This window comes from Nonomuraea sp. NPDC052116, from assembly GCF_040680035.1.
Lineage (GTDB): Bacteria > Actinomycetota > Actinomycetes > Streptosporangiales > Streptosporangiaceae > Nonomuraea > Nonomuraea angiospora_A.
In genome coordinates this window covers 1-55,277 of the sequence record NZ_JBFAWA010000010.1, presented here as the reverse complement: position 1 = coordinate 55,277, position 55,277 = coordinate 1, and the positions used below count along the sequence as shown (strand labels likewise).

Sequence of the window (55,277 nt, the reverse complement as noted above, 5' to 3'; positions counted from 1 at the left end):
CGGCGCAGGTGGATGCAGGTGACACTGCGGCCTTGGCCGATGTCGCGCGGGTTGACGTGCTGCGGTCCGCGACGGACGCGGCGGCTGTGGTCGAGCAGGCCGATGTGGGCCCGACTGTGGCCGAGGGTGCTGTGGTCATCGAGTCCGCTCACGTGAGCGTCGTCTTGGACCGGCACGACGGCGCGATTGTCTTCGATCTTGGGACGGCTGCTGATCCCATCTTCGCGACGGACTCGGCGGCGCTGGCCGAAACAGCGCTCGTGATCGACCCGGGGCGGAAGATCACCGGCGTTGACGGGCCGCGCAGGCAGTGGAGTGCCAGCGTGGCTCCGCGCCCGTGGAGCGTTGACCCGCCTCGCCGTTCCTGGTCCGCATCGCACACGTAAGGAGCCCATGGTGGAACCGATCTCGTCGCTGTCGCGCGAGTACTTGCCGTTCTTCGTGCGCGGCTCAACGGGTGTGGAGCAGGTGGAGATCGCATTCACCGGCCCTGGCGTCGAGCCGGTCGAAGGCGACTGGCACGACGCCGAGTGGAAGCCCAATTCGGTCACCGAGCACGGCACGACCGCCCGCATCCTGTTCGGCCCAGGCGGGACCGTTGCGCGGCCCGACGGCACCTACCAGGCGTGGGTGCGCGTGACCACCACCGTCGAGCAGCCGGTGCTGCCCGCGGGACTCATCGACGTCATCTAAGGAGTTCGCATGGAACGTCCAGTGACTGGGCGGATTGTTCGCTACCGGGGCAAGCAGGGCCTGCACGCGGTCAGGGCGGCGATCGTGACCGCTGACGTGGAGACGCTCGACCCGGAAGGGGTGCGGGTGGGCGCGGTCCCGCCGCTCGACAGCGCCTTTCACGTGCATCTGTGGGTGTTCACGCCCGGCGCTCTGGGCGGGTTTCAGGAGTACAACGTCGGACCCGGTTCGGAGCCGGGCACCTGGCATTGGCCTGTTCGGACCTGACCGGCCCACGTTTCGGCGATCAACAACAGAAGAGTGAGGGCGTGAGATGCCGCTGCCGGTGCAGGATCAGGCGTGGCCGCCGCCGCACATCCATCGTGAGCTGCGGCTTTATGAGCAGTGGGGGGCGTGGTACGGAGGCGATCCAGATCATCTGGCGCGCGTGTACGGCGCGAACCAGGTGCACGGCATCGGCCTCGACCCCAAGGGATGGGACCGGCCGCAGCCGGGCGTGACCGGCATCATGAACCGAGTCAGCCGCTGGTTCTGGGGCAGCCCGACGCCGTCCGGGCAGGTCCGGAACACGAAGCTTCACATCCCGATCGCAGGCGACATCTGCAGCACGTCGGCGGACCTGCTGTTTTCGGAGCCGCCGACGCTGCGGGTGAAGGGCAAGAACGGTCAGAAGCGACTCGACTCGCTCATGCATGAGGCGGGCATCTACGGGTCGCTGCTGGAGGCCGCGGAGGTCTCTTCGGCGTACGGCGGGGTGTTCTTGCGCGTCGGCTGGGACACCGAGATGTACGACCACCCCGTGCTGTCCGTCTTTCCTCCGGATGCCGCCGTGCCGGAGTTTCGGTACGGCGCCCTCTTCGCGGTGACGTTCTGGCGGATCCTACGCGAGGACGAAAAGGGCCAGGTGTGGCGGCACCTGGAGCGACACGAACGCGGCCGCGTCTACCACGGGCTGTACCTGGGCACCTCCAACAAGCTCGGCAAGCCGATCCCGCTGACCGAGCACCCGGAGACTGAGATCTACGCCGACAAGGTCGACGAGACGGGCGGCTTCGACACCTATTTCCCGCGCGGCCTGCTCGTCAACTACGTGCCGAACATGAGGCCGCACCGCCTGATCCGGGGCACGGCACTCGGGCGCTCCGACTATCAGGGCGTCGAACACCTGATGGACGCCCTCGACGAGGTGTGGACGAGCCTCATGCGGGACATCCGGCTCGGTAAGGGCAGGATCGTCGTGCCCGACCTGTTCCTGGAGAACCTCGGCCGTGGCAAGGGCGCGACGTGGGATCCGGACAAGGAGATCTACTCCGGCCTGGGCATGCTGCCGCCGCCCGGCACCGCGCCGAACGCCATGCTGACAATCTCGCAGTTCGCGATCCGCGTGACCGAACATGTCGAGTCCGGCAAGGCTCTGATTGCTCAAATTCTTCGCGGCGCGGGCTACAGCGCGTCATCGTTTGGCGAGGCTGACGGCTCTGGTCGGCAACTCACCGCGACAGAGATTCACAGTCGCGATCGCAAGTCCTTCTCGACCAGAGGCAGGAAGACTGGCTACTGGACCCCTTCTCTGCAGTGGCTCGCCGAAGCGCTGCTGTCCGTGGACCTCGGCGTGTGGGGCACGAAGGTCACGCCCGAACGGGCGGAGGTGCATTGGCCTGACGGCGTCCTACCTGACCCGGAGGCGTTGGGGCGCACCGTTGAGCTGTTCAACCGGGCCCAGGCGATCAGCTTGGAGTCCAAGGTGCGCCTGGTCCACGCCGAATGGGACGACCATCAGGTCACAGCCGAAGTTAAGAGGCTGCGCGACGAACTGGGACTGACCGTACCTGACCCGGACAGACTCGATGAGGTCCTGATTCCGGACGCGAGCGGCGAGGACTGACGTGACTACCGCGGCGGCCGAGGCCCTCGGGCAGCAAGACCTGGAGCAGATCGAGGCCGCTCTCGACCATGCCCGCGCTGTGGCGGCGATCTACTACGACGCGGAGCGGGAGTTGCTGCGCGTCGTCTCGGAGGCGCTGGCTGCGCGGCTGGGCGAACCCGAGTGGGAGGGTGTCCGCTTTGGGGAGCTGCGCGAACTGCGTAGGGAGGCTGACCGGGTGGTGCGCCGCCTGGAGCGGCTGTCGGACAAGCTCGTCACGACGGGCGTCACCGCGGCGTGGAAGCGCGGTGTGCAGCGCGCGATGACGGACCTGACGCACCTGGGCAACGCCAAGCGGATCGGCCAGGGCCAGGGCGTGATCGAGCTGGCCCGGCAGACGGTGCAGCGCGTGCAGAGCGTCCACATGGGTGCGCTGCGCACCACCGAGGACGTGTTCTCCCAGGTGGTTGCGCAGGTGGCCGGCCGGGCGCTGACGGGCGCGGAGACGAGAGAGCAGGCGACGGCCCGCGCGCTGGACATGTTCGCGCGCAAGGGCATCACCGGGTTCACGGACTCGTCCGGACGGTCGTGGTCGATCGGCGCGTACGCGGAGATGGCCGTGCGGTCTGCGATGGCCCGCGCCGCGGTGGACGGGCATCTGGCCACGCTGAAGGAGAACGGCGTCGATCTCGTCATGGTGAGCCGGCTGCCGTTCACTTGCTCTCGTTGCTCCCCCTGGGAAGGGAAGATCCTCACCCAGTCGGGCCGCATCGGGTGGCGGCAGGAACTGTCTTACGTGTCCGACGAGATGGTCGATGTGCTCGTGGAGGGCAGCGTCGAGCAGGCTCGCACGGCCGGCCTCCTGCATCCCGGATGCGGGCACAACCTCCTCGCGTACCTGCCGGGCGCCACCAAGAGGCCACCGGTGCGCAAGCATCCGGCCGACTATGCCGACTCGCAGAAGATGCGCCGCCTGGAGCGGGATCTTCGGTCGGCGCGGCGGCAGGCGTCGGTGGCGCTGGACAAGCAGGACCGGGACCAGGCTGAGCGGCGGGTCAAGGCGCTGAACGAGCGGATCCGAGAGCTTTCCAAGGAGTCGGGGCTGCCGATCCGCCGTGACCGGCAGCGGGCCAAGATGCTGCCGAAGAACCTGGAGAAGCGGTCGGATGAGGAGCTGGCGGCGCTGCTCGGGCAGCACGGCGACGACCCCGGGGCCGTCAAGCGGGTCACGCAGGTGCTGGAGCAGCGCGACGCCGACCGGGAAGCACAGCGGGACGAGCAGGTGAAGGCCGCCGTCCGCGAGCTGCCTGAGGACTTCGCCCAGGTCACCGACGAGCAGGTGCTCGAGCTCGTGGAGCGCTTCTCACGCGCCGGCGATGATGCGGCGCTGGAGCGGCTGCTGGCCGAGCTGGACCGGCGCGAGCAGAACCAGGACTGGCGCTGGGATCTGGAGGAGACGCCCGAGGACCGCGCGGTCGGGGACCTGATCGACGACGGCGTGGACGAGTTCGACGCGTACGCGCAGGTGTACGGGCTTGACCCGGACCTGATGCGGCGGGATGAGTCCCGCGCTCACGTCGAGTCGCAGCGCCTGCCGGGCGAGACCCTCGACCAGGTGGTGCGGCGCCTGTTCGATGAGTGGTTGGAGCTGCAGTTCATCGCGGCCGAACGCTACACCCGCGGGGTGCTCGTCAACGCCGAGGGCCGGCGCCGGGGGATCGACGGCCGGTCGGTGCTGTCGGGCAGGCAGGACGTCGCAAACAAGTGGGCTTCCGATGAGCTGAAGATGTGGTGGGAGAAGCACCCCCGCATGACGCTGGTGGAGTTCCGCGCCCAGATGCTGGGCCGCGCCTCCGACAAGAAGGCGGCGAAGCTGATCAAGGAGAGTCGCCGGTGAGCCTGTCGGAACTTGACCACCGGGCGGCCGTCACCACGGCGCGGTGGGCGGCGCTGAACCGCCGCCCGATCACTGACTGCCCCTACGACCCCGTAGGGGACAACCGTCAACGCGCGCTCGCGCTCTTGTGGGTGCGTATCTACCGCAGGACCCAGTCAGCCGGGCGCTGACCTGGGATTACCTGTCTGTTCGGTAGGCCCGCCTGGCGCGGGCTTTTTCCATGTCCGGCTCCGGGAGGGCCAATGTTCGAGGACCGCATGCTGCCGACGACGCCTGGCGCGATCATCGGCTACCGCAAGTCCGGCCAGCCGATCAGGCTGATCGCCGGAGGTGCTCCGGAAGGTGAAGGCGAAGGCCAGCAGCAGGGCAATCCGCAGAGCGGTGTCCCTGAGGCCGGGGTCACGCCGTCCACCCAGGAGGCTCCGCCCGCGCCGGACCCGCTCACCAACCTTCGGCAGAAGGACGAGCAGGTCAACCCGGACGCGCTCCGCGTGGACCAGCTCCCGGAGTGGGGTCAGAAGCTGTTCCGCGACCTGCGCAAGGAGGCGGGCGACTACCGCGCTGAGCTGCGCAAGGTTCAGGAGGCGCTGGAGGAGAACAAGCGGTCTCAGGGCCCGTCCGCCGAGGAGCTCACTGCGCAGGTCCAGTCCGACCTGGCCAAGCAGATCGGCAAGGCGCTCGGCCTGGTCAGCGAGGAGCAGCAGCAGCTCACCCCGGAGCAGATCATCGAACAGCTCACTGGTGAGCGGGACACGACCGCGAAGGAGCGGGACGAGGAGAAGGAGCGGCACCGCCGCGCGCTGATGGAGCTGGCTGTGCACCGGCAGGGCCTGAAGCTCGGCGCCGACCCCGACGCCCTGCTCGACTCGCGGTCGTTCTTGAAGAAGGCCCGTGACCTCGACATCGACGCGCAGGACTTCGCCGCCAAGCTCGGCGAGGTGATCGAACTCGCGGTCACGGAGAACCCGAAGTTCAAGGCTGGCTCCCTGGCGGGGCCGCCCTCTCGCTCGGGGGGTGAGTTCGCCGGCGGGCCTGGCGGACGCGTCACCGGTTCCGAGCCGTCCATCGACGACTTCCGCAAGCAGCGGCAGGCGAAGAAGTCGTCGACGTAGCCGTCAGCGGTACCGCTGACGCTTCATCTCTGGAGATAAGGCCCGATGGCTAACAACTTTCTGACGCCGTCCGTGATCGCGCGGCAGGCGCTCGCCAACCTGTACGAGACCACCGTCATGTCGCAGCTCGTTTACAGGGATTACGAAGAGGAGTTCGTGTCGCGCATTGGCGACACGATCACGATCCGCAAGCCCGCGAAGTTCGAGGCGAAGAACTTCAATAGGGCGACCGGGATCGAGATCCAGAACGCTACCGAAGGTTCAATCCCGATCACGCTGGACAGGTTCGCCGATGTCTCCTTCGCCGTGACCAGCGAGGAGTTGACGTTGGACATTGTCGACTTCAACCAGCAGCTTCTTGCGCCCGCGTGTGAGGCGATCGCGCAGAAGATCGACCGGGACATCCTGTCGCTGAGGGCCGACGTCGTGCAGAAGGTCGGTCTCGACAGCGAGACGACCGCTGCGTTCAAGTACGCCAACCCGCGCGTGGCCATCGCTGGGCGGAGGGTGCTGAACCAGCGCAACGTGCCCTCCACCGATAGGTACATCGTGGTCGGCCCGGAGCAGGAAGCGCTGTGGCTGGCTGACCCGCTGTTCCACCAGGCCGACACTCGTGGCGACACTGAGGGTCTGCGTGAGGCCAACCTGGGTCGAAGGGTGTTCGGGTTCGACAGCTACCAGACCCAGAACATTCGCCAGCCGGAGTTCAAAGCGACCGACCCGGTCGGCACGACGCTTCCGGACCACGAGATCGGTGTCGCGTTCCACCGGACGGCGTTTGCCCTGGTGACGCGCCCGTTGGTGCTTCCGCAGGGTGCCGCGAACGCGCACGTCGAGTCCTACCGCGGCTTTGGGCTGCGCGTGGTCATGGACTACGACATCAAGGCCAAGCAGGACATCGTCTCGATCGACACGCTCTACGGCGTGAAGACTCTCGACGCCGACCGCGCCGTGGTCATCACGACCGGCAAGACGAAGACCAAGGCGTAGGCGGCATGAGCTGGGTGTACCACAACCGGAACACCGGGCAGAAGGTGACGCTGGCGGAGCGGGACCCGATCCTGGACTGCTGGCCGAACTGGGAGATCCTGTCCCAGCCCGCCGCCCCGGCCGTTCCGGCCACACCGACCGGTCCGGAGCCTGCCACCGCGCAGGCTCCGGCCGGCCCGGCCCTTGTCCTTCCGCCTGGTCCTCCGCCCGAGGGCGCGACCAAGGCCGTGTGGGTGGCGTACGCGGTCATGCGCGGCATGCCGGAGAAGGACGCCAAGGCGCTGAGCAAGGCCGCCCTCGTCGAGGAGTTCGGCCAGGAAGAGGAGAGCGATGGCTAGGGCAAACCTCGCTGTTACGAAGATGACCCGGGCCGGTGTGAACCTCGCTGGGGCGCTCACGCCCGCCGTGGTGGACGGGCATGCGTTCGGTTACTCGGCCAAGCGGCAGCTCCGCATCAAGAACACCTCGACCGGGCCGCGCACCGTGACCGTGGTCATTCCTGGTCAGGTGGAGGGTCAGCCTCTGGGGGACGTCCCGTACGTGCTCGCGGCTGGCGCGGACGTGCTCGTGCCGCCGTTCACGCCGATCTACCGGCAGGGCGACGACACCGTGTGGATCAACTACGACGACCCGGCCGGCGTCCAGGTGTCGGTGTACGAGCTGCCCGCCTAATACAACGTCAGCGGTTCCGCTGACGCTTCTCATATGTGGAGAGGAGGCCCATGGTGGTGGTGTACGCGACGGCCGACGACTACGCGGCCTACACCGCCAAGACTGCCCCGGACGGGATTGAGGCGTCGTTGGCCCGCGCCAGTGAGCGGGTCGACGAGCTGCTGATCGGCGCGGTGTACGCCACCAACGAGCAGGAGATGCCGACCGATCCGAAGGAGCGGGACGCGATCATGCGTGCGACGTGCGCGCAAGCCGCATGGATGATCGCGACTGGCGACCCGTACGGCGTGGCCAGCGCGTTCAAGGACATCCAGATCGGTTCGGTGCGGCTTGGGCGGGCCAATGGCGGTGAGGCGGGTCCGGCCCGGCACGCTCCGGACGCGTCCCGCATCCTGCATACCGCGGGGTTGCTGCCGGGGTACGCGTTCGACACGACGGCCTGGTGATCGCATGCTTCCTGACTGGCTGCTCAGGCATGAGGCCCTGATCGAGCCGTTTCTCGGCGATGGCGCGTACGGGCCGATCTTCGGCGCCGCCGTGACGGTGCGGTGCCTCGTCGATGACGAGCGGCGTCTCGTCCGGGACGCTCAGGGCGCCGAGACCGTCAGCGACACGACGATCTTCTTTCCGCCCGGCACCCGCTGCCCCGAAGGCAGCCGAGTCACCGTCAACGGCAGGGTAACCACGGTCATCGCGTCGTACGCGCGGGACGGTGGCGGGCTGCCCACTCCTGATCACGTAGAGGTGGTGTGCCGCTGATGGGCAAGGCCAACGTGCGAATCAAGGTCGACGTGCGGCTCGATCTCCATCTCGGGCCCGACATCATCGAGCACGAGCTGAACGAGGCGGCCGCGCGTGGCGTGTATCTGGCGTCGGAGCACGTGCTGACCGAGGCGGCTCCGCGTACGCCGTGGCGTACGGGCGACCTGCAGAGGTCCGGTGATCCACGCGAGCGGCCGGGCTCGATCGCTGTGGACGAGGGCCGGCTGAAGGCCGCCCTGGGCTACGACATCGTGTACGCGGCTCGCCAGCACGAAGAGATCACGTGGGAGCACCCGATCCAGGGCGAGCCCAAGTGGCTGGAGAAGACGCTCTATGCCGAGGCGGAAACCGTGCGCGCCATCATCGGCACCCAGATCGAGAGGGCGTTGCGCGGATGAGCGGGACCTTTTCCCGTGACCTGCTGACCGGCCTGGCGGTTCTGCTGGCTGAGGCCGGCGTGGGCCATTGGGATCCGGTGGGCGCGTACACCGCGCAGCAACGGGCGATCACGCTTGGTGGTCTGCCCAGCAAGCCGGACGAGGCGATCTCGCTGGCCATCTACGGCACTGGCACGGGCGGCGACGACGTCGACCAGTCGGATTCGACGGTGCTGGTGCAGGCCCGGATGCGGACGGCGTCGGATCCGCGCATCGTCGGCGACTACGCCGACCAGGTGTTCGCGGCGCTGCACGGCCGGTCGAATCTCACTCTTTCCACGGGCGTGGTCGTTCTGCTGGTCCGGCGGACGATCGTGGCGGCGCTGGCCCGTGACTCGTCCGGCCGGTGGGAGCGGCCGGACTCGTATGAGCTGATGGTGGTCTGGCCAACGCCGTACCGCGACTAGCTCTGTCCTCCCTTTTCCTTTCGCGCCGTCCCGCTGATGCAGGGCGGCGCTTTCGCATGCACCCGAAGGAGACATCATGCGGAGCCTTCTTGCGCGTGACTGGCGGCTGGATGTGGACACATCCGCGCCGGGCGCAGCCGACCCGATCTGGACCCCGGTCAAGGGCCTGACCAAGTTCGAGCGGAACTCCGACGACAACACCGAGGAAGACGGCGACTTCGACGACGAGGAGGGCTACGGCAGCTCCGTCGTCACCGGGCGGACATGGCAGATCGACGTCGAGGGCCGCCGCAAGCGGACCGACGACCCGGTGTTCACTCCGGACCCTGGCCAGGAGAAGATCCGCAAGGCCGGGCAGATCGTCGGCTTCAAGGCCAACATCAAGGTCCGCTGGTACAGGCGTGATGGTGCTCCCGACGCCTACCAGGGCGTTTGCACGGTGACCGACTACACCGAGGGCGGTGAGACCACCGACCTGGAACCGTTCAGCTTCACGCTGTTGGGCCAGGGCGCTCCCACCGAGATCACCAACCCGCTGGTGACCCCCTGATGGCGGGTTTCAAGGACCTCGACTCCTTCTTCGACCCGACGCTGAAGCTGCCGGTCGGCGGGAAGACGTACGTGATCCCGCCGCCGTCCGCTGAGGTGGGCCTGCTATGCCAGCGGCTCATGCACGCCAGCATGGCCGTCCAGGCGGGGCAGGACGTGGACGAGGACGGCCTGAACCAGCTCGCCGAAACCGTCCTCGACGACGACCAGGAGAAGGACCTCTACCAGCGCATCCTTGGCCCCGCCTGGGACGAGCTGCTCGCCGACCAGGTGGTGTGGCCGAAGATTCAGCACATCGGGCAGACGGCGCTGATCTGGGTTGCGGCCGGCCTGGAGGCTGCGGGCAAGCATTGGGAGTCCGGCCCAACGGGGGAAGCGGAGGCCCCGGCTCGGACGGAAGCCTCGGCGGCGAGATCGACCCGATCTCGGGGCTCCGCGACTACTACGACCCGGACGACGGCTTCTCGGGGCAAGGCAGCCGGGTCACGTGGCACGACCTCCTGACCAGGTGGGCGCTCGTCGAGGCTGATCTCCACAGCGAGTTCGGGATCGACCTCAACGAGCCCGGCCTGATGCGTGCCCGGCCGTGGCGATGGTTGCGGGCCCGCATCGCGGGCCTTCTGACCGCTGACACGCGGATAGCGCGGGCTCTCGACCCGGGAGACGACAGCGCAGCCCGCCGCAAACGGCGTTGAGCGTCAGCGTTACCGCTTACGTGCTGCCGCCTTTCCCCTCGCTTCCCTTGTGATCGCGACTCCCGAGAGGTGGCTCATGGGCCTCAACGTGGGCGAACTCTTCGCCACGATTTCCGTCCGGAATCGGTCGCGACCGGAGATCAAGCAGTTCACTAACGATCTTGATGATGCGGCCAAGAAGTCCCAGACGAGCTTCGGATCGGTCGCAGCCAACGCCGCCGCGATGAGCGCTCGCTTGACCGCGATGGCGCTGGCCGGGTCGGTCGCAGCGGCCGGGCTCGCGTCGGCCGCGCAGGGCGGCGTCGCGCTGGCGGCCGCGCTCGCCCCCGCGGTGGGGATCGTGTCCGCTCTGCCGGGCGCGCTCGCGCTCGGCGTTGCCGGGTTGAGCACGCTCAAGGTCGCGCTGTCCGGCGTGGCCGAGAACTTCGCGGCCGCCATGTCGGGCGACATGGAGCGGTGGGCTGCCGTGGGAGAGAAGATCTCCTCGGTCGCGTCTTCGGTGGCGTTCGAGCTGTTCCAGATGAGCCCCGCGTTTCAGGGGCTCAAGGAAGACGTCCAGGACGCGTTCTTCCTGCCGCTCGTGGACCAGATGTGGAGCCTCCTCCCGGCGATCAACGCCGTGACGAGCGGCATGGTCGGCGTGGCCGGTGTGTTCGGGCAGGCCGCGCTGACCCTGGTCTCCTTCGTCCGGGAAAGCGCGACTATCCAGGCGATCACCGCGATCTTTGGGGCGACGCAGCGGGCCATCGCAAGTCTTCTTCCGGCGTTGCGGCCGCTGCTGGCCGGGTTCCGTGACCTGGCCGTCGTAGGCGCGAACTTCTCGGCCGGGCTCGCTCCCGGAATCGCCGCCGCGGCGACGCGGTTCGGTGAGTTCCTGTCACGCGCGGCCGAGTCTGGGCAGGCGCTGGGCTGGATGCAGGGCGCAGTGGAGGTGTTTCGGCAGCTCGGCACTGTCGGTGGCAGCATCGTGGGGATCGTCCGGTCAGTCTTCGGGGCGATGCAGACCGGGGGCACGAACGCGCTTGGCGTGCTCGGCCAGATCCTGGGGAAGCTCAACGAGTTCCTGGCCAGCGCCGAAGGCCAACGGATCTTGGTCACGATTTTCCAGAGCCTGAGCCAGGTCGGAAACGCCCTGATGCCGATCTTCGTGGCGCTGGGCGGAGCGGTCGCGCAGATCGCGCCACACATCGCCAATATCGCGGTCGCGCTCGGTCCTGGGCTCGCCGCTGCAGTGTCGGCCCTAGGTCCAGCACTGGCCGCACTTGGTCCAGGACTGACCGTAGTTGCGGAGATGCTCGCAAAGGCGTTCGCATCACCAGAACTGCAAGCGGGACTGCTGGCGCTCGGTCAAGGGCTGTCGGCTGCGCTGGCCGCGGTGGCGCCTCTGCTGCCGGTCGTGGCGCAGCTCGCGGGCATCGTGGGTCAGGTCCTGGGCATCGCGCTGACCAACCTGTCGGCCGTGCTCGGTCCTGTGATCATGGCGCTGGCCGATGCCCTACAACCTGCCCTTGTGGGCGTTTCATCCGCTTTGTACCAGCTTGGGCCGGTGATGGCCCCGGTCTACGCCTCCTTCGGCCAGATCGCGGCCGCGGTCGTGACGCAGGTGCTTCCGCCGTTCCTGCAGCTGATCCCGAGCTTGCTGAATGGGCTGGTTCCTGCCTTTGTCGAGCTCGCCAGGGCGATGCTGCCTGTTCTTCCGATTCTGACCGATTTGGCGATCATGGTCATTCAGCAGGTCCTCCCGGCGCTGATCCCCATCCTGCCGTGGCTGACCAAGATCGGAGTCGGGTTCGCGCAGCTCGGTGTCAAGGTGGCAGAGATCGTCACCCAGCTCAAGCCGCTGATCGAAAAGGGCGTCGCGATCTTCCAGTGGATGTACGACGTTCTCGTCGGCCATTCGATCGTCCCCGACATGGTCGACGCCATCGGCCGCTGGATCGGCACGACCCTAGTCGGCTGGTTCCGCGACCTGCCAGGCCGGATCAAGTCCGCTGTGTCGAACATCGGCTCGACCATGGGCTCCATCGCTGAGGACGTGGTGTCCGGCTTCTGGAACCGGCTCCAGTCCCTGGCCGGAGACCTCTACAACAAGATCTCCAACTTCTTCTCGAACATCGTCGAAAGCGCGAAGAACGCCCTCGGCATCCACAGCCCGAGCCGCGTGTTCGCGTGGGTCGGAAGCATGATCCCCGCGGGCATGGCCAAGGGCATCACGCAAGGCGCGGGCCTGGTTACGTCCTCGCTGCGGAAGGTCGCCGCGATGGCAGCCTCCACCGCGATGCCGACCCTGTCGCCGGGGATCGACGTCCCGGGCGGGCTCGCGGGCGGTGCGGCCGGGGGGCGGACGGTGATCCATCAGACGAACTACTATCCGCAGGCCGAGCCCACCTCGACATCCGTCAACCGCGGCTTGCAGCTCGCGGGCGCACTGGGGGTGATCTGACGTGCCGTCGTACACGCTGGACGGGGTCGCGCTGGATCACCCCGCGGGCTGCTGGAAGCTCAAGCGAGGCACACAGCGCAGGCCCCTGCCGGGCGCCCGCGCCGTGCGCGTCTCGGTCACGGGCCGCGCCGGCGAGCTCCCCATCGTCGGTCTCGACCACGAGGCGACGTCGTTCTCGCTGACGTTCGTGGTGACGGGCGCGACCCCGGCCGGCGCGGACGGCGGCTTCCAGCAGTTGGAAACCAACCTGGAGGCGTTGACGGCGCTCCTTGGGGTCCGCAACCGGCTCATGAGCTTGCGCTACCAGGCGGGCTCGATCGTGCGCGTCGCCGACGTGACGATCACGGCTGCGTCCGAGCCGGAGGTCAACACCGGCGCCGCCCGCGCCCGGCTGACGGTGGTGGTCGAGGTGCCGGGCGTGTACTGGCGAGACGAGGCAGTCACCACCTGGGCGGGGAACGCGAACGCCTCCAACCAGGCGGTGGCCACCCTCACGGGCTCGACAGCTCCGATCACGGATGCGCTGCTGCGCGTCACCGGGCCAGCGACGAACATCACGATCACAGACGTGGCCACGCAGGGTGCAGTCGGCCTGCTCACCTCCGGCAGCAACGCAATCACCGCGTCGGAGCGCCTGCTGATCGACGCCGCGGCGATGCGCGCCGCGGTGGTCACCACGGACACGTGGGACCTGGCCACGGGCACAGACAAGACTGGCGTGATCAGCGTGTTCGGGCCGGGATCGGCATCGAGGTGGATCCATTTGACGCCGGCGATGGCCGTGGGTGATCCGTTCTCCCGCGCGGTGCTGATTTCGTGCACTGCGACCGGCACCACTGCAGCGTCAAAGCTCGAAGTCCGGGCCCGCCGCGCCTATCTCTAAATCCGAAAGGGGAACCCGATGACAGACCAGTCGCTCACCGAACCCGTACCTCCGCATCAGCACCCCGAATTCTGGTCCATCGGCCAGATGGGCGCGGCCCAGTCCGTACCCGTGTGGGCGGTCAACAGCTCGATCGACCCCGCGTCGATCCCGAAGCTCTTCGCGGTCCGGCTCACCATCCCACCCGATACTCCGCTCACGAAGATCGTGATCGGTGCGCTGATGGACTCGACTTCGCCGGAGGGCCTCTGGTCTGCCACCTTGTACGACGGCCTGAGCCTGCTGCCGATCGCCACGGCGGCGCGCAACCAGTTCACGGCCCGCACTTCCAAGCACGATCGTCCGATCACCCCGACGATCCCAGCGGGCGACATCGCACGGCACGTGTGGGCCATGCTCGCGATCACGACCACCACGGCCAGCCTCGCCGTGGCCAATACCGTGGGCACCCAGCGATTCCTGGACGGCCTGTGCTACAGCACCAGCACCTACGACCGGCCGCCTGCGCGGTTCGACGACCGTGTCGGATGGCAGATGGAGCCGAGAATCCCGCTGGTCGCGCTCGCGTAGTCAACGGCGGTTGGAGGAGGGGCGATGCCTTTTGACCTCCGCCTCGTTGCCTACGACCCTAACGGCAGCAGGCGCGGCCTCCTGCCGCATCCGCTCCAGATCGAGGTGGCGTTCCCGCTGAACGACCTGCCCGCGCTGAAGTTCTCCTACAGCAAGCGGGCGGTCGGCGCCGATTTGATCGCCACGCCGTGCGAGATCGGTGTGCAGTGGTCAGCGGACGGCAACTCCTGGACGGAGTACCCCGAGGGGCGGTTCCTACTGATTCACCGCGCAGGCGATCAGATAGACCAGCAGTCGGTATGGCAGTTCGACTGCCCCAGCTATCTGTGGACCCTGCGAAAGGCGGTCACCTTCGCGCACGCGTCGATCCCGCCGACAAACGGGCAGAGAGTCTTCAGCTCGTCGGCCTCGGGCGGCTTCATCTTGCACACGCTGATGACCGAGGCGCAGGCCCGCGGCGCTCTCAGCAGTTTCACCTGGACGTTCACCAGCAGCATCGACACGGCCTCCGCCTCCTGGTCCCCGTTCATGGGCATGGGCATCCCGCTGGGTACCGATCTGCTGTCGGTGCTGCTGCGGCTCGTCGAGTACGGGCTGCTCGACTTCCGGCTCAGCGGCGCCCGGCAGCTCTCGGCGTGGAAGCCGAACACTGGCGCTCTGCGCGACCTGACCACGGGAGCCTCCCCGGTCATTCTGCGCGTCGGCCGCGACATCACAGCCGCGCCGGATGTAGGCACGCTGCAGGACCTGGCGTCGGTTGCGTATGTGGTCGGCGACAACGACGTCCGCCAGGAGGTCGTCAGCGTCTCGCCTTCGCTGCCGTGGGGACGGTGGGAGATCGGCATGCGACAGCCAGGTATCACGGACACCACCGCGGCGCATACGGCCGGCACGGCCGCGCTGGTGACAGCCATCGCCGAGCGGGTGCAGCGCACTCGCGAGATCACCATGTACGAGGCGCGGTGGCTGCCGCTGCGGGATTACCGTCCGGGGGACCTGATCCTGGCTCCCGGCAACGACGGCGTGCTTCAGCCGCTGCGCATCCGACAGGTCACATTGACCCGGACCGTGCGCGGCGTTGTCGCTGGGAACCTCGTCCTTTCCGACAGGTTCGAGGACCAGGACCTGCGGATGACGCGGCTGCTCGCCGCGCTCGCCGCCCGACCTTGACCGCCCTCGCGCTTCATCACGCCCACGGACGCAACGACACATCGGGGGATCTGTGCAGGTTATTGTCCCTGGCCAGGCCGAGCGGTATGCGCTGCGGCTCGTGGCCTACAGCCCGAACGGGCCCCGGCTCGGCACGCTGCCGCACCACGTCGGGTTCGAGGTCGGGGCGCCGCTCAACGACGTGCCATCGCTCAAGCTCTCCTATCCAGCGGCCGGCGTCGGCGCGGAGTGGCTGGAAACGCCGGTGGAGATCGCGGTCGAGTACGCCATTGACGGCGGCCAGTGGCAGGAGCCGGATGGCTGCCGGTTCCTGCGGATCAAGAGGGGTGCAGACGCGACCGACCAGGGCGGGACACGCACGTACGACTGTCCGGCCTGGTCCTGGCAGCTCCGCAAGCTGGTCATGTACGCGGGCGGGTCCATGTCCGAAGGCAAGCGCGTCTTCTCGGCCGTCACGCCGGGCGCGCTGCTGCGCACTCTCGTGCAGGAAGGGAAGACTCGCGGCGCGCTGCCCGGCCTGGTCATCGACTTCACCTCCACTCATGACAGCGCCGGGCTGGCATGGGACACGACCAGGCTGCTGACGGTGGAGCTGGAGCCCGGCATCGATCTGATGACCCTCCTCATCAACCTCAGCGAGCAGGGCGTGCTCGACTGGACGATGTCCGGCCGGACCCTGCGCGTCTACCGCGAGGGCAGCACCCTTGGACGCCAGCTCGGCACCGGGGCCAGCCCCGTCGAGCTGAGGCTTGGCCGCGACATCGACGAGGCGCCCGACAGCGCCACGCTGGAGGACCTCGCCACTGCGATCCTCATCAGGGGAGAGAAGGGCCTGGCCGTCGAGGTCACCAACCCCTCGGCGGTCTCGCCGTGGGGCCGGTGGGAGACCACCCAGTCGCAGGGCGGCGTCAGCGATCGGGGCACGGCGATCCTCCTCGGACAGAACGCGCTCGAGCGCGCCTCCCGGGAGCGTGCGCAGCTCACACGAGGGATTCGCGTCGAGGCCGCGCGGTTCCTGCCGTTCGCGCACTACCGGCCGGGCGACTTCATCAAGGCGCCGGGCGGCGGCGGGCAGATGCAGGCTTTGCGCGTGCGGCAGATCACGCTGTCCGTCGATGGAGGCGGGGCGCTGTCTGGCAACTTGGTGCTCAACGACAGATTCATCGAGCGCGAGATCCGGCTCGCGCGGCAGGCGGCCGGGATCCTCGCCGGCGGCGTCGGCTCTGGAGGAACCGGAGGGACACCGGCACCGGAGCCCGGCGGCCGCGCGCCGGCCACGCCGCTGGGCTTGGTCGTGAACGCTGTGGCGTACATCGACGAGTCAGGTACCGCGCATGGGCAGATCACCGCGACCTGGTCGCCGGTCGTCGCCGACCCCTCAGGCGTGGCGATCGAGGTTGACGCGTACGAGGTGTACGGACGGCCGAACCTGCCGGGCGGGATCTGGCATCAGCTCGCCGTGGTGGACGGAGGCGACACCACGGCGACGTACTCGCCGCTGCGGCCCAACTTCGAGTTCTCGTTCAAGGTGCGCGCAGTCGCTGACGGGGTGAAGGGCGACTTCTCCTCGCAGGTGATCGTGTTCATCCCGGACGACACCACGCCGCCCCCGGCGCCATCCACGCCCACCGTGACGACACGGCTCGGCATGATCCATGTCGCGTGGGACGGGCTTGGGTCGGCGGGCGAGGTGATGCCGCCCGACTTCGACCGCGTCCTGGTGTGGATGGCGGACCCGCTCGTGCCCGGCAGCGGGCAGGTCGTGGACTCCATGCGCGTCACGGAGACGGTCGTGATCACCGATCAGCCGTACGATGCTGACCGCGAGATCTGGCTGACCGCCGTGGACCGCAGCGGGAACACGTCGGGCGAGTCAGGGCATGTCACCGTGGCCACGCAACCGCTCGTGCCGACCGACGTGATAGGTGAGGTGATCTCCGGCGCGAACATCGTGGACGGGACTCTGAACGCGGCCGACAAGGTGATCGCCAACACGATCACCGGAGCACTGATTCAGGCCCTGGCTATCAACACCGATCACCTAAACGCCAACTCGGTGACCACGCCGATCCTTGCGGCCGGTGCGGTCACCGCGGGCAAGCTCGAAGCCGTCCTGACCCTGTCCACGCGCGTCGTCGCAGGCAACCCGAACGGCGGTCGCGTCGAGCTCGGCAGCACGGGGCTGAAGGTGGTCAACGCCGGAGGCACGGAGACGGTCAACCTTTCCACGAGCGGATCGTTCACGCTGCGGACCTCCGGGTCGTCGGGCGCTCGCGTGCAACTGGACACTTCGGGGCTCCGGGCCTTCAACTCTTTGGGGCAGGAGACACTAGACGTCAACGCGGCGACGGGCGACGTGGACATTCTGGGCCGCTTCTCATCCGGTACGTCCGGTAAGCGCCTGGTGATCAACCCGAACTTCGGGAACGACCCGGAGATCCGGCTGTACGAGGACGCCACCAACTATCACCTCATCTCCGCCGAGGCGGCCAGCGCGACCGGCATGCGTATCCAGAGCATGCATGACAGCAGTGACCGCTACGGCTACCTCACGTTGAGCGGTACCTCTGCTGGTCTGTGGGGGATGAGCGGGGCCGCCTTCGCATGCGGTGTGCAGGCACAGGCGGCGTCCGGCGTCGTCCGCCTGTACGGCAAGCTCGGTAGCGGCCACTCCAACGCGACGTTCGCGCGGGGCTCGTCAACTGCCAGCGGGGCCGGCACCGGCTACAGCCTGGGCTACGGGATCACGTTCGAGTCGGACATGACGCCGGTTCTGGACTTCTTTGACGTCGGATCGACGGTTTACGCCCACATCGTCAGCGAAAAGGGACCGTCCGGGTTCGGCTGGAAGCAGTCGGCTGCCTCGGCGGTGTCCTTGCACGATGTCCACTTCTTCGCATGGAGGCACTGAGCGTGGCTGCGATCGAACGGACCATCGTGGACGCCAACACGTGGGTCCACGGCGACGGTGTTGAACGGTGGACGATCATGACGGAGAACCCGGACGGGTCCCGGCATGGCTACATGCTGCCGGTGGAGGGGTTCGCTAATCACGCCGCCGAGTACGGCATCGACCCTGCGGATATCGACACGCTGCTGCGGCTGTGCATGCTGCAGCTACACATCCCGACTGGGGAACGGCTGGCCGCGATGGACAAGGCCATCGCCGAGGCCCACGCGGCGCAGGGCAAGACCGCGGTGGTGCGGATCGCCACGACGGGAAAGCCGGTCACGTTGTTCACCGCGGCCTCGACCGAGCACGCCCGTGAGGCGCATTTCGCCCGGCTCGACCACGTCGAGCAGCACATGGTGCGGATCGTCCAGCCCGCGCCGGGCGCGCGGCGCGAGGTGCCCACGGTGTCGCTGGCCGGCGACATCGTGGAGCCGCTGGTGGAAGAGGTGGATGCGGCGGCGCGGCTGGGCGCCCTGAAGAAGGGATTCCAGCCGGACCTTGCTACCTACGAGGCGCGCCGGGCCGATCTGGCCGAACATCTGGGCAGGCCCGTCTGAGCGGCTCATCTTCCATGACCGAACTCGCAGAGGAGGATTTCTGATGGAGCTGTACTCGCCTAACGCTGACGAGATGGAACTGCCGATCGGTGACGACCCCAACGGCGGACCCGGCCCGGACCTGGCCAAGGTGGACCAGGCGGCCGAGCAGTTCTACCGGTACGGCCACGCCGGCCGTCGCGCGATCGTCTCTGGTGGGCAGGTGCAGTACCTGTCGGATCGGACGTGGTTCGTGTGCGTGCGCACCGTTCCCTCGGGTCTGCCGGTCTCGTGGGTGCTGTACGCGGTGGTGGATCACCCGACCGGGCAGCCTGGCCAGTACCGGACCGAGCCGGTCACGGCGGCCGAGTTCGCGCAGGCGCTCGCCGCCAAAGGCCGGACCGTGGTCGTCCGCAGGTACGACAACTGGGAGATCACCTACAACCTGGGCGCCGAGTCGGTGCCGCTGTGACCAGCGAGGAGGTGCCGAACCTGGCACTCGCCTTGTCGGAGCTGCGGCGCCTGGTCGAGGTCGGGTTCGAGAAGAACAACGGCCTGACGCAGCTCATCTTGCAGCGCCTGGAACAGGCCGACGACCGGCATGCCGAGCTGGTGCAGCGGGTCGAGCAGGACCGCGCGGCGGCCGACATCCGGCATGCAGCGCTGGAGGCGCGTTTGGACGCCGTCGAGCGTGAGGCGGTGACGCGCACGCAGCTCACCGACCGGACCAAGCAGATCATCGCCGTCGTCGGCGTGCTTGTGACCGTGGCGAGCGCAGTCATCGCCCTGATCAGCCTTACCCGAGGCTGACCCTGTTGACCGTGTTTCCCATCGAGGACGGGGTGCTTGTCGTGCCCACCGTGCTCCCTATGCGCCTGTCCAACGCGGACTTGAAGCTCACCGTGGCGGACTGGCTTGGCCTCAACACCCTCAAGGAGGACGTGATGCCTGACGACGAGCTGCCGCCGCGGCCATGGATGGACGCGGACGTGACCGAGCTGGATCCCGATCAGTCGTGGCTGCCGCAGGAGCCGGGGTCGGCCATCGAGGACGAGAGCCCCGACGACGAGGAGGAGGAGGTGGATGGTGGCGAAGAAGCCTGAGGATGCCCTGCTCGACGTCGTCCGCTCGCAGCTCGGCTACACCGAGAGCGGGTCGGGCTGGACGAGGTTCGGCGCGTGGTGGGCCAAGCGGCACGGCAAGCCGGAGGATTGGGCGCTGGCGCCGTGGTGCGACATGTTCATCTCCTGGGCGGCCGATCAGGTGGGCGTGTCCGCCGTGGTGGGGGATTCGGCATGGACGGTCGGGCATGCGCAGTGGTTCAAGGCCCGCGACCGCTGGGGGCGCGTCCCGCGCAAAGGCGCCATCGTGTTCTTCGACTGGGCCGGCTCGAAGAACATCCTCGCGATTGACCACGTCGGCATCGTGGAGGCCGTCCGCTCCAACGGCACGGTGGTGACGATCGAGGGCAACACTGCCAACCAGGTTAAGCGCCGCGAACGCTCCATGAGCATGATCGCGGGCTTCGGCTACCCGGCCTACCCCAGCGGCAAACCCGCACCCAAGCCTGAGGTGTCCTGGACGGAGGAGATCGTGAAGACCCTGCCGACGCTCAAGCGAGGCTCACGCGGCTACGACGTGAAGACGCTGTTCTACCTGCTGCACGCAAGGGGATACCCGCTGAATGGCGGCATCGACGACACTCTATTCGGTCAACACCTGGAGGACGCGCTCCGCGCGTTCCAGGAAGATGCCGGGCTCAAGGTGGATGGCGAGTGCGGGCTCAAGACGTGGCCGCGCCTCCTACGTGTGGATTGACGGGAACTTAAAACTTGGTGCTGCCGTCAGTCTTAGCCGTCTTACGAATATCTTCTGGCGTTATGCCTCTGGCGTTTCTCAAATCCGTGCCGGTCAGGTCCGCGCCACTTAATTTCGCGCTGGTCAGGTTGGCGCCGTTCAGCTTTGCCTCGCTCAGGTCGGCGTCGGTCAGGGTCACACCCGTAAGATCCGCGCCGATTAGGGTCGCGTTGGTTAGGGTCGCGTTGATTAAGGTTGCGTTGGTCAACGTCGCATCTGTCAGGTTTGCGAGGTACAGGTCCGCGCCGGTCAGGTTCACGCCGGTCAGATTCGCGCCGGTCACATTCATGTAGTTCAGCTTCGCGCGGACCATGGTAGCGCTGGTCAGATTGGCATTGATCAAAGCGGTCTGGTCTATGGTTGCGTCGGTCAGGTCCACGTCACTCAGATTGGCGTGCGTCAGGTCCGCATCGGTAAGCGTCGCGTTGCGCATGCTTGCGCGCCGCAGGTCGGCGTCGCGCATAACCACGCGGAACAGGGTCGCGCGGGTCAGGTTCGCGCGGGTCAGGTCCGTGTCGGTCAGTTCCCCGCCGCTCACATACGTGTTAGTCATGTCCGCGCCGCTCAGGTTAGTGCTGGTCAGGTTGGCGCCGCTGAGGTCCGTGCCGGTCAGATTCGCGCTGGCCATGTTCGCCTTGGTCAAGATCGCGAAGGAGAGCATTGCGCTGGTCATGTCCGCGCCACTCAGATTCGCGCGTGTCAAGTCCGTGTTTCTCCAGTCCGCTCTGCCGAAATTGGCAGAGGCCAGTAACGGGAAGGCTGTCTGCGTGATGGAAGTGACCGTTCCTAGCACCCGAAGCGCAACTGCTATGTCAGCTTCTGGCACCCATACTGCGTCGTTGCTAGTACCGGAGCGGTGATCATGCTGCAGGACGTACGCGACGATGACGTTCTGGATGGATTCGGCGTCGGGCGAGGAGTCTTTAGCGATCCGCTCCAGCGCGTACAGTCCGCCGATCCTTACCTCGACGGGCTTTTCTCGGTCGATTTGTTCGACGGCCTTGGTGTAGCGATCTGTGATTTGCTGCTGCTGAGTGGCTCTAAGCGTTTCCTGCCCTGTTTCCCACGTTCGGGCGGTGTAGACGAGGCCGCCGCCGGTGAAGATCAGCCCGAGTAGCACCCCGAGCGATGTGAGGAACTGCCAGGGTCGTTGGCGGTGGGCATCGTACAACTCTTGCCGCTTCTCGACTGGTAGGGCGTCCAGTTCCTCTTGCGTGGGTGGGGTCACCCGGGCTTTCCGCTTGTTCGGTTGGCGCTGCGGCGCTGCGACTGCCAGAGGTGTGGATGGTGCTGGCTGCGGTGTTGGACGGGTGAGGTTCCGGAACGCCCTCGTTACTCGCTGGGGCGATGTCCGCGCCACGGGCGTGCTGGTCGGTAGCGCGGGAGGTGACAGTCGAACGGTCGGCTCGTCGGGGGTGGTCACATTCGGGACGGTAACTGATGTATCGATGACTGACCACGACCTGTGAGGCATCAGGTCGATGAGCTGACCCCACAGATTCGCATGCGGGCCCTGCCGGAGTGGCGGGGCCTTTCGTATGTCCAACCCTTGGAGGAACCATGCACGGAGAGCCTGTGACCTACGGCAAGCCGGTCGAGCGGAAGGTGACCGCCGCGACGGCAGGCAGCTACCTGGGCCTGCTGGCCGTCCTGACCGTCCTGCAGACGGTGAATGCAGACCTGGATCTGATCGCGTTTCTGCCCGACTGGGTGGAGTCGCTGGCGATTCCACTGCTACCTGGCTTGATCACGTACGTGTCCGGTTATAAGGCCAAGCACACCGCGAGGCCCGACCTGCCGCTCGACCAGCGGTAGCCGCAGATCACAGAGAGGCCCTGCCGTCCTTCGGGACGGCAGGGCCTCTTTCGCGTTTCTGGACAGTGGTCATGCTCCATGCACGCGGCCGGCCGCGTCCGGGTAGCGGTTGAGATCATGGAGGAGCTGTATGACCGGGGCGTCGCCGGTGCGGGCCTGGATGCCGACGACACTGGCCGGAAGCTCGGGCCACGATATGCCCTCCCACAGCAGGTACGCGCCGAACACGGTCCTTACCGAGAGCGGTACGCCATCAGGCACGGCCGTCAGTCCGTGGACGACCATGTCGATTTCCTCGGCCATGAGAGCCCGATCGACGGTACTGGAGAAGACGTATTCGTCGTCGAGGCCGCCCGGGACGTCGTCGTCCTGTGGATCGCCGCTGACGGGAAGGAAGACGACCTCGATGGCCACTTCCTTCGGCAAGAGAGCGGTGAGGAGGCGGACGACGTGGCCAGCCTGGAACTCCGCTGCCGTGGAGTCGCCAGCTCCGATTCGCAGGGGCGAGGCGGCAAAGCGTGCGCGCAGAGCATCGGAGAATCCGCAGGGGTCGGAGGTCACGTGGTCTCCCGGTGGTTGGCCATGTCAGCAGCGAAGGTCAGACGTCGTCCTTACAGTATCGCCACATGTTCTATCCGCTTCATGACTTGTCCCATTGGGATTAAGTGGAAGGGTCTACAGCTGCACCTGCTCGTCCACGAACCTGACCCGGGCCGGGTTGGCGACGAATCTCAGCAGTTCGATCAGGCGTCCGCGTTGGTCGGCGATCACCTGGTCGTAGGTGAGGACGTACGCGCGGGGTGTCAGCTTCATCGCTTTCGCCTCGTCGTCGGTGGCGGGTCGCGTGCTGATGACGCGCCGCGTGATCGTGGCGGGTTCCATGCCTGCGCCGGCGAGCGTGTTGTAGACGCCTCCCTTGGCCTGGCCAGGTTCGGCGATCGGTGTGCCGTGGACGAGGGAGAGTGGATAGATGGCCTCGTCGAGGCGGACGGTGGTGTCGCCTATGGTCGCGTGCCGGGCGCGGATCACGACCTTGTCGCCATCGGAAAGGTCCAGGAGTTCGGCTGCCTCGGCGCTGACTTCGGTGGCGGGCCCCTGTCGCACCGCGTCCGTGATCATGTGTCCTTCGACGCCTGCGCGTTCGCAGCACTGGGCCCAGGGGAGGGGGCCGTGGCCATGCTGGCCGTGCAGAACGAGGTCGACCACGATGGGGCGGGGGTTTTGGACGATCATGCCTACGGCGGCGTTGCGGCGGATGAGCTGCTCGCCTTTGAGGATCGCGTAGACCTTGTTGAGAACGCTCTGGGATCCGAGACCGTACTTCATCATCAGGTCTCGGGCGTGGGGGAGGGGCTGGCCTACGGGGTAGGTTCCGTCAAGGATCTTAGTTCGCAGGTCGTCGGCGACTTCTTGATAGCGGGGCGCAGGCATAGAATCATGTTATACGTATAACGTGCATTCGGTGTGGGGCGCTCTACCGGTGTACGAAATCGGGCTCTGGCATGGTGCGTGACATCGTCCAAATCTCCACGGGGCTCTTCCTCGGCCATGCGCCGGCCGGAGGGTGGAAGTACACCGTGACGCCGGGCTGCTGCTCGACGGAATCCAGCTTGCTCACCAGCTCCTGCCGTGCGCTGAGCGCATCGCGGCCGGGGCACGTCAGCGCGCACATCACCTCGCCGGCACGCGTGCCGACCATGACCCGTACACGCTCGGCCAGAGCAAGGCGCTTGGTCGGGTGCACGCCATCATCACCGCGCCCGTCCGCGATTTCCAGGCAGACGGACCCGATGCTGTCCATGCGGAACACGCTCAGGGCGTCCTCGGACACCAGCCACGCCGTCATGGTCACAGGGTGATGGACGATCGCCGAGTCGGCAACCCTCGGCTCTTAACGCAGATGAAGCAGAAGGATGTCCATAGCAGGAGCATCCGAGGCTGGCTGTGATCGGCCAACGATACGCCACCCCCACCGCATGTACATCGCATGTGCCGGGGCAACTGGGCGGGCGGTCAGCGTGGCGTACGGCTCCTCACGGTCGCGCAGCAGCTCGGTAATGAGCCGCTTGCCCGTTCCGCTCCCGCGGTAGGAATCCCGAACCATGAGCTCGATAATCGCCAGCTTGGGTTCCTTCAAGATCTCGTCGGGAGCTTGAGTGGTGGCGCCGCGCCACCAGCGCCCGCCTTCGAACGTGAATCCGTAGCAGAAGCCTGCGAGGCTCGGCCCATCCTCGGCGGATACCACCGTAAAACCGGTCTGTTGCGACTGGGAGGTTGCACGCTCGAGGTAGGCGTCTCGGCTGAATAGAGGGTTTGCCTCGTAGGAGGGGTCGGCGTGGACTTCCTCGTAGAGCTGGGCATACGGCTCGCTCAAGACGGCCGCGCTAGCGGCTTGGCCCTTCTGCAAACGGAGGGAGATCGACATGATCACGCATCCAATCCGGTGCCCGGCGGAAGCGCCAGCGTTCGCTGGTACTCCACTGCGGCTGCCCGCTGCCTGTGTGACTGCAAAGTCTCGGGCACGGCGGTCAGGACAGCTTCCGCGTCGAAGCGGACGAAGATCGTGCGGTCGTGGGCGGGCAGGCTGGAGATCGCCTCACGGGCGAGATCCAGACCGGCCACCACATCGCCGATCCGTACCTGATGGAGCGCTTCGTGCAGACGCAGTTGCGCCCGGCCGCGTGCGTTGGTCTCGGGGTAGCTGGCGAGTGCAGCGCGCTGCGCTTCGTCATCGCGCGGCATGTTGCTGCCGTAGATGGTGGCGAAACTCCGCGTGTGCATCAAGCGCTCCTCCGGCCAGCCGAACGCCGAGTCGTGGTCGTCGGTGACCGAGGAGGGCAGCAGCGTGAATATGCGGGCTTGCTCCTTCAACGCGGTCAAGGCCCCCTTGGCGTTGCCCTGCATTGCCCGGATCTGGGCTTGCACCGCGAGCGCCAAGGCGGTGCCTACGCATGGAACGCCTTGTGCGACTAGGAGTGCCTCTTCGGCGTTGCTCACCAGCACCTGGACTGGGCGGTGTTCGTACAGTCCTTGGATTGCCGCCTTCGACAGGATGAACGCGTGTAGCTGAACGTCGCCGCTGAGCTCAGCCGCTTCGCGGGCCTTGCTCCACCAGCCTCGGGAGTGGCGAGGATGCCCGGCCGAGCCGAGGGCCCGAGCCAGCAGGCACAGCAGTTGGGCGTTGATGCGATGCCAGCGGGCGGCGGTGGTGGAGGTGGTGGAATCGAGCCTGCGAAGGTTTTGCTGGACGTCGAGAACGTCCTGCGCGAGCTCCTTGATCAACTCCGGAAGTGGCTGCGTGTGGAAGGCTAGCGCGCGCTCCCACACGATCTCGTCCCAGTCCTGCACGCGATCCGGTCCCATTAAATGACGGAGAGCGTCGAGTGGGGGAAGAACGGCCGAGGTGCCCACGACTGCGAGGCTTGCGAGGATTTGACGCCGGACATAATCCATATCCTTATCATGCCCCCTGTCCGAATCGTCACTAACACGCAGCGCATGGTCGATTGAAATGGCCATGTCGCGCAACGCGACGAGTAGGCCGTTCGTCTCATAGCACTCGTCGATGCGGACCATCGCATCGGCTGGGATGTTTCTCGCCCCGCTCTCCCATTTAGCGAGGTTGGAGGCGTCGTCGCCGGTCTGGGCGTGGACGGCAGGACGGCTGAGCCCTTTCAGCTCCCGTATGCGGCGCATCTCCGCGCCCAAGCGAAGCCGGGCCGTCGAGGCTGGATCAGGAGCATCACTATTCATTTCGAACTCCTGTTTTGGTCGCCTGTGGTCACGTGGTCATTTCAAATGACCACGCCCTGCGCCTTCATTGCCTTTCCCCGAACATCATCATGGCACTACCGCACAGCGACTGCACGTAGTCGGTGGGACGCGCAGCCGCACCACCCGAATAGAACCGATCGTGAGACATCAAAAAATGAGCACCGGTACGTACGAACTCCAGCCGTTCAACCTGCTGGCAGTACTCGGACGACGGCCAGGCATACTTCCTCACGGCCGCCGCCGGGCTCGGCACGGATGCCTGAAAGCCCACGAGGACCGCCACATGACGACCGACAACGCCGACGACACGCTGAGCAACGAGACAGCCCAGCGCCTAGCCGCGCAATTGCAGGCGTCGTGGGGCGGCCGCTGGCAGGTGATGTGGGAGCCCTGGGGCCGCAAGTTCCGAGCGTTCCCCGCGTACGACCTGGACGTCAACACCCCAGTCGAGGGCACCAGTCTCCGCGAGCTGTGGCGAGCCGTCCTCGGCGTCGACCAGGAACTGCTGTTCGCCGTGGCCGAGGTTATCCCGGCACACCCGCCCACTGTCATCCACATGCACCCCGGCATCCTCCAAGAGGTGTTCGGGTGAACAAGCGAGACGCGACCAGGCAGGCGGTCCCGCGCGCAGGCGGGAGCGTCATGTCGCGTCTTGGCGCGGCCGGTCGAGGACGGCTCGTCCATGGCCGGCCGTGCACTCCGGCGCGGACCCAGGTCCTGAATCCGAGCACCCGTCGTGGTCCGCGCCGCCTACAACTCGCAGTCCCACGGTGGGGTCCCTGGCCGCCGGGGGCTGCGAGCCCCACCCCCCGGCCGTCATCCCACCTCCGCGCCGCACCCCTTGGCGCCCCCGCGGCCGGGACCGAGGGAGGCGGATCTAGGCGGCAGCCTGCCCGCCTCCCTCACCACCTCCGGGCGTGTGACGCCTGGACCTCGTACGCGAAGGGCCTGACATGGACGCTGGCATCGCATGCGCTGCCCTCCTCACCCTCGACACCGTCAGGAGGAGCCAGCGCACGCCGCCCACTGAGGACGGCTCAGACCACCCTCCCGTTACTGCTCACCCCACGGCAGAAGACAGTCAGAACCGTGCGGAGAGTACAGACGATGGCCAGAGCCCGCCAACAGACGGTTGAGCCGGAGCAGGACGAGCAGGACCAACCCGCGTTCAAGTGGGAGCCGTACCGGACGGTTGGCAGCATTCTGCGCGTCTCCCACACGTCGTGCTGCGGCCTGTATGAGTGGGCGTCCGAGGGCGGTCAGTTCTTCGTGCTACGCCAAACCGAGGAAGGTGGTTACGAAGAGACCGGCCGCGGCCTCTACCGCCAGGCCATGGACGTCTACATCGCTCTCGCCAAAGCACACCGCGCCGAGCACCTGCGTCGCAGGGAGACGCCGGAGCCCGACACCTTCCTGAAGGGAAGGGGACGGCGTGGCTAAGCCCGGAGGAGCCCGCCAGCAGCCACGATCAACCAGTTGCTCAGCGCCCACCGAGAAGAGGGGATCCAACCTGTGACCACCGACAATGACGTCCAGGACGTCACAGCGCTACGCACCGCCATGATCGAGAAGATCACGGCCCGGCACCAGGCACTGGGCTTGGTGCTGCCGGCTGAGGTCGAGCGGGCGCTGCGGACGGTGCCTCGTCACCTGTTCGCGGGCGACGTCGACCTGCAAGCCGCCTACGAGGACACCGCGGTCGTCACCAAGCTCAACGAGCGTGGCGCCTCCATGAGCTCGGTGTCGGCGCCCTGGCTGCAGGCGGTGATGCTGGGCCAGGCAGAGCTAAAGCCTGGTGATCGAGTGCTGGAAGTGGGATCCGGCGGCTACAACGCGGCCTTGATCCGGGAGGTCGTCGGGCCGATGGGTTCGGTGACTACGATCGATATCGACCCTGAGGTCACCGACCGCGCTCAGCGGTTCCTGACGGATGCCGGGTACGGCGACGTAGAGGTGATCTGCGCGGACGCCGAGTTCGAGATCGAGCCGCCGCGCACGTTCGACGCGATCATCGTCACCGTCGGCTCGTGGGACGTTCCCCCGGCCTGGCCTTCACAGCTCGCTGAGGGCGGCAGGCTGGTCGTCCCGCTGCGCACGTGGGGCCTGACGAGGTCCTGGGTCCTGGAACATCAGGGCGGCGCCCTGGTGAGCCGAGATCGTCAGGTGTGCGGATTCGTCGCGATGCAAGGCGCAGGAGCCCACAAGGGCACCGCGATCCCTCTGCTTGAGCCTGACGATGATCACACGGTCGGGCTGTGGCGGGACGAGCAGGACACCATTGACGCGGCGGCGCTATCTGGGGTGCTGGACCTGCCGCGCGTGGAGGTGTGGACCGGCATCACGGTGGGTGCCGGAATCCGGTACAGCGATCAGGACCTATGGCTCGCCACGACCCTGCCCGGCTTCAGCTTGATCACCGCATCACAGAAAGCGCTCGACGACGGGATCGTGGCACTGCCGTGGCGGTACGGCACACCGGCGTTCGTGGACGGTCCGAACCTGGCCTACCGCCCCAAGCCCCGCCCCATCGACGGCGCCGTCTTCGAGTTCGGCGCGTTCGCGCACGGCCCGCAAGCGGAGCAGTCCGCGCGGCGGTTGGCCGACCAGATCGGTGCGTGGAACCTGGCTGGTCGGCCGGAACCCCGCCTGTCGGTCCACCCGGCAGGCACGCCGGACGCCGATCTACCAGACGGGCACGTCCTTGACAAGGAACACGTCCGCCTCGTGATCTCCTGGCCGACGGCCAGGTAGCCCCACCCTCCGATCGAAAGGATCCGGTACATGGAGCCGCACGAGTTCATCCTTGACGTCCGCTTCTTGAAGACCGCACCCGCGTTCATCGGACTCGACTCCGAGGACTGCACCAGTGACGGCTGCGGCGAGACCCCCGGCAGCGCCGGCATCGCCAACTGCTAACCCCTCCCCGGTGTTCCCGGCCGTTCCGCATGGCCGGGAACACCCCCTCCAGAACGGAGGAACGGTCAGATGCATCGCTTTCGAGCCGTGGACGCCGCCGTCGTTCGCGTCGCCGCCTTCCCGAAAGACTTGGCTCTGCCGCCATGGCCCGACCTCACCGGGGACGATGCTCGCGACGCTGCCGCCTGGATCTGTGAGGTCTGGCCGACGCCAGGAGTAGGCGACGCCGTCACGATCGCCAGCCCTGATCTGGCTCGCGTCCTCACCGCGATGTGCGATCACCCGAGCGCCTTCCGGCCGCGTCAACTCCATCGCGCGGCCGAGGCACTGATGCGTTATCTCCTGCGGTGGACGAGCCGAGCCACACCCTTCGGCCTGTTCGCCGGAATCGCCCCCGCCACCATGGCCGCCACCGCCTCGGTCGCGTTTGGTGACCGGCACACCGCCGTACATCGACCGGATTCCTTGTGGCTCAACGAAACGATCAGCGCGCTGGAAGATCAGCCGGCCCTGCTGCGGACGTTGTCCGTCCAGGCAAACAACCTGGGGTTCGCGCGGGGCGCGGACTGGGTGCTGCCCTATCAGCCCAGCGCGGAGGAGACGGTGTCGGAGGTGTCCGTGCGCTACACGGCGGCAGTCCACATGGCCTTGGAGGAGGCCGCCACCCCAGTCAGCTTCGGTGATCTGCTGGCGAAGCTGGCCGCCGAGTCTTCCCACACACCGGTCACCGTCATCGAGGGCATGCTCACCGAACTGGTGCGGTTGCGGATCCTGCTCACCAGCGTGCGGCCGCCGATGACGGTCACCGACCCCCTCGCCCACATCGCCGCCCAACTGAGCAACCTAGACGCCGCCCCCGCTGCGCTGGATCCAGGCGCGCGGGTGGCAGTCGGTCTGCGGCTGGACTGCTCGATCAGCCTGCCTCCCTCCGTGATCGACGAGGTGGAGGCGGTAGCGGCGGCCTTGGTCCGGCTGGCCCCTAGACGGCCCTCATGGCAGGCGTATCACACCGCGTTCCTTGACCGTTATGGCCCGGGAGCCCTAGTGGGCATCCGGGAACTCCTGGACGCCGATCGAGGGCTCGGCTACCCCGCCGGGTTCCGCGGCTCACTCACCGCCCACACCCCCGCGCCGACCCGCAGAGACGTCGCCTTGTCAGCGCTGGCCCAGAAGGCCGCCCTGGACGGGTACGCCGAGCTAGCCCTCACCGAGGAGATACTGACCGAGCTGGAAACCGGCGGCAGCGCAGGGCCAGTCCCGCACACCGAAGTGCGAGCCAGCCTCAGCGCCCCGACGTCCGCCGCGTTGGACGCCGGTGACTTCACCCTTAGCGTGGTGTGCGCGTCGCGGCACGCCGGCACCTCGGTAGGCCGGTTCCTGCATGTTCTCCCTGCTTCGGACCGGGACCGGATCATCGAGGCGTACCGTCGCCTTCCGACCAGCACGGCCTGCGCGATGGGCGTGCAGTTGTCGGTCCCGCCGCTGCGTGCCCGCACCGACGGCCTGGCCCGCACCATGCAGGTCCTGCCGGTGCTGTCGCTGGGGGAACATCGTCACCCGAGAGAGGCGGCGGTCGATCTCGATGACCTGGCGGTCACCGCCGACGCCCGCCGCCTGATCCTGGTGTCACTCGCCCACGGCCGTGCCGTCGAACCGTTGATGCTGAACGCGACCAACCTGCACCACGGCCATCCCCTCGCCCGGTTCCTGTGCGAAGTCAGCACCGCGACCTCGACGCCCTGCACTACCTTCGATTGGGGTCGCATCGCCGACCGGTTCGCCTTCCTTCCCCGCGTCCGCTACAGCAGGACGATCCTCAGTCCGTCGCGGTGGAACGTCACCGCGACGGACGTGCCCCCGGAGGCTGCCCCCTTCCGGGATTGGGCCGAGCGGTTCCAGGAGCACCGGCACGCCCGCCATATTCCGGATGTGGTGCGGTTTGGCGACGATGACGTCCTGATCCGGCTGGACCTGACCCAGGACGCGCACCTGGCGCTGCTGTGCCGCCAACTGAACCGCACCGGCACAGTCCGGCTGATCGAAGGCCTAAGCGACAACGGCTGGATCGGCGGGCGCCCCCACGAAATCGTCGTCCCCCTCGCTACTACCGCCCCGCCTCGCCCTTTGCCGCGAGCATTGCGGCGCGAGCGAATCCACCAGGGTCCCGGCCACCTGCCCGGAGACTCACCGTGGCTCTACGCGAAACTATTCAGCCACCCAGGACGGCAGACCGAACTGCTCACGACCTATCTGCCGGACCTGCTTACCGACTGGGCACATGGCGCCCGCGATGACTGGTGGTTCATCCGCTACGACACCCCCACACCGCACCTGCGGCTCCGGCTGCACCTGCACGACGGCGACCGGTACGGGCCCGCCGCCCGGTCGCTCGGCCAGTGGGCCCACACCGTCGCCCGTGCTGGGTTGCTCCGCGATTTCTGCCTGGACACCTACCGGCCCGAGACCGGCCGGTTCGGCACAGGCCCGGCCCTGGCTGCCGCCGAAGACGTGTTCGCCGCCGACTCCGCGGTCGCAGTCGCGCAGCTGCGCACCACGGCGAACGCTCAAGCCGCGACCGCGGCCGGTCTGGTCGGTCTCGCGACGGACTTCCTCGGTAGCGGCGGGTTGCCCTGGCTGGTGGAGCACCTCGCCCGCGGCGGGCCGAAGGCGTTGGATCGGGCCGTTGTGGAACAGGCCCGGAACGCAGCGAACCTCCCGCCCGAGCTGGTCGAGCGACGGCGTACGTCGCTGGCCACCTACCGGGCGCTGCTTGAGGCCGACGACGTGGACGCCGTTCTGGGCGACCTGCTGCATCTGCACCACGTCCGCATGATCGGAATCGACGCCGAGTCGGAGCGGACCTGTCTGAGGCTGGCCCGGGCCCTCGCACAGAGCCTGATCGCACGAAGAGAAAGGAGCGGCACATCAACGTCCACCAGCGGGCCCGTCACCAAGCCGACGCCATAGCTCGCCAGCTTCAGACACCTGATGCCGCCGGGCGGCCGGTCCAGTCGCTCAGCGGTGGTGCCATCGGGGTGGCACTCCTGCACATCGAACGGGCCACCAGCGGCATCGCCGGGTGGCAGCAGGCGCACGACTGGCTGACCTTGGCAACTCGGGAAGAGCTCACCATCGGCGCCAATGCCGGCCTCTACCATGGGGCACCCGCGCTTGCGTTCGCGCTCCATCCCGCACGCCATCCTGGGTACCGGCCTGCGCATGAGGCCCTCGACGAGGCTGTCGCAGCCATCGTCCGAGACCGGCTCGCCGCAGCCTCTCAGCGCCTCGGGCGGGGCGAGCGGCCCGCCCTCGCCGAGTTCGACTTGATCAGCGGACTCTGCGGTCTCGGCGCTCACCTGTGGAGACGTGACCCCGGCGGAGACCTGGTCAAGGGCGTGCTGGCCTACCTCGTCCGGCTCACCGAACCGGTAGATGGCCTGCCGGGCTGGTGGACGATGTCTTCGGCCAAGCGCACCACGCAAGCCCCGCCTGGCGGGCACAGCAACCACGGGATGGCCCACGGCATCACCGGGCCGCTGACGCTGCTGGCGCTCACCGCCAGCGCCGGCCTGGTCGTGCCCGGCCAGACGGAGGCCATCGGCCGAATCTGTGCCTGGCTGGATGACTGGCAGCAAGATCACTTCGGTGCCCCCTGGTGGCCCGAAACGATCACCCTCGCCGAACATCAGCAAGGCCGGACCACCCAACCCGAACCGCGACGCCCCTCCTGGTGCTACGGCACCCCCGGCATCGCGCGCGCCCAGCAACTCGCCGCAGACGCCACCGACAACCCGGCCCGGCGCGGGATCGCCGAGAAGGCCATGGCCGAATGCCTGACCGACCAACACCTCCAGAAGATCACCGAACCGGGACTGTGCCACGGAATGGCCGGCGTGTATCAGACCGCCTACCGAGCCTCCCTCGACGCCGCCAACCCGGCGATCGGCCAACGGCTCCCCGCACTCGCAGCCGCGCTCACACAGCACGCGGCGACCCGCCAAGACGACGCCGAAGGGCTGCTGACCGGAGCCGCCGGAGTGGGCCTGGCCCTGGAAACCGCACGGCACAATACACCCCCGCGCTCTGGATGGGACGCATGCCTCCTCATCACCTGACCACCGCCGCGCCGCACCACCTCGCCGCCGGCGTCCTCACCCTCCTAGCAGGGGCAGACCTGGACACCGCGGCCGCCGACCTCGGCGTGGATCCCGTCGACCTCGACGAATCCGCCTTCGTGTACCACGCCGCCGGGCTCGCGGCCCTCGAACGACACGCTGAGGCCGGCTGGTACCAGCTACGCGTCCAGTTCCCTGATTGGGACACCGCCGAGCAGGTCGGCGCCGACCTGCTCGGGCCGTGCCTGGAGGAGCTCCAGGCGTGCGGCGCGATTTCCGGGTGGTGGTTCCTGCGCAAGCCCCCGGGCTGGCGGCTGCGCTTGCGCGACGCGGACATCCCGGCTGTGGACCAGGTGCTCGACGAGCTGACCGCCGCCGGGGCGCTCACCCGCTGGTGGCCGACCGTGTACGAGCCTGAAACCGCCGCGTTCGGCGGCCCGGCAGGAGTGGATGCCGCACATGACCTGTTCTACGCCGACAGCCTCGGCGTTCTCGACTACGTTCGCCAGAACTCTCCTGACCTCGGCCGCCGTGAACTGTCCATCGTGCTTCTTCACGCACTACTGCGGGCCGCCGGCCTGGACATGTTCGAGTGCGGCGACGTCTTCGCCCGGGTGGCCCAATTGCGTCCCGCACCTGCCGACGCCGACACCGGCCGCGTCGAAAAGCTCACCGCCAACGTGCGCACGCTACTGGCCGTGCCCGTGCAGCTCGACAGCGGCCCGTTCGCCCCCGGCGGGCACGCCGCGTTCGCCGCGTCGTGGCTCACCGCGTGGCAGGCCGCTGGCAACAAGCTTGGCCGGGCCGCCGCCGAAGGCCGCCTCGACCGCGGGCTGCGCGCCCTCCTCACCCACGTCGTGATCTTCCACTGGAACCGGCTCGGCCTGTCGGCCGCCACGCAAGGCATCCTCGCCTGCGCGGCCACGGCCGCCTTCCTGCCCGGAAGTTGACCATGAACCTCACCACGCTGCACGCCGTCGCTCGCCGCTTCCCGCTCCTCGGCTGGGCCCGCCCCACGCCCAGGTGGCCGCCGAGGTGATCGAGAGCGGAAACGGGTACGCCGCCCGCGACGTCCTCACACACCCCGACCCGTTGGCTGGGCTGTCCGAGGCTCATCGCCAGGCCCTGACCAGCATCGTGGCGGCTTCCGGCCTGAGGGCGGGGACAATACCGGCGCCGCTGCTCGACACGCTGACGACCTCCGTAAAAACCGCAGGCGAGATGCTTGCCTCTGCGGTGCGAAGCGCCTGACCCGGCGGTCTACTGCTCGACGCGGCGAGGAGGCACCGACAGCTCGCTGACCAGCTCGGCGTGTGAGCTGTGCTCGCCGGATGCGCCGTTATCGTCGTGACTGGCTTAGTCCGTCACTTGAACCCGGTAGCGCAGCTTGGACAGATGAGTCGGGATGACGAACGTCGTTACTTTCACGGGCCGGCCGTCGCGGGTTTCACCGATGTGGAAGATGTCGAATACCCGCTGGTCTTCGTTCAGCCCAAGGAACTCCTCCTCTGGCTCAGGCGGCCGGACCTCGATGGTGTCGTCCAGTTCTGCCTGGGCCTGATCTAGGTCAGCGAGTCGGCTGCTGAGCCCGCCGATTCCGGTGTCCTCCTCCTCGATTGCCGTGCCTTCCGCGATTTCCAGTGGAACGTAGGTGATGGCGATCTGGTAGGGCACGGTCCGACCTGCTGGAGCCTTGACCGACATGTAGCGGGCCCGCATCACGACGCTGATCTCCTCGGCGCTGACGCCAAGCACCTCGGCCACGTGCTGTGGAGGTCGGACGCGCTCAACTACGGTCCGCGTTTCGTAGCTGAGATCCTGCTCGGCCAGTTCGCCGGCGAAGGCGCCGCGCGCACCGCCCTGCTCGCGCCGGGCTCGGCTGAACCTGCGTGGGGTCTCGCGGGTGATCGGCATGAAGTCGCGGACGAAGGTCCCGACGCCGCGGTGAGTGCGCGTCCATCCTTCCGCGCGCAACGTGGCCAGAGCGCGGTTCACGGTGACGCGATTGACGCCCAACTCCTCGGCGAGCTCGACCTCTGTGGGGAGCTTGGAGCCGAGGGGATAGACGCCGTCCTTGATCTTGTTGCGAAGTTTGCGCGCCACCTCGCGATACAGGCTCTCGTTGCTCGCGGAACTCATGGAGCCCACCTTAGTGGTACCACTCACACACTACGTGCTACCTATCCGATAGCTGGATTGACGAACATCATTTAAAGGAGTAGGAAGTACATACATCGTTGACATGGAGCCGAAGGTGTAGCACCACCCGAAGCTCTTGATCAAACGGAAGCGGCCCCCGGTGTAGCACCACCGGAGGCCGCCGAATCAGGCAACCCACCCCATCGTCCTCGCGAAAAGATTCATGGAGGTCATCCCGATGTCCACCATCATGGCATCTCCGCCATCCAGTCGAAACGGCCGACTCGACGCACCCAGGCTTCGCCTGCTGCGGAAGATCGCCCGTGATCGCCGCGCCTTCGCCGACCAGGTCGCACGCCAGGGCAAGTGCAAGGGCCGGAACGACGCTCAGTGGTACGAATCCGGCCTCAACTCGAGGCAGGCCGACGCCCTGTGTTCCGGATGCTGGGTTCGAGAAGCGTGCTTCCGCCTCGCCGTACTCGACGACGCAATGGATCTCTTCGCCAACGGCGGGTCCATTCGCAAGGTCGCTGGCGTGCGCGGCGGCTTCACCGCGAAAAGACGTGTCCCGCACGTCAAGGCCCTCCTCAAGAAGCTGCGCCCTCCCAAGAGGGTGAGGTCGGCGGCATGACGCAGCCTCACCGTGCGCCGGACGGCGGGCTCTGTTACTTCATTAAGGGCTCTAAGCACGGGGTGGTGCGCACTTTCGGCACCGTGGCATGGGAGGCCATAGGCCCCACGTGTCCCACCCTCGACACGCCGGGCCACTACGCCTGTTTTGCCTGCCACCGGACTGACATCCCTGGCACCGCCTACGACGCATATCGTCACGCCACGACGTGCAGGCCGCCCGAATAGCGCTCGCAACCGTCATTTCAACCGAGCTACCCAGCCACAATTTCGTAAGCGGTATCGCTTACGAAGCTAGGAGATCCACTGATGAATACGGTCCTCGACGGGATCGCCTGGGCCGAAGCCCACCCCATCGCCGCGGCGGTGATCGGGGCGCTCGGCCTGGTCGTTCTCGTCTTGGCCTACCGGGCCGGGCGGGTCATCAAGCGCCTGATCGCCAGCGCATGGCGTCGGTTCGTTGCGCCGCGTCCAGTCGAGGACGTGCTGACCGTCGTCGCCGCCTCCATCGCGACCGGCGTATCAGCACAAGGCATGTGGCGCTTTTCGGGCGACGTACTCGGCCTCGATGGCCCGCTGCGCGTGCTGCTGTTCGCGTTCGTCGAAGTCGCGATCGTCACCTCAGCCGTCCGAGCCCGTCGCAACATGCGGGAGAACTTCGCCGCCGGCCTCGATGGCATCGCCGTGTGGGCGCTGACCTGCCTGACCGCCGTGCTGTCGAGCATGGACGCGCAAACCCTGCCCGAGGCGGTGTTCAGGCTGGCTGCGCCCCTGGTGGCCGCGTGGCTGTGGGAGCGCGGCATGGCCATCGAACGTCACCGCATCCGGGGCACCGGCCGGATCAACTGGCGGCTGACGCCCGAGCGGGTGCTGGTCCGGATCGGTCTGGCCGAGACGAAGGACCGCACCGCGCAGGAGGTGGACGCTCACCGCCGCCTGACTCGCGTCGCGTTGGCAGCGAAGCGCGCCAAGATGCTGCGCGGGTCCGGAGCCTCCGGGCGGAAGCTGCGCGCCGCGCTGGTCAAGCTCGACAAGGCGATGGATGCAGCGGTCGAGCACACGGGCCTGGCCGTGGATCAGGAGCGGCAGGAGACCCTCCTGTCGCAGATCGCGGCGCTCTACAACACGGCCGCGCTGGTGGACGCCGAGCCTGCCTCGCCATGGGAGTCCAAGAAGGAGACGCCCGTTCCCCCGGAGGCGATCGAGGCTATGAAAGCGATCGCGCGGGCTCAGGGCCGCGCGGAGGCGAAGCACCTCATGCCAGTCGTCCCCCCGCTTGTCGTCCTCCCGCAGCAGAGGACCGCCGACCTGTCGGCCGGCCCGTCCATCCCCGTCCTTCCCTTGGGGAAGGAACCTGTTTTGTCCTCCCCTCGCAGGGGGGACGGCGCGGGGACGAACACCGCTTCGTCTCCGTCGAACTCCGGGGACGAGACCGGGGACCGTCCCCGGCCGCAGGAGAGGACGAGGCGGGGGACGAAGGAGGGGACCGTCCCTCGCGTCCGAAGGGGACGAGCCAGGGGACGAACAGGGGAGCGTCCTCCCGAGTGGGACAGCGTTGACGAGCTCATGCCGCTCGGATGGCGCATCGTCGCCGACGTTCACAAGGCGGGGACGAACCTCACCCGCGACACCCTCCGAGACGCCATCCGCGCCGCGGGGACGAAGGTGTCCACCCAGCGCGCCACGGTCCTTCTCCAGAGGCTGAGGGCAGAAGCCCCGGCCGAGCCTCCGGTGAGGACGGAGGACGGGGACCGTCCCCAGGGGGTGGCGGGACCGTCCCCCGTCCCCGGTGGGGACGAGGCGGGGACGAACGACCTCTCGTCCTCTCCGCCTCTCGGGGACGAGGTGGGGACGAATGCCCGTCCGGTACTCACCGACGAGACCCACGGAGAAGACGCATGACCCCCAACACCGACCTCACCGCCGTCCGTTACATGCCGGTCCCCACCTGGGACCACCTCGCCGACACCCCGACCGTCGTCATGGTCGAGCTGGAGTTCCGCGCTGACAGCCCGTACCACGTCCGCCTCACCGTCGAAGACGGCGCCGGCGTGGACGTGCCGCTGGATGTGCTCACCGCAGGTCTGACCGGGCGGGCCGAGTGCGCGGTGCTGACCGCGTTCCCGCTGGATTGGGAGTTCGCGCGGTGGGATGTGCGGGTGCCCGGGTGCGAGCCGGTCGCGCTGCGGGTGTCGCGGTCGCTGCTCATGTGGCACCTGGCGTCGCTGCCGGAGGTCGCTCGCGAGCCGGATTGGGAAGCGTTTGCGCGGGCGTGCGCCGAGGGTTTGTCGTGACTGTTCGTGACCGCGTTCGGGGGAGCGGGCTGCCGCAGGTCGGGCCGAGGCCGGGTGTGCGGGGGTTCCAACGCGCGGGCGCGTTGCGCGTTGCGCGTTGCGCGCGCGAGGCCACGGTAACACAACTTACGCACAGTGACGGGGGACAGATGGTGTCGAACCGCGCCGCGAACCGGCGCGCCGAACACGTCGCGCTCATCGAGGCTGCCGCCAAGGAGAAGTCCAAGCCGTGGCGGCTGTACTGGCGAACGGCCTGCTGGCTGATGTCGGAACTGTCCGAGCTTCACCGGCGCGACCCTCGCCGGGCGCAGGAGGCATGCACGGACCTGGCCAAGCAGACGCGCCAGTTCGCCGAGGTGCTCAACGACGAGGCGGGCGGCGGCCAGTGATGTTCCAGTACAGCCCGCCCACCGGTGTGCCCGCCGACCAGCCGGAGGAGACCGCCGAGCAGGCCGCCCCCGCCCCGGAGCCCTCGCCGGCGCGAGCCCCGCGTACCTCCTGGGTCGAGGTCCTGGAGGACCGGGCACGGATGCGCGGCCTGCGTACGGCGCGGCTCCCCTCGGTCACCACGGTGCGCGACTACCACCGCGAGCGCGAGTACGTGCCGGGCGAGGCCGGACTGCTCGACGGGTTCGCGCGCGTGCACGGCGTGTTCGCCGTCTGCTGGTGCTTCGTGTGCACGTCCATGGCTTTCCTCGGCGCGGGCGACTACCGCCGCCGCTGGCGTCGCTTCCGGGAGGAAGGACTTCCTGGCCTGTGCCGCGCGCAGCTCCCGCCACTCAAGACGTTGTCCGGATTCTCGCGCGTGTGGGTCGCCGCCTGGTCCGCCGTGTGCTGGCCCGGCCTGAAGTTCTGGGGCCCGATCACGACCGGGTTCTACCTGCTGATGATCTCTCTCCCGCTCCTGCTGGCACTGCTCTGAAAGGTCAACCCCTCATGATCGCTTTCGTTCTCGGCGGTGGCTTCTCCTTCGGCCTCGGCCTCATCTGTGCGGGCATCCGCAAGAAGGACAAGCTGCCCGGCAAGCCGCTGGGCGTTTTCGCCGTCGTGCTACTGCTGCTGTTCTCGGCCAGCATGTTCGTGCTGCCGACCGGCCTGATCTTCGTCAACTTCGGCGCGCTGCTGGTCGAGCTCGCCATGCGCGGTGCGCTGGCGACCCTGTTCGGGTCGCTGGCGCTGTTCCTGCTCGCCGCCGGGTTCACCTTCCTGGCCGGCGCGGTCGTCAAGGACATCGCCAAGGATGCCAAGCCCGACAAGCCCACGTTCATCGCCTGCTGCCTGCTGTGGATGTTCGGCGGGATCGCGTTCGGCGCTGTCTGGGGTCCGGTCGAGTACGACGCGTTCACCGCCGAGGTGATGCGGGCGACCGTGGAGAGCTGGTCGTGATCGACTCTCTCGCCGCGGTGTTCGCCGTGGTGGTGTCGTTCGCGCTGTTCGTCGTCGGCGGCTGGTTCTTCTTCCGCAAGCCAGACCCAGAGCAGCCAGCCGAGCCGGACACGTACACCGTCGAGCGGACATGGACCGCGAAGACCACGAACATCGCCATCGGCTTCTTCAAGCGGGCGCTCGGGCCGGCCAGGCCCGAGCGGCCCGCAGCCCCCGACAGCGACCCGGGCGGGCGCGACGACCAGGGCGACGATGCAGAGCTGCAGCCGGTCGAGCCCGTGCACGTCGAGCAGGTACGCCCGCAGGCCCCGCTGCCCTCGACAAAGGTCGACGTCACCGTCGAGCGGACCAGCACGCCCCGGCCGCCCGAGATCGAGGGCGGCGTCAAGGCCGCCGACGTCGTCGAGTGGCCACGCCCGGACGGCTGGCCCACACCACCCGTTGAGCTCGAAGGGATCGACATGACGCAGGCCCCCCTCGTGCCTGCCGGTGATGGCACCCCCACCTACCTCCCCACCGTCCCCCAACTCCAGGAAGCGCTGGCCACGGGCGGATTCGAGCGGTTCATGACCTGGCTGCGCGCCTTCTTCAGAGCCAGCGGCGTCCTCGAGGCCGACGCGCGCAACGTGCACGAGGACGCCATGAACGTCGCTATACGGGCCCGCAACAAGTACGTCCTCGCGCTTCAGGCGTTCCAGGCCGTTCAGGCGGACGGCCTGGACCCGCGCACGATCACCCGCATGTGGGAGGCACTGGCCCAAGCCGAGCAGGAGGCCACCGCGGCCGCGCTGGCCACCCACGCCACCGCCCAGACGGTGACCGCGTGCGGCGGTGGCCAGCCCACCGTGGCGGCCGTGATCAGCGCGCTCGACTACGGACACGGCGATATCGCCCGCGCGGTGCACTCCGCACCCGTCCGGGTCGTCCGCAAGTTCAGCTGGTACCAGAACTAGGGAGCACCACCGTGGCCCGCCACACCACGCCCGAGCAGCAGTCCGAACAGCAGCAGGAAGACGAGCAGACGCAGGCCCTCGCCAAGGCCGCGGCCGCCGTCACCCGCAAGACAATGTTCCGCTTCCGCCACGCCATCGCCCCACACGCCACCGCCTTCGGCGTGTGGGGCGCAGGCATGGCCCTGCACCTCGCAGACGTGCCCGCCTGGCAGGTCCTCGCCGGCGAGGCAGCCGCCTACGCCGCGGCGGCGACGGTCCGCGCGCTCATTCCCTCGACGCGTAAGGCTCTCTCGTTCCGCTGGTGGCAGGCCGGCGCGGGCGCTTGGCTGCCCGCAGCGGACGCGCTCGGCCCGTTCGGGGCGATGCAGAGCCTGTACTTCGCGGCCGCAGGTTTGTGGACGGTGCCGTACGTGTGGCGCAACCGCGACTACATCGTCCGGCCGGAGAAGAAGCGCCGCGCGCTGGAAGCGGCGCAGGCCAAGGAGCTGGAGGCGGCCGACCCGATCGTGATCCGCTGGGCTCAGAAGACGGCGGGCAAGAAGGGCGCGCTCGCCGACTCCAAGCTCACGAACCGCGAGGAGTTCGTGCGCGGCGGCGCCGAAGGGACGCGCTACCGGATCGTCCTGGACGGGTACACGACCGAGGACGCCATGCTGGCGCGCAAGCGGATCTGCTCCGACTTCGGGGTGGCCATCAACTTCGTGCACGTGGAGGAGCCGGACGACGGCGCGCAGAACGCCGCCACGGTGACGTTCCTCAAGAGGTTGGCCGTCGTCGAGCCGGAGCTGTGGACCGAGCCGCTTCTCGACCTGGAGACCGGGATCCTGCCGGTCGGCCCGTTTGAGGACGGCTGGGGAGACGCCGCGTTGCAGGTGTGGGAGCCCGGTAGCGGCCCGCTGCCGGTCGGGATCTTCGGCGCGATGCGGACGGGCAAGAGCTCCATCCTGAAGATCGCCGCAGCCGAGTTCGCCCGTACCGAAGGCCGGATCGTGCTGGACTACCTCGACCCGCAGGACGGGCAGAGCTGCCCGTCGCTGCTGCCGTACGTGCCGCACGCCCTCGGCATCGACGCCATCCGTCAGCGGCTGTACGCCTACCAGGCAGAGATGCAGCGGCGCCGCGCGCTGCTGTCACAGATCGAATGGACCGACGAAGACGGGATCACCCAGCGCGGAGTGCAGTCGTACGACCATCCGGGCGTGCACGGCATGCCGATGCTGGTCATCGCCATCGACGAATTCCACTTGATCGCGCGGCACGAGGACCTGGCCACGATCGTGCACGACATCCTCGCCGAGGGGTCGAAGTGCGGCATGACGGTGTGGACGCTCGACCAGAACGTGTACGTGGCCGGGATGGGCGGCGGCGACATCCTCGCTCTGGTCACGTCGGGCAACGTCGTGGTGCTGCGAGTCAGCGATCGCCGGATCGCGTCGGCCACGTTCGGGGAGCGGATGACCGCGTACCCGCACCTGATCAAGATTCATTTCCCGGGCACGCAGAACAAGACGAAGGGATGCGGCTACCTGCTGGGCGCCACCGACCGGCCAGTGATGATGCGCGCCCGCCACATCCCGAAGATGAGCGCGGTCATGCGCGGCATGCCCGCGATGACGGTGAAGCTGCCGAAGGTCGCTCTGCCGGACGACGCCGCGCCAGTCCGGAGCAAGGGCGGCAAAGGACGCCGCTCGCCCGCCATTGCATCAGCCGACGTCGTCGACCTCGACGCGCCCGCGCAGATGCCGAGCCTCACGCCGTCCGACGTCGCCGCGGCGCAGGAGAAGGTGCTGTCGCTGCTGGCCGACGCCAACGAGGGATTGACGGGGGCGGAGCTGACGGTGCGCTCGGGGCTGCCGCTGCCGGTGGCGTTCCGGGTGGCCGCGTCGCTGGTTGAGCAGGGGCAGGCGCGGATGGTCGATGGCCGCTATGTGGAGATGCGGAGGGCGTCATGAACGTATTACTGCGGGGCGCTTTGGTGGCGGTGTGGCTGGCCTGGTCGCAGCTCCTTGGCGTGCTCGCCGGCGTGTCCGACCCGGACTCGCTGATCGTCGTGCCCGCCGTGGTGCTGGTGGCGGCCTGCCTCGTGCCGCTGGTCGGCGTCGGCGCCAGATCGTATGCGGTCGCGCTGACGCTTACGGCTGCATGGCTGCTGGCTGTCGCTACATGGGGGTTGGTCAGCGCCAGCATCCTGCTCGTCACGGCGTGCGTGGCGCTGCCCGTGATCGCAGACTCCAGCGTCGCGACAAAACGACAAAAGGAACGTGTGACGTCGTGAGCTGGACAAACAGCATATGAGCGCTATGGTGTCCCTGTTGCAACAGTTGCGACTGAGTGCCACGAGATGCAACATCTCACGCCACGCAGCACCACGAATCGCAGCTCGCGCGCCCCCTCGTCCCCGACGGTTTCAGACCCCACCCATCACCGACGCACGACACGCGCTACACCCGCCACCGGGAGGAACCCTCTTGAAGATCCGCATCATCGGCCTGCCTGACGAAGTCACCCAGGCCGCTGACCTCATCGCCCGCACGTTCGACGCCATCGAGATCTCTGCTCCGCTGCCCTGCCGAGGCACCAGCCGCAACGTGCGCATCTACACCGAGGTGCGGCTTCCGCAGCCTGCCAAGTAGCGCGACGGCCCCGGGCAAGCCGGCAAGCACCACCCGGGGCCGCACCCCTACCGCCTTGAACGAATAGGAGTGGCTCCATCATGGCCGCATCCACGCGCCGTAACCAACCTGCCAAGACCCGTGACACCTTGGCAACGCCTGCGACCGAGGCAAATCACGCCGAAGACGTATGGCTCACCGTCCCCGAGATCATGAGAACGCTCAAGATCAAGCGGCGGACCTGGCAGCACTGGCGGACCCGAAACCGCACGCCCAAGATGCACCGGCTCCCCAATGGCGAGTTCCGCATCCACCAGAACGACTACCAGACGTGGCTCGCCGAGCTCGAGGTGAGCGCGTGAAGTCCTACCGGGTCAAGTTCTGGAAGACCCGGCGCACCCTCGCCAAGAAGCCGAAGTACCAGGTGCGCTGGGTCGTTGAAGACGAAGAACAGTGCAGCACGCACGGCACGTCGGAGCAGGCCGAGAACTTCCTGTCTGAACTGCGCCAGGCGGCCCGTAAGGGTGAGTGGTTCGACACCGTCACCGGCCTGCCCGAGTCCATGCTCAAGGCCAAGAAGTCGCGCACCTGGCTCGCGTTCGCCCGGGATTACGTGAATAAGCGCTGGCCCCACCAGGCTGCCACGTCCCGGGAAGGACTCGTTGAAACCATGGTCGCGGTGACGCTCGCTCTGACCGGCGACCAGAAAAGCCGCCTCGACGACAAACTGCTGCGCCAGGTGCTCCAACAGCACGTCTTCCTGCCCGAGGATCGCCAGTCCAAGCCTGACGAGCGGTCCGCCGCCGCGGCGCTGCGCTGGCTGGAGACTGCGTCGCTGCCGATGACGGAGCTGAACGAGGCCCGCCACGCTCGTGCAGCTCTGGAGGCATTATCCGTATGTCTGGACGGCACCGCAGCCGCGAACTCGACGTTCCGGCGCAAGCGGATGGTGTTCCACCATGCCCTGGAGTATGCCTTCGAACTTGGCGAGGTCAGCGCGAACCCGCTCGATCGCGTCAAGTGGAAGCCTGCGAAGACGAACAACGGGGTGGACCGTCGCGTGGTCGTCAACCCTCAGCAGGCGCGCACGCTCCTGGCCGCCGTGGCCCTGGTTGGGCGTACGCGCGGGCCGATGCTGGCGGCGATGTTCGCGTGCATGTACTTCGGCGGCCTGCGCCCAGCTGAGGCGCAAGGGCTACGTAAGACGGACTGCGTCCTGCCAGCCGAAGGGTGGGGGCAGGTGACACCAACGAAGACCCGACCGCAGAGCAACAGCCGATACACCAACTCCGGCCGTTTCTACGATGTCCGAGGTCTCAAGCACCGCGAGGAGAAGGAAGACCGCCCGGTGCCGATCCCACCAGAGCTGGTCGCCATCCTCCGAACGCACATCGACACCTTCGGCACCGCTACTGACGGCCGGCTGTTTTTTACCCGCGGCGGCGGCACATTCTCCGGTTCGGCCTACGCGAAGGTCTGGCAGGAGGCAAGGAAGCGAGCGCTCACCCCGGACCAGATTGATTCTCCGCTGGCGGGCCGCCCCTACGACCTGAGGCACGCCGCGGTGTCGCTGTGGCTCAACGCTGGCGTGCACGCGCCCGAGGTCGCCGAGCGGGCCGGGCACAGCGTGGACGTGCTTCTGAAGATCTATGCCAAGTGCATCGATGGCCAGCGCGAGGTCGCCAATCAACGTATCGAGAACGCATTGGACGGTTCATGACTCACAACCCGGCCTACGGACTATTCGCGGCATGACCAACGCCACCACGCTCGCCATTGCGCCCTCCGCCGCAGGTCGGATGGCCTTTTCTCGCCCAAGGCGACTTTCCACTTCTAATCCGACGGTCGCAGGTTCGAATCCTGCAGGGCGCGCAACCGAGACCAGGCAATCTGCGGGTTGACCTGGTCTTTTGCATGATCGGTGATCTTGGCCCATAGGCAGGGTGAGGCGGCCGAAAGCAGCCCTGTGCCACTGGTCGCGGAACATACGCGGAATGCTCGCAGCCCCGTTTTCCCAGGTGGGCACGGCGGTTTCGAGGCCCGGAACGGCGAAAGGACCCCGAGATGTCCCGGGGTCCTGCCAGCGGTTGTGGATCATGCAGCGAGCGCGCCCAAGATGCGGCAGTTGGCGACTTCTCGTTGGCCGTCGATGCACTTGGCGTAGACGCGGAGCATGACGTCCACGCCGTGTCCCGCTCGTTCGGCCGCTTCCGGGGCATGCACGCCTGCGTTGAGCCAGAGCGAGACGGCCGCGTGCCGAAGATCGTACGGCCTGCTCGCCAGGGGAGAGGCAGCCTGGTCGGGCGTGAAGGCGTACGTCCGAGCTTCCTGCCAGACCTTGGCGTAGGCCGATCCAGAGATCACTCCGCCCGTGCGAGTGCGAAAGAGCCGGCCGTCCTCGCCGACCCCGAACGCTGCGATGTGATCGCGAAGGATGGCCACCAGTTCAGGCGGGATGGGAACGGTGCGTGTCTGCTTCACATCCCGGTGCTTCAGACCGCGCTCATCATGGGCCTGCCCGGAGTCGGTGAACCGTTTGTTGCTCTGGGGCCTGGTCTTCTCCAGCGTCAGCAGGCCCCAGCCCTTCGCCGGGAGGTGGCAGTCCTTCTGCCGCAGTCCGGCCGCCTCAGCCGGGCGTAGGCCGCCGAAGTACATGCAGGCGAACATCGCGGTCAGCATCGGCCCGCGTGACCGTCCCACATAGGTCACTGCGGTGAGCAGTTCGCGGGCCTGCTTCGGATTGACCACGGAGCGCCGATCAATCTCGCCGCTCACCTTGACCTTGCGGAACTTGACCTTGTGGAGGGGATTTGCCGAAAGTTCCTCCAGCTCCACGGCGTATTCGAGTGCGTGGTGGAAGACGGCCCGCTTGCGGCGGTAGGTCGAGGTCGCCGCAGCCTTGCCGTCCAGAAGCAGCGCCAGAGCTTCCAAGGCCGTACGAGCGTGCTTGGTCTCCTCCAGAGCGCTCAGCGAGAGCGACGCCGCCTCAAGCCAGCGGACGGCCCGAGCGATCTCCGGTGTTGGAGTCGGCCTGCGGTCTTCAGGCAAGAACGAGTAATCGCGCAGCGCCCGCCGGATGATCTGGTCGCACGGACGACCGGGCGCATCGCCGACCAGGACGCGGGTGACGGTGGCGAGCGTGTCGGTCATCCCCTCGCGGGACTTGGCCGCTGCGTGAGGCCACCAGGCGTGCACGTAGGCGACGGCGAAGGAGTACCAGGTGCGGGACTCCTTGGCCTTGACCATCGACGTCGGTAGGCCGGTCTCCAGGTCGAATGCCTCGCCCTTCTTGGCCGCCTGACGGAGGTCGGACAGGAAACTCTCGGCCAGGCCCTTGGTCTTGAAGGTCGAGGACTTCTCGCGGTTGCCGACTGTCCAGCGGACAGTGTGGGAGACGATCCGGGATTTCTTGCTCTTGCCGTCTGACCTGGTGTTGGTGCGGATGTCCCAGAACTTGACCTTGTAGGAGGTGTTCATGCGGCGCTCCGGAGGGATTCGAGCCAGGCATTGAGGTCGCTGCGGTAGATGCGAAGTTCGCCGTTGGGCAGGCGGATGCCTTCCGGTGCCTTGCCGATCTCGCGCCAGCGGTAGAAGGTGCGGCGGGAGACGCCGCCGAGCTCGTCGAGGACCTGGGCGACGGTGAGAAGTTCGTCTCGCTTGCTCATGCCGCCCTCCCCGTGTGCTCAGTTGCCGAAAGATCTTGGCCGTCTGCTTGGGCTTGGAGTTGGGCCATGTGGGCGCGCCAGCGTTGCCGTTCGGCCACCGTGCGGAGGAGCCTGACGGCGAGAGGCGGCACGTTGGCGTCTCCGGCCGGGATGGGCTTCCAGACGTAGCGGTGTGGGTCGGCAGGCTGGTCGGTCTGGCCGAGAGCTTCCAGGACCCACGTGCGGCGATCCTGCTTGTGCTCGGCCAGGGTCTTGTTCGACCACTTGCGGGAGACCAGCACGCGGCGCCCGGCGTGGCCGAGGTGATCGGGCTTGTGTGCCTTGCCCCGGCATCGTCCGGGAACCAAGCCGGGCTTGGCGTCCTTGGGCTGGACGCCGTAACGCAGCCAGTTCGCGCATGTCGGCGAGCAGGGCTCGAACCGCAACGCTTCCAGCAGTCGCGCCGTGTGCTCGCGCTGTGCTGGGTCGTCCGCGTCGAGACCTTCGCCGAGGGACTTGGTCAGGTACTTCGACAGGTACCGCATGCACTGGTCCGCGTCGGGGGTGCCGCCCAGCACGCCTTGAACGTCCACCTGGACGCCGAAGCGCACTACATGCAGGGGTTCGGCCGCTGGGTCGGCGTCGAGTTGGTCGAGCGCTTCATCCCAGGTGGGCAGGACCTCTCCGGTGTCCGGGTTGAAGTAGCCGACGCCGTTCTCCCAGACCGGCAGGTGATCCGCCTCGAAGACCACTTGATCGGCCGATGGCCACCACACCTGGTGGTAGGTGGCTGCCGCGATCTGCTTGACGTCCGCCCGTGGCAGGGTGCCGCGGATGGCCATGTGCAGGTGCGGGGCGAGCCGCTTTTGGGGTTCGACGGTGGCGAAGTACTGGACGTCGTAGCCGGCCACGCGGCGCAGGTTCTGCACGAACCGGTCCGCCAGCTTGGAGAAGTGCAGGGCATCCCGAGCGGCCCGCGCGTAGTCGTAGGCGTCGGGATCGACGGGGACCCCGTCCTTGATCTTCCCGTAGGACGGCAGGGTGAGCGTGACGAACAGCGAGGGCCGGTAGACCTTGCCATCCGAACTGGTGAAGGTCCGCCCGAGCGTGGTGTTGACCATCTTGCGCTTGGGCAGGTCGGGGGCGTCTTGCCGCCGCCGAGTCGAGCGGTTGCGCTTCGGCGTAGCCCGGCCCAGCACGTTGCCGCGCATACCTGCCGTGTTGATCTCCGCGTCCAGTCCAGTGATGATCGCGTCCAGGTCGGTGGTGTCCTGGCCAAGTTGTTCGGCCTGGTCGCGTTGGGCTTGCATGTCGGCGCGGAACTCGATCAGCCAGCGTTGTTCGTCGTTCGGCTCGTGTGGGGTGATGATCGGTTCGTGGTCGAGGTGCCAGCCCTCACGGCATTGGGCCATGCGGAGTTGGCGGTTGCGCTTGGCGCACGGCGGACACTTGCTGTCCAGGGTGGCCCCGCAGGGCACATCGATGATCTCGGTTTGGCCGGTGTAGGTGTCGAGCCGCTTGAGGGGGATGGGCCGGATGCACACGCCGTGCTGCTTGGCGACCTCTTCCATGACGTCGCGGGCCAGCGGTTGGGCCATCCGCAGGGCACGAGGGGTGGACCGGTCTGTCATCGGCACTCCTCCTGCCTTGCCTGGCCGGCCTCGGGGAAGATCAGCGCCGACTGTCCGCATTCGCGGCACTCGACAAGCGCCCGAGACGGGTCGAGCCAGAGCGTGTTGAGGGTCTTGCAGGTCGAGCAGCGCAGTCCGTCCAGGACGTGGGCCAGGGTCATCGGGCCTCACCGTCCTTGGTGGCGAAGCTGGCGACCATGGCGCGGATGTCGGTGTCGGAGACGTAGGCCGCGCGGACCCGTACCGGGTCGGGCGAGGTTTCCAGCCGGACGTAGCCGACCCCTGCGCCCAGGGTTGGGTTCGAGGAGATCCGGTCGGCCAGGGCGCCGCGGTCGCGTGCGCCGTCGCCAAGGACCATGTCCACCTGTTCCGACTCGTCCAATCGGAGCGCGATCTTGTCGGGGAACAGGTTGCGAATGGTCATGACTTCCTTGCGGGGGTCCTGGAGGGCCGCCAGAATGCCAACGCCGACCGCACGGCCTTGAGTGGTCAGGGTGGCCAGCGCCGCCGAGACGCGCCGCCGGAGGTCCCTGTCGGCCTGGTACGCGGTCAGGAACGCGACCTCATCGACGATGACCAGGACGAACGGATCATCCACTGTGGGGATGTGGGAGCGCTGGACACCACCGAAGCGTGCGGCCCGCTCTTGCATGACCTTGACGGCCTGTTCGAGGAGGTTGGCGCACTCCTCTGGGGTGGCGGCGTAATGAGGGCCGAACAGGGCACGGCCGAACGAGAGCTCCATCAGCTTGGGGTCCAGCGCCCAGATCTCGATCAGGCCCGCCCGCAGCGCGGGAAGTAGCGCGCGGATGGTGGACCAGATGATGGAGCCTTTGCCCGCTCCGGTGGCGCCGGCTACCAGCACGTGTGTGCCGAGGATCTTCAGCAGCCAAGGGGAGCCGTCCTCTTGCCTGCCGATCTCGACCGGTCCCACGGTCGGCACGGCCGGGACGGGGAGCGCGGGTATCGGCGTGGCCAGCGGATCACGGCGAGGAAAGGTCAGCACCAGCCGACCGGCCTTGACGACGGAGACGCGGCAGGAGGGTGCGCCGAAGCCATGCGCAAGGTGGTCGGTGCGGTCGGCCCAGTCCTTGACGGCTTGGCCGTCGAGCATGCGCACGGTGACGGTGTCGGCCCAGGCGTTGCAGGTGACCTTGCCGAGGCGGGGCAGGTAGTCACGGCCGCGCAGGTGCTTGCCGAGCCCGGAGACGATCATGATCGGTTGCCAGTGTCGGCGGTAGATGAAGATGAGCCGCCACCAGGCCAGCAGCCGCCGGCCGACCCACCGGGTGAACGAGCCTCGATCGACGAGGGCCCAGGCGGCCAGGCCCGTTGGTATGGGAGCGACCAGGAGCAGCGCCGTTTGCCAGCTGTACAGCCAGCACAGCGCGGACGGCACCGCCAGGACCACTATGGCAATGGGGTGCCGCCAGACGGTACGGACCAGGCCCACGAGGAGCCGACCGGCCAGGATGACGATGGTGACGATGGCGGGAGTGGTGACGACGGCCGGGCGGAAGACGACAGCCGTGTCAGGGGTGGTGGAGACGAGGTTGCGCGCCTCGTCGCCGGGAAGCCTGCGGAACATAAGCTAGATGCCTCTCGTGATGTGGATCGTGGGAGAACCGAGGGGCCGCCGGAAGTTGCCGCTTCTGGCGGCCCCGCCTTGCTTGGTCAGGCCGCCGTGTCGGTGGCGGTCTTGGTGGCCGACTGGTTGATGTGCAGGCGCTCGCAGTCGGCCAGGTAGCGAGCGGCGGCGTTGAAGATCAGGCGGGCGGTGCTCAGGTCCGCGTCGGTGACGGGACCGGCACCGGTGGTCGAGATCGACACGTTCGCCTCGCGGGAGGAGATCTCCAGGTACGGGCGTGGGTTGTCGAGCATTCCGGCACGGATGTGCAGGTCCGCCGTGTGGAAGGAGACGTGAAGACGGGGAGCGGAGCCGGGCTGCATGGACAGCGTGAGGTAGGTGTAGGGGCCGAGGTCGCTCATGCTGCTCTCCTCTGGGGAACCGCGTCATGGTTGTCGTTCAGAGCGCGGAACGAGCGCTCGACCGATCGGGCGTAGCGGGTGGCCTCGTGGGCGAGCTGGCGGGCGAACGTCAGGTCGTCTGCGGTCACCGGACCGGTGGTGGTGACCAGGACGCAGGCGGCTCCGAAGTCGAGCGCCAGCACGGGCTCGCGGTGGCCGTAGGGGTGGAGCAAGGTCCGGGCGGTCCGGCCGGTGGTCAGCCGGATCACGCTGGTTCGAGGGGTACGGCGACGGGTCATCAGGCGGCGTCCTTTCCGGCCTTGTTCGGGGTGCTCTGGCGGGGAGCGTGCATCTCGTGGACCTTGATCGAGTAGGCGAGCCGTCCGGCGGCGTTGACGTACGGGGTGACGGACATGCCGTCGAACTCGACCGGCGTGAAGGGCAGCCCCGGCATCGGCTGCGGGGGCACCGGCTGGACCGGCGCGAGGATCTTGACCGCCACCGTCTTCTGGGCGGGCTTGAGAGTCGGGTCACCGTCCATGACCGCGACCTGCCAGACCAGCTCAGCGGTCTGCTTGTCGCGGGCCTGCACGAACCGGCCGTTGGACGAGGCGTCGAAGTCCTTGACGGGCTCGACCTCGCCGACGACGTAGCAGCCGTGCGGGAAGACCATGGCGAAGGTGACGGGGATGGGACCTTGCAGAGCCATGACGGCTCCTCTCTTGGATGTCTGACACTTGACCTATCAAGTGATTATCCGAGAGTACGATCGGCAAGCTTGATAGGTCAAGTGCCTAGGCGCCTGTGACGCCGATCTAACTAGCTGGATAGGTCGCGATGTCATGTTGTGTCGCGGCTGGTACCGAACGCTGCTGGCCTATCCAAGGCGTCAGAGGAACAATCTGGATCATGAAATCAGGTCGGCCACGCACGGATGCCGCCTGGCCATGGCTGCTGTTCCTCTTATGGATCTTGGGCACACCCATCCTGGGCATGCTGTGGTTCAGCTATGGCTTTGCCCTCATTGGAGGGGAGGCGAGAAACAGGCAGCTCTCGCAGATCTGCGGGAACGCCGTGCTGCTCGTCGGTTTCGGCACGCCCGTGCTGGGGCTCATCCTCGCCCTCGTGTCCAGGCGGCGCGCCGCCACCATCGTGTTCGGCCTGGCCCTGCTCGCGGTGGCCGCTCTTTGGGCGTGGCTGGGGCTGCGCAAGTAGCCGAAAGAGTTGGTCAGCTGATGGGGTAGGCGTCTTCCAGTTCGTGACGATCGGCCGGAAGGAGCACTTCAACTACGACCAAGGGCCGGCCGGAGGCATCACGGACAGCCCCGAAGACCGCCAGTAGTGGCACATTCTTGGGCATGCCGAGTTGCTTGGCCTCCTGAGCAGTGGGCATCCGGGCGGTGATCTGCTCCACAATGTGATCGAAACGGACGCCCTTGCGCGATTTCAGATGCTCACGGATGCCCTGCGGCAACGGCTCGCCACTTGTGAGGTCGGTACCCTCCGACAGTTCCAGAGGCAGCCACAGCGAGACCAGCTCGGTCGGCTCGCCATCACGGACTACGAGGCGTCGGCGCAGGAACGCCTTGCTTTTGGGCTGTGCATCCAGCAACGCCGCCACCCGATTGGGCAGAGCGACGGCGCCAGCCTCGACCAGCTCACCGGGGGCGTTTGTCTCCGGGTTGGTCAGGTACGCCTGCCCGGGGCGGTTGGGCTCCAAGGCTGCCATCGCGGGACGGCCGCGCACGAAACGCCCCTTGCCCTGCTGGGACTCAATCCAGCCTTGCTCACGTAGCACCCGCAGTGCGGCGACAACGGTGGGGCGCGAGACGCCAAACTCTTGGATGAGCTGGTGTTCGCTGGGGAGGAGGGAGCCGGGTGGGTAGGTTCCCGCCTCGATACGCCGTTGAAGTGCTTGCACAAGCTGCGCATACTTCGGCGGTACGGACTCTAGCGACATTCTGACCGTCCAACACCCGACAGGTTGTTTTACCAAGTTTGAGCGTATCCCGACTCGGACCGCCTGTCCACGACGGTTCAGGTAACGGAAGCCGTCCAGCACGCGCCCCGGCAGGCTGGACCAGCAGCAGAGGCCGGGGGTAGCCCCTGCGGGTGACCCTGCCGCGCAGCCTGCCGGGACGATGAGGCGCGACGAGGCAGGGGAAAGAACGCCCGACCCCCTCCGATCGGGCACCGTCACCGCCTCGCCGCGCCCGTCTCAGAGACCCTTGACGTACTCGGCCAGGGTCGAAGCGGCTCCCTGCGGGTCATCGGTCGGGTGCCGCTTGTTGGTGTTGTCCCAGGAGTAGAAGGCCCCGCCGTACCCGACGAACACCCACACTGGCAACGCGCCGTCAGGGCGAACCACCATCAGAGCACTGTTGTTGTCGCGCAACTCTGCATGCACGCCAATCTCCGCGAGCCGATCACGCAACGTGATGAGCTTCACCGCCTCGTCGTGATGGCTGATCGCCTCATTGATCCTTTCCATCGAGACGGCCATGATCGGATTCATCTCCCGTTCCCTTCGGCCTGGCCTCTTCCGAGGCAGTCGAGACACTCCTGCTCCCCAATCCGTTCGGGCTCCGTCCCGTCGTTGCCGATCAGGAGAGCGCGGCGCGAGCTCCGCAGCTTGTAACCGAGCCCTCGACACGCAGGGCAGAGCCTTGCCTCGCTGTTCTCGTCTGGCCGGGTCACCGTCGCCATCTCCTTGCGAGTCGTTCGGTACTCCCTGTGGCGGAAGTCCGCTTGACGTACCGTGGTTGATTGATGGCAAGTCCACCGGCAAAGCAGAATGAGGGGACCTGCTAAGAGGCCCCCCTCTTAACCCCCTTTTCGATCCACCATCGGAAAGCAGGCCAGGTATGCCCGAGGCAACACCCAATGTGCTACTTCGGAACTGGCGGCAGCAGGCGGGTTTGACCCGTGCCGAAATGGCGAAAATGGTCAACCTCACCAAGAGCGGGATCAAGTACAACCTCGCCTGCGATGAGGAGCGCATACGCCGCTGGGAGGCGGGCGAGGTCACATGGCCGCGCGAGCCGTACCGACTGGCCTTGACCGAGGTCACCCACCAGGACCCGGAAGACCTGGGCTTCGCGCCCACCAAGCGCACCCGTACACACGTGGATTCCCCCAAAGCGGTTGATACCCTTGCAAATGCACCACGCGCTGTGAATCTCGTCGAAAGAGGAGAGGACGAGAACGTGCGACGCCGCGAATTCGTCGGCCTCACAGGGGCCGCCCTGTTCAGCTCAGTAGTCGGACAGCCCAGCCCCACCCAGGACACCGGCCTCAATATCGAAAATCTCGCCGCCGCACTCGTCGATTACTCCACTCCCGCAGACGGCCCGATCGACCTCGACGCACTCGCCACCGCAGTAAGCACCGCCAAGCGCAACTACCAGGCGTGCCGATACGCCCAGGTCACCGCCAAACTGCCAGCCCTGCTCAGCAAACTCCGCGCCGCCAGCACCACGCTGCACGGCGACGATCAGCTCCGCGCCCACATGCTGTGCGCCGAGGCATACCACGTGACCGCCTCCATCCTGCTCAAGCAGGAGGACAAGGGCCTCGCCTGGCTCGCCGCAGACCGCAGCGTCCAAGCCGCGCACGCCAGCCAGAGCCCCCTCATGATCGGCTCAAGCTCCCGCATCATCACCCACGCCCTGATGGATGGCGGGCACCACCGCGCCGCCACCGACGCCGCCCGCAGCGCAGCCCAACACATGGACGCCGACCTCACCACCCCGTCCCCCGACGACCTGTCGATCTACGGGTCCCTGCTGCTCCGCGGAGCCGTCGCAGCCGCTAACACCGGCGACCGGCAAAACACTGTCGAGCTCCTCGATGAAGCAGCCGAAGCAGGCACACGACTCGGCCACGACGCCAACCACATGTGGACCGCATTCGGCCCCAACAACGTCCTGTGCCACCGAGCCAACGTCGCCCTCCGCCTGGGAGACGCCGGCACCGCCATCGGCTACGCCCGCCAGGTCGAGCTGGACAAGCTCCCGATCAACGAACGCAAGGCCACGCTCCTGCTCGACACCTCCCGCGCCTTCCTCATGTGGAACCAGCACGACAAGGCCCTGCACATCCTGCGCGCCGCAGGCGAGATGGCCCCCGAGGAAATCACCGGCCGCCCCGCGGCTCTCCGGCTGGTACGTGACATCCTGGCAACCGCCCCGATCAGCGTCCGCCGCGAAGCCCGCGAATACGCGGCCACCCTGGGAGTCAGCGCGTGACCCAACCCGGCAAGGTTCTCTACATCATCGTCTGCGCCGCAGGACCCGCCCCCAACGTCGGCCGCCTCGTCACCCTCGCCCAAGACCAAGGCTGGATCGTGCAGATCATCGCCACCCCGCCGGCCCTGGACTTCGTCGACATCCCCGCATTGGAGAAGCAGACCGGCCACCCCGTCCGCAGCCGGTACCGCAAGCCGGACGAGCCGAAGTCGCCTCGTGCTGACGCGATCATCGTTGCTCCGGCGACCTACAACACGATCAACAAATTCGCCCAGGGCATCGCCGACACCTACGCCCTAGGCGTTCTTTCTGAGGCGCCAGGGTTGGGCATCCCTGTTGTGGTCCTGCCCTTTGTCAACAGCGCCCTCGCATCTCGCACACCCTTCCGCCGCAGCATCGAAGACCTACGCACCGATGGTGTGCGCGTCCTGTTCGGCGCAGGCCAATTCGAGCCGCATCCGCCGAGTTCGGGAGCCGACCGCATCGATGCCTACCCCTGGCAATGTGCACTCACTGAACTTGCCGAATTGATCTCATAGGTATCAAGCGGCGGCGCGGCGCGCCGCCGTACCCCGGCCCTCCGCACGGCCTGGTTGAGCCCGGCGTTGAGGTCGCCGAACTGCTCGCGCATGCGCGTGGCCACCGGGTTGAGCTGCCGCATGT

At 67.5% G+C, this 55,277-nt stretch carries 66 protein-coding genes (1 of these 66 running past the window's edge); 49 read left to right on the top strand and 17 right to left on the bottom strand.

Going from position 1 to position 55,277, the window contains the following annotated elements; genetic code table 11:
* The 25 genes from AB0L65_RS20660 to AB0L65_RS20540 all read left to right on the top strand — a co-directional run.
* Positions 1-386, top strand: partial view of a hypothetical protein gene (locus AB0L65_RS20660; RefSeq protein ID WP_364247659.1) — the 3' portion only. It extends 1,051 nt beyond the left edge of the window; the window shows 386 of its 1,437 coding nt (coding positions 1,052-1,437); its start codon lies beyond the left edge, outside the window; it ends in the stop codon at positions 384-386.
* Between the two features lie 7 nt (positions 387-393).
* A complete protein-coding gene (locus tag AB0L65_RS20655; RefSeq protein ID WP_364247656.1) occupies positions 394-693 on the top strand; it encodes a hypothetical protein in 300 nt (99 codons plus the stop codon).
* Between the two features lie 9 nt (positions 694-702).
* Positions 703-960 carry a hypothetical protein gene (locus tag AB0L65_RS20650; RefSeq protein WP_364247653.1) on the top strand — a complete coding sequence of 86 codons (258 nt, stop codon included), beginning with the start codon at positions 703-705 and terminating at the stop codon, positions 958-960.
* A 46-nt stretch (positions 961-1,006) separates the two neighbouring features.
* Complete coding sequence (locus AB0L65_RS20645; protein ID WP_364247650.1) at positions 1,007-2,578, top strand: phage portal protein; 1,572 nt, start codon at positions 1,007-1,009, stop codon at positions 2,576-2,578.
* Position 2,579: 1 nt separating this feature from the next.
* Positions 2,580-4,454, top strand: a complete 1,875-nt coding sequence (locus AB0L65_RS20640) for a phage minor capsid protein (protein WP_364247647.1) — start codon at positions 2,580-2,582, stop codon at positions 4,452-4,454.
* 242 nt (positions 4,455-4,696) lie between these two features.
* Positions 4,697-5,566, top strand: a complete 870-nt coding sequence (locus AB0L65_RS20635; protein ID WP_364247644.1) for a hypothetical protein — start codon at positions 4,697-4,699, stop codon at positions 5,564-5,566.
* Positions 5,567-5,611: 45 nt separating this feature from the next.
* Positions 5,612-6,556 (top strand): P22 phage major capsid protein family protein, encoded by a 945-nt coding sequence (locus AB0L65_RS20630; RefSeq protein ID WP_364247642.1) that lies wholly within the window; start codon positions 5,612-5,614, stop codon positions 6,554-6,556.
* A gap of 5 nt (positions 6,557-6,561) precedes the next feature.
* The gene (locus AB0L65_RS20625; protein ID WP_364247639.1) at positions 6,562-6,894 is read left to right on the top strand and encodes a hypothetical protein; all 333 of its coding nucleotides are present in this window, start codon (positions 6,562-6,564) and stop codon (positions 6,892-6,894) included.
* A gap of 37 nt (positions 6,895-6,931) precedes the next feature.
* On the top strand, positions 6,932-7,228 hold the full coding sequence (locus AB0L65_RS20620; protein ID WP_364247636.1) for a hypothetical protein: 297 nt from the start codon (positions 6,932-6,934) through the stop codon (positions 7,226-7,228).
* Between the two features lie 50 nt (positions 7,229-7,278).
* Entirely contained in the window at positions 7,279-7,674 is a 396-nt protein-coding gene (locus AB0L65_RS20615) for a hypothetical protein (protein WP_364247633.1), read from the top strand.
* A gap of 4 nt (positions 7,675-7,678) precedes the next feature.
* Positions 7,679-7,987, top strand: coding sequence for a hypothetical protein (locus AB0L65_RS20610; protein ID WP_364247630.1), 309 nt, complete (start codon positions 7,679-7,681; stop codon positions 7,985-7,987).
* A complete protein-coding gene (locus tag AB0L65_RS20605; protein WP_364247627.1) occupies positions 7,987-8,388 on the top strand; it encodes a hypothetical protein in 402 nt (133 codons plus the stop codon). The genes AB0L65_RS20610 and AB0L65_RS20605 overlap by 1 nt, the downstream gene beginning before the upstream one ends.
* Positions 8,385-8,834: a minor capsid protein gene (locus AB0L65_RS20600; RefSeq protein ID WP_364247624.1), complete on the top strand. Its 450-nt coding sequence runs from the start codon at positions 8,385-8,387 to the stop codon at positions 8,832-8,834. Before AB0L65_RS20605 ends, AB0L65_RS20600 begins: the two co-directional genes overlap by 4 nt.
* A gap of 76 nt (positions 8,835-8,910) precedes the next feature.
* Positions 8,911-9,384, top strand: coding sequence for a hypothetical protein (locus AB0L65_RS20595; protein WP_357740560.1), 474 nt, complete (start codon positions 8,911-8,913; stop codon positions 9,382-9,384).
* On the top strand, positions 9,384-9,887 hold the full coding sequence (locus tag AB0L65_RS20590; protein ID WP_364247621.1) for a hypothetical protein: 504 nt from the start codon (positions 9,384-9,386) through the stop codon (positions 9,885-9,887). Before AB0L65_RS20595 ends, AB0L65_RS20590 begins: the two co-directional genes overlap by 1 nt.
* A 267-nt stretch (positions 9,888-10,154) precedes the next feature.
* Positions 10,155-12,521: a hypothetical protein gene (locus AB0L65_RS20585; protein WP_364247618.1), complete on the top strand. Its 2,367-nt coding sequence runs from the start codon at positions 10,155-10,157 to the stop codon at positions 12,519-12,521.
* 1 nt (position 12,522) lies between these two features.
* A complete protein-coding gene (locus AB0L65_RS20580) occupies positions 12,523-13,404 on the top strand; it encodes a hypothetical protein (protein ID WP_364247615.1) in 882 nt (293 codons plus the stop codon).
* A gap of 87 nt (positions 13,405-13,491) precedes the next feature.
* Positions 13,492-13,974 (top strand): hypothetical protein, encoded by a 483-nt coding sequence (locus tag AB0L65_RS20575; protein ID WP_364247612.1) that lies wholly within the window; start codon positions 13,492-13,494, stop codon positions 13,972-13,974.
* 105 nt (positions 13,975-14,079) lie between these two features.
* The gene (locus AB0L65_RS20570) at positions 14,080-15,144 is read left to right on the top strand and encodes a hypothetical protein (RefSeq protein WP_364247609.1); all 1,065 of its coding nucleotides are present in this window, start codon (positions 14,080-14,082) and stop codon (positions 15,142-15,144) included.
* A gap of 52 nt (positions 15,145-15,196) precedes the next feature.
* Positions 15,197-18,055 carry a fibronectin type III domain-containing protein gene (locus AB0L65_RS20565; protein WP_364247606.1) on the top strand — a complete coding sequence of 953 codons (2,859 nt, stop codon included), beginning with the start codon at positions 15,197-15,199 and terminating at the stop codon, positions 18,053-18,055.
* Positions 18,056-18,057: 2 nt separating this feature from the next.
* The gene (locus AB0L65_RS20560; protein ID WP_364247603.1) at positions 18,058-18,654 is read left to right on the top strand and encodes a hypothetical protein; all 597 of its coding nucleotides are present in this window, start codon (positions 18,058-18,060) and stop codon (positions 18,652-18,654) included.
* Positions 18,655-18,727: 73 nt separating this feature from the next.
* Positions 18,728-19,105: a hypothetical protein gene (locus AB0L65_RS20555; RefSeq protein ID WP_364247600.1), complete on the top strand. Its 378-nt coding sequence runs from the start codon at positions 18,728-18,730 to the stop codon at positions 19,103-19,105.
* Positions 19,102-19,443, top strand: a complete 342-nt coding sequence (locus AB0L65_RS20550) for a hypothetical protein (RefSeq protein ID WP_349449651.1) — start codon at positions 19,102-19,104, stop codon at positions 19,441-19,443. The genes AB0L65_RS20555 and AB0L65_RS20550 overlap by 4 nt, the downstream gene beginning before the upstream one ends.
* A gap of 5 nt (positions 19,444-19,448) precedes the next feature.
* Positions 19,449-19,736, top strand: coding sequence for a hypothetical protein (locus AB0L65_RS20545; RefSeq protein ID WP_364247597.1), 288 nt, complete (start codon positions 19,449-19,451; stop codon positions 19,734-19,736).
* On the top strand, positions 19,717-20,451 hold the full coding sequence (locus AB0L65_RS20540) for a CHAP domain-containing protein (RefSeq protein ID WP_364247594.1): 735 nt from the start codon (positions 19,717-19,719) through the stop codon (positions 20,449-20,451). Before AB0L65_RS20545 ends, AB0L65_RS20540 begins: the two co-directional genes overlap by 20 nt.
* 7 nt (positions 20,452-20,458) lie before the next feature.
* Here AB0L65_RS20540 and AB0L65_RS20535 read toward each other — a convergent pair whose 3' ends face one another.
* Complete coding sequence (locus AB0L65_RS20535) at positions 20,459-21,718, bottom strand: pentapeptide repeat-containing protein (RefSeq protein WP_364247591.1); 1,260 nt, start codon at positions 21,716-21,718, stop codon at positions 20,459-20,461.
* 347 nt (positions 21,719-22,065) lie between these two features.
* Between AB0L65_RS20535 and AB0L65_RS20530 the strand changes: the two genes are divergently transcribed.
* The gene (locus AB0L65_RS20530) at positions 22,066-22,305 is read left to right on the top strand and encodes a hypothetical protein (RefSeq protein ID WP_364247588.1); all 240 of its coding nucleotides are present in this window, start codon (positions 22,066-22,068) and stop codon (positions 22,303-22,305) included.
* Positions 22,306-22,374: 69 nt separating this feature from the next.
* Here the strand turns inward: AB0L65_RS20530 and AB0L65_RS20525 are convergent, their stop codons facing one another.
* From AB0L65_RS20525 to AB0L65_RS20505, 5 genes are all read right to left on the bottom strand, one after another.
* Complete coding sequence (locus AB0L65_RS20525; protein WP_364247585.1) at positions 22,375-22,866, bottom strand: hypothetical protein; 492 nt, start codon at positions 22,864-22,866, stop codon at positions 22,375-22,377.
* Positions 22,867-22,980: 114 nt separating this feature from the next.
* Complete coding sequence (locus tag AB0L65_RS20520; RefSeq protein WP_364247583.1) at positions 22,981-23,736, bottom strand: GntR family transcriptional regulator; 756 nt, start codon at positions 23,734-23,736, stop codon at positions 22,981-22,983.
* A 43-nt stretch (positions 23,737-23,779) separates the two neighbouring features.
* Positions 23,780-24,151 (bottom strand): hypothetical protein, encoded by a 372-nt coding sequence (locus AB0L65_RS20515; RefSeq protein ID WP_364247580.1) that lies wholly within the window; start codon positions 24,149-24,151, stop codon positions 23,780-23,782.
* Between the two features lie 45 nt (positions 24,152-24,196).
* Positions 24,197-24,730: a GNAT family N-acetyltransferase gene (locus tag AB0L65_RS20510; RefSeq protein ID WP_364247577.1), complete on the bottom strand. Its 534-nt coding sequence runs from the start codon at positions 24,728-24,730 to the stop codon at positions 24,197-24,199.
* 2 nt (positions 24,731-24,732) lie between these two features.
* Positions 24,733-26,058, bottom strand: a complete 1,326-nt coding sequence (locus AB0L65_RS20505) for a helix-turn-helix transcriptional regulator (RefSeq protein WP_364247574.1) — start codon at positions 26,056-26,058, stop codon at positions 24,733-24,735.
* A gap of 304 nt (positions 26,059-26,362) precedes the next feature.
* Between AB0L65_RS20505 and AB0L65_RS20500 the strand changes: the two genes are divergently transcribed.
* From AB0L65_RS20500 to AB0L65_RS20465, 8 genes are all read left to right on the top strand, one after another.
* The gene (locus AB0L65_RS20500) at positions 26,363-26,671 is read left to right on the top strand and encodes a hypothetical protein (protein ID WP_364247571.1); all 309 of its coding nucleotides are present in this window, start codon (positions 26,363-26,365) and stop codon (positions 26,669-26,671) included.
* A 497-nt stretch (positions 26,672-27,168) separates the two neighbouring features.
* Positions 27,169-27,519, top strand: a complete 351-nt coding sequence (locus tag AB0L65_RS20495; RefSeq protein WP_364247568.1) for a hypothetical protein — start codon at positions 27,169-27,171, stop codon at positions 27,517-27,519.
* Positions 27,520-27,555: 36 nt separating this feature from the next.
* Positions 27,556-28,830 (top strand): methyltransferase, FxLD system, encoded by a 1,275-nt coding sequence (gene fxlM / locus AB0L65_RS20490; RefSeq protein WP_364247565.1) that lies wholly within the window; start codon positions 27,556-27,558, stop codon positions 28,828-28,830.
* A 30-nt stretch (positions 28,831-28,860) separates the two neighbouring features.
* Positions 28,861-28,995, top strand: a complete 135-nt coding sequence (locus tag AB0L65_RS20485) for a hypothetical protein (protein ID WP_364247562.1) — start codon at positions 28,861-28,863, stop codon at positions 28,993-28,995.
* A gap of 87 nt (positions 28,996-29,082) precedes the next feature.
* Positions 29,083-31,962 carry a lantibiotic dehydratase gene (locus AB0L65_RS20480; RefSeq protein WP_364247559.1) on the top strand — a complete coding sequence of 960 codons (2,880 nt, stop codon included), beginning with the start codon at positions 29,083-29,085 and terminating at the stop codon, positions 31,960-31,962.
* A gap of 68 nt (positions 31,963-32,030) precedes the next feature.
* Complete coding sequence (locus AB0L65_RS20475) at positions 32,031-33,110, top strand: lanthionine synthetase C family protein (protein WP_364247556.1); 1,080 nt, start codon at positions 32,031-32,033, stop codon at positions 33,108-33,110.
* Complete coding sequence (locus AB0L65_RS20470) at positions 33,092-34,060, top strand: thiopeptide-type bacteriocin biosynthesis protein (protein WP_364247553.1); 969 nt, start codon at positions 33,092-33,094, stop codon at positions 34,058-34,060. Before AB0L65_RS20475 ends, AB0L65_RS20470 begins: the two co-directional genes overlap by 19 nt.
* An 85-nt stretch (positions 34,061-34,145) precedes the next feature.
* Positions 34,146-34,361 (top strand): hypothetical protein, encoded by a 216-nt coding sequence (locus AB0L65_RS20465; RefSeq protein WP_364247550.1) that lies wholly within the window; start codon positions 34,146-34,148, stop codon positions 34,359-34,361.
* A gap of 105 nt (positions 34,362-34,466) precedes the next feature.
* Here the strand turns inward: AB0L65_RS20465 and AB0L65_RS20460 are convergent, their stop codons facing one another.
* Positions 34,467-35,249 carry a GntR family transcriptional regulator gene (locus tag AB0L65_RS20460; RefSeq protein WP_364247546.1) on the bottom strand — a complete coding sequence of 261 codons (783 nt, stop codon included), beginning with the start codon at positions 35,247-35,249 and terminating at the stop codon, positions 34,467-34,469.
* A 238-nt stretch (positions 35,250-35,487) separates the two neighbouring features.
* Between AB0L65_RS20460 and AB0L65_RS20455 the strand changes: the two genes are divergently transcribed.
* The 12 genes from AB0L65_RS20455 (at position 35,488) to AB0L65_RS20400 (ending at position 44,844) form a co-directional block, all read left to right on the top strand.
* Positions 35,488-35,880 (top strand): hypothetical protein, encoded by a 393-nt coding sequence (locus AB0L65_RS20455; RefSeq protein ID WP_364247543.1) that lies wholly within the window; start codon positions 35,488-35,490, stop codon positions 35,878-35,880.
* A 308-nt stretch (positions 35,881-36,188) separates the two neighbouring features.
* Positions 36,189-37,781 (top strand): hypothetical protein, encoded by a 1,593-nt coding sequence (locus tag AB0L65_RS20450; RefSeq protein WP_364247540.1) that lies wholly within the window; start codon positions 36,189-36,191, stop codon positions 37,779-37,781.
* Entirely contained in the window at positions 37,778-38,173 is a 396-nt protein-coding gene (locus AB0L65_RS20445; protein ID WP_364247537.1) for a hypothetical protein, read from the top strand. The genes AB0L65_RS20450 and AB0L65_RS20445 overlap by 4 nt, the downstream gene beginning before the upstream one ends.
* Positions 38,174-38,322: 149 nt before the next feature.
* Positions 38,323-38,562, top strand: a complete 240-nt coding sequence (locus tag AB0L65_RS20440; RefSeq protein ID WP_364247534.1) for a hypothetical protein — start codon at positions 38,323-38,325, stop codon at positions 38,560-38,562.
* Positions 38,562-39,095: a hypothetical protein gene (locus AB0L65_RS20435; protein WP_364247531.1), complete on the top strand. Its 534-nt coding sequence runs from the start codon at positions 38,562-38,564 to the stop codon at positions 39,093-39,095. Before AB0L65_RS20440 ends, AB0L65_RS20435 begins: the two co-directional genes overlap by 1 nt.
* 14 nt (positions 39,096-39,109) lie before the next feature.
* Complete coding sequence (locus tag AB0L65_RS20430; protein WP_364247528.1) at positions 39,110-39,559, top strand: hypothetical protein; 450 nt, start codon at positions 39,110-39,112, stop codon at positions 39,557-39,559.
* Positions 39,556-40,512: a hypothetical protein gene (locus AB0L65_RS20425; RefSeq protein WP_364247525.1), complete on the top strand. Its 957-nt coding sequence runs from the start codon at positions 39,556-39,558 to the stop codon at positions 40,510-40,512. The genes AB0L65_RS20430 and AB0L65_RS20425 overlap by 4 nt, the downstream gene beginning before the upstream one ends.
* Positions 40,513-40,523: 11 nt before the next feature.
* Positions 40,524-42,464, top strand: coding sequence for a helix-turn-helix domain-containing protein (locus AB0L65_RS20420; protein WP_364247522.1), 1,941 nt, complete (start codon positions 40,524-40,526; stop codon positions 42,462-42,464).
* Entirely contained in the window at positions 42,461-42,787 is a 327-nt protein-coding gene (locus tag AB0L65_RS20415) for a hypothetical protein (RefSeq protein WP_364247519.1), read from the top strand. The genes AB0L65_RS20420 and AB0L65_RS20415 overlap by 4 nt, the downstream gene beginning before the upstream one ends.
* A gap of 193 nt (positions 42,788-42,980) precedes the next feature.
* Positions 42,981-43,145, top strand: coding sequence for a hypothetical protein (locus AB0L65_RS20410; RefSeq protein ID WP_364247516.1), 165 nt, complete (start codon positions 42,981-42,983; stop codon positions 43,143-43,145).
* Positions 43,146-43,225: 80 nt separating this feature from the next.
* Complete coding sequence (locus tag AB0L65_RS20405) at positions 43,226-43,486, top strand: hypothetical protein (protein WP_364247513.1); 261 nt, start codon at positions 43,226-43,228, stop codon at positions 43,484-43,486.
* Positions 43,483-44,844 (top strand): tyrosine-type recombinase/integrase, encoded by a 1,362-nt coding sequence (locus AB0L65_RS20400; protein WP_364247510.1) that lies wholly within the window; start codon positions 43,483-43,485, stop codon positions 44,842-44,844. The genes AB0L65_RS20405 and AB0L65_RS20400 overlap by 4 nt, the downstream gene beginning before the upstream one ends.
* Positions 44,845-45,218: 374 nt before the next feature.
* On the opposite strand, the gene AB0L65_RS20395 is transcribed toward AB0L65_RS20400, so the two are convergent.
* The 8 genes from AB0L65_RS20395 to AB0L65_RS20360 all read right to left on the bottom strand — a co-directional run bounded on the left by AB0L65_RS20395 (position 45,219) and on the right by AB0L65_RS20360 (position 51,076).
* On the bottom strand, positions 45,219-46,601 hold the full coding sequence (locus tag AB0L65_RS20395; protein ID WP_364247507.1) for a tyrosine-type recombinase/integrase: 1,383 nt from the start codon (positions 46,599-46,601) through the stop codon (positions 45,219-45,221).
* Positions 46,598-46,789, bottom strand: a complete 192-nt coding sequence (locus AB0L65_RS20390) for a helix-turn-helix domain-containing protein (RefSeq protein ID WP_349453440.1) — start codon at positions 46,787-46,789, stop codon at positions 46,598-46,600. Before AB0L65_RS20390 ends, AB0L65_RS20395 begins: the two co-directional genes overlap by 4 nt.
* Complete coding sequence (locus tag AB0L65_RS20385) at positions 46,786-48,399, bottom strand: replication initiator (protein WP_364247504.1); 1,614 nt, start codon at positions 48,397-48,399, stop codon at positions 46,786-46,788. The genes AB0L65_RS20390 and AB0L65_RS20385 overlap by 4 nt, the downstream gene beginning before the upstream one ends.
* Entirely contained in the window at positions 48,396-48,560 is a 165-nt protein-coding gene (locus tag AB0L65_RS20380; protein WP_364247502.1) for a hypothetical protein, read from the bottom strand. Before AB0L65_RS20380 ends, AB0L65_RS20385 begins: the two co-directional genes overlap by 4 nt.
* A complete protein-coding gene (locus AB0L65_RS20375; RefSeq protein WP_364247500.1) occupies positions 48,557-49,987 on the bottom strand; it encodes an FtsK/SpoIIIE domain-containing protein in 1,431 nt (476 codons plus the stop codon). The genes AB0L65_RS20380 and AB0L65_RS20375 overlap by 4 nt, the downstream gene beginning before the upstream one ends.
* A gap of 86 nt (positions 49,988-50,073) precedes the next feature.
* Positions 50,074-50,388, bottom strand: a complete 315-nt coding sequence (locus AB0L65_RS20370) for a hypothetical protein (RefSeq protein ID WP_364247498.1) — start codon at positions 50,386-50,388, stop codon at positions 50,074-50,076.
* Positions 50,385-50,666: a hypothetical protein gene (locus AB0L65_RS20365; protein ID WP_364247495.1), complete on the bottom strand. Its 282-nt coding sequence runs from the start codon at positions 50,664-50,666 to the stop codon at positions 50,385-50,387. The genes AB0L65_RS20370 and AB0L65_RS20365 overlap by 4 nt, the downstream gene beginning before the upstream one ends.
* Positions 50,666-51,076, bottom strand: coding sequence for a plasmid replication, integration and excision activator (locus AB0L65_RS20360; RefSeq protein WP_364247493.1), 411 nt, complete (start codon positions 51,074-51,076; stop codon positions 50,666-50,668). The genes AB0L65_RS20365 and AB0L65_RS20360 overlap by 1 nt, the downstream gene beginning before the upstream one ends.
* A 263-nt stretch (positions 51,077-51,339) precedes the next feature.
* Between AB0L65_RS20360 and AB0L65_RS20355 the strand changes: the two genes are divergently transcribed.
* The gene (locus AB0L65_RS20355; protein ID WP_364247490.1) at positions 51,340-51,582 is read left to right on the top strand and encodes a hypothetical protein; all 243 of its coding nucleotides are present in this window, start codon (positions 51,340-51,342) and stop codon (positions 51,580-51,582) included.
* Positions 51,583-51,595: 13 nt separating this feature from the next.
* On the opposite strand, the gene AB0L65_RS20350 is transcribed toward AB0L65_RS20355, so the two are convergent.
* Positions 51,596-52,327, bottom strand: coding sequence for a GntR family transcriptional regulator (locus tag AB0L65_RS20350; protein WP_364247487.1), 732 nt, complete (start codon positions 52,325-52,327; stop codon positions 51,596-51,598).
* A gap of 258 nt (positions 52,328-52,585) precedes the next feature.
* Positions 52,586-52,882 (bottom strand): hypothetical protein, encoded by a 297-nt coding sequence (locus AB0L65_RS20345; protein WP_364247484.1) that lies wholly within the window; start codon positions 52,880-52,882, stop codon positions 52,586-52,588.
* Between the two features lie 349 nt (positions 52,883-53,231).
* Between AB0L65_RS20345 and AB0L65_RS20340 the strand changes: the two genes are divergently transcribed.
* Positions 53,232-54,614, top strand: coding sequence for a helix-turn-helix transcriptional regulator (locus AB0L65_RS20340; RefSeq protein ID WP_364247481.1), 1,383 nt, complete (start codon positions 53,232-53,234; stop codon positions 54,612-54,614).
* Complete coding sequence (locus AB0L65_RS20335) at positions 54,611-55,153, top strand: flavoprotein (protein WP_364247478.1); 543 nt, start codon at positions 54,611-54,613, stop codon at positions 55,151-55,153. The genes AB0L65_RS20340 and AB0L65_RS20335 overlap by 4 nt, the downstream gene beginning before the upstream one ends.
* Positions 55,154-55,277 lie beyond the last annotated feature (124 nt).

Bases quoted from the DNA above. Each gene is read 5' to 3' on its own strand.
- AB0L65_RS20655 (WP_364247656.1), top strand. From the start codon at position 394: ATGGTGGAACCGATCTCGTCGCTGTCGCGCGAGTACTTGCCGTTCTTC.
- AB0L65_RS20650 (WP_364247653.1), top strand. From the start codon at position 703: ATGGAACGTCCAGTGACTGGGCGGATTGTTCGCTACCGGGGCAAGCAG.
- AB0L65_RS20645 (WP_364247650.1), top strand. From the start codon at position 1,007: ATGCCGCTGCCGGTGCAGGATCAGGCGTGGCCGCCGCCGCACATCCAT.
- AB0L65_RS20635 (WP_364247644.1), top strand. From the start codon at position 4,697: ATGTTCGAGGACCGCATGCTGCCGACGACGCCTGGCGCGATCATCGGC.
- AB0L65_RS20630 (WP_364247642.1), top strand. From the start codon at position 5,612: ATGGCTAACAACTTTCTGACGCCGTCCGTGATCGCGCGGCAGGCGCTC.
- AB0L65_RS20625 (WP_364247639.1), top strand. From the start codon at position 6,562: ATGAGCTGGGTGTACCACAACCGGAACACCGGGCAGAAGGTGACGCTG.
- AB0L65_RS20615 (WP_364247633.1), top strand. From the start codon at position 7,279: ATGGTGGTGGTGTACGCGACGGCCGACGACTACGCGGCCTACACCGCC.
- AB0L65_RS20610 (WP_364247630.1), top strand. From the start codon at position 7,679: ATGCTTCCTGACTGGCTGCTCAGGCATGAGGCCCTGATCGAGCCGTTT.
- AB0L65_RS20605 (WP_364247627.1), top strand. From the start codon at position 7,987: ATGGGCAAGGCCAACGTGCGAATCAAGGTCGACGTGCGGCTCGATCTC.
- AB0L65_RS20600 (WP_364247624.1), top strand. From the start codon at position 8,385: ATGAGCGGGACCTTTTCCCGTGACCTGCTGACCGGCCTGGCGGTTCTG.
- AB0L65_RS20595 (WP_357740560.1), top strand. From the start codon at position 8,911: ATGCGGAGCCTTCTTGCGCGTGACTGGCGGCTGGATGTGGACACATCC.
- AB0L65_RS20590 (WP_364247621.1), top strand. From the start codon at position 9,384: ATGGCGGGTTTCAAGGACCTCGACTCCTTCTTCGACCCGACGCTGAAG.
- AB0L65_RS20585 (WP_364247618.1), top strand. From the start codon at position 10,155: ATGGGCCTCAACGTGGGCGAACTCTTCGCCACGATTTCCGTCCGGAAT.
- AB0L65_RS20575 (WP_364247612.1), top strand. From the start codon at position 13,492: ATGGGCGCGGCCCAGTCCGTACCCGTGTGGGCGGTCAACAGCTCGATC.
- AB0L65_RS20555 (WP_364247600.1), top strand. From the start codon at position 18,728: ATGGAACTGCCGATCGGTGACGACCCCAACGGCGGACCCGGCCCGGAC.
- AB0L65_RS20540 (WP_364247594.1), top strand. From the start codon at position 19,717: ATGGTGGCGAAGAAGCCTGAGGATGCCCTGCTCGACGTCGTCCGCTCG.
- AB0L65_RS20520 (WP_364247583.1), bottom strand. From the start codon at position 23,736: ATGCCTGCGCCCCGCTATCAAGAAGTCGCCGACGACCTGCGAACTAAG.
- AB0L65_RS20515 (WP_364247580.1), bottom strand. From the start codon at position 24,151: ATGACGGCGTGGCTGGTGTCCGAGGACGCCCTGAGCGTGTTCCGCATG.
- AB0L65_RS20510 (WP_364247577.1), bottom strand. From the start codon at position 24,730: ATGTCGATCTCCCTCCGTTTGCAGAAGGGCCAAGCCGCTAGCGCGGCC.
- AB0L65_RS20505 (WP_364247574.1), bottom strand. From the start codon at position 26,058: ATGAATAGTGATGCTCCTGATCCAGCCTCGACGGCCCGGCTTCGCTTG.
- AB0L65_RS20500 (WP_364247571.1), top strand. From the start codon at position 26,363: ATGACGACCGACAACGCCGACGACACGCTGAGCAACGAGACAGCCCAG.
- AB0L65_RS20485 (WP_364247562.1), top strand. From the start codon at position 28,861: ATGGAGCCGCACGAGTTCATCCTTGACGTCCGCTTCTTGAAGACCGCA.
- AB0L65_RS20470 (WP_364247553.1), top strand. From the start codon at position 33,092: ATGCCTCCTCATCACCTGACCACCGCCGCGCCGCACCACCTCGCCGCC.
- AB0L65_RS20460 (WP_364247546.1), bottom strand. From the start codon at position 35,249: ATGAGTTCCGCGAGCAACGAGAGCCTGTATCGCGAGGTGGCGCGCAAA.
- AB0L65_RS20455 (WP_364247543.1), top strand. From the start codon at position 35,488: ATGTCCACCATCATGGCATCTCCGCCATCCAGTCGAAACGGCCGACTC.
- AB0L65_RS20450 (WP_364247540.1), top strand. From the start codon at position 36,189: ATGAATACGGTCCTCGACGGGATCGCCTGGGCCGAAGCCCACCCCATC.
- AB0L65_RS20445 (WP_364247537.1), top strand. From the start codon at position 37,778: ATGACCCCCAACACCGACCTCACCGCCGTCCGTTACATGCCGGTCCCC.
- AB0L65_RS20440 (WP_364247534.1), top strand. From the start codon at position 38,323: ATGGTGTCGAACCGCGCCGCGAACCGGCGCGCCGAACACGTCGCGCTC.
- AB0L65_RS20435 (WP_364247531.1), top strand. From the start codon at position 38,562: ATGTTCCAGTACAGCCCGCCCACCGGTGTGCCCGCCGACCAGCCGGAG.
- AB0L65_RS20430 (WP_364247528.1), top strand. From the start codon at position 39,110: ATGATCGCTTTCGTTCTCGGCGGTGGCTTCTCCTTCGGCCTCGGCCTC.
- AB0L65_RS20415 (WP_364247519.1), top strand. From the start codon at position 42,461: ATGAACGTATTACTGCGGGGCGCTTTGGTGGCGGTGTGGCTGGCCTGG.
- AB0L65_RS20405 (WP_364247513.1), top strand. From the start codon at position 43,226: ATGGCCGCATCCACGCGCCGTAACCAACCTGCCAAGACCCGTGACACC.
- AB0L65_RS20395 (WP_364247507.1), bottom strand. From the start codon at position 46,601: ATGAACACCTCCTACAAGGTCAAGTTCTGGGACATCCGCACCAACACC.
- AB0L65_RS20390 (WP_349453440.1), bottom strand. From the start codon at position 46,789: ATGAGCAAGCGAGACGAACTTCTCACCGTCGCCCAGGTCCTCGACGAG.
- AB0L65_RS20385 (WP_364247504.1), bottom strand. From the start codon at position 48,399: ATGACAGACCGGTCCACCCCTCGTGCCCTGCGGATGGCCCAACCGCTG.
- AB0L65_RS20380 (WP_364247502.1), bottom strand. From the start codon at position 48,560: ATGACCCTGGCCCACGTCCTGGACGGACTGCGCTGCTCGACCTGCAAG.
- AB0L65_RS20375 (WP_364247500.1), bottom strand. From the start codon at position 49,987: ATGTTCCGCAGGCTTCCCGGCGACGAGGCGCGCAACCTCGTCTCCACC.
- AB0L65_RS20370 (WP_364247498.1), bottom strand. From the start codon at position 50,388: ATGAGCGACCTCGGCCCCTACACCTACCTCACGCTGTCCATGCAGCCC.
- AB0L65_RS20365 (WP_364247495.1), bottom strand. From the start codon at position 50,666: ATGACCCGTCGCCGTACCCCTCGAACCAGCGTGATCCGGCTGACCACC.
- AB0L65_RS20360 (WP_364247493.1), bottom strand. From the start codon at position 51,076: ATGGCTCTGCAAGGTCCCATCCCCGTCACCTTCGCCATGGTCTTCCCG.
- AB0L65_RS20350 (WP_364247487.1), bottom strand. From the start codon at position 52,327: ATGTCGCTAGAGTCCGTACCGCCGAAGTATGCGCAGCTTGTGCAAGCA.
- AB0L65_RS20345 (WP_364247484.1), bottom strand. From the start codon at position 52,882: ATGAATCCGATCATGGCCGTCTCGATGGAAAGGATCAATGAGGCGATC.
- AB0L65_RS20340 (WP_364247481.1), top strand. From the start codon at position 53,232: ATGCCCGAGGCAACACCCAATGTGCTACTTCGGAACTGGCGGCAGCAG.